General features: G+C 60.0%; 38 protein-coding genes and 3 tRNA genes (1 of these 41 only partly in view). 14 read left to right on the top strand and 27 right to left on the bottom strand.

Annotation, left to right across the window (positions count from 1 at the left end; genetic code table 11):
• Positions 1-292: 292 nt before the first annotated feature.
• The 7 genes from HMPREF2537_RS02940 to HMPREF2537_RS02910 are packed head-to-tail and all read right to left on the bottom strand — an operon-like array spanning position 293 to position 8,318.
• Positions 293-1,039 carry a GntR family transcriptional regulator gene (locus tag HMPREF2537_RS02940; RefSeq protein ID WP_070525407.1) on the bottom strand — a complete coding sequence of 249 codons (747 nt, stop codon included), beginning with the start codon at positions 1,037-1,039 and terminating at the stop codon, positions 293-295.
• A gap of 56 nt (positions 1,040-1,095) precedes the next feature.
• Entirely contained in the window at positions 1,096-1,770 is a 675-nt protein-coding gene (locus HMPREF2537_RS02935; RefSeq protein WP_070525406.1) for an SDR family oxidoreductase, read from the bottom strand.
• Positions 1,771-1,788: 18 nt separating this feature from the next.
• Entirely contained in the window at positions 1,789-2,976 is a 1,188-nt protein-coding gene (locus HMPREF2537_RS02930; RefSeq protein ID WP_070525404.1) for an alkylhydroperoxidase domain protein, read from the bottom strand.
• A 29-nt stretch (positions 2,977-3,005) separates the two neighbouring features.
• Entirely contained in the window at positions 3,006-4,754 is a 1,749-nt protein-coding gene (locus HMPREF2537_RS02925) for a dipeptide ABC transporter ATP-binding protein (protein WP_070525401.1), read from the bottom strand.
• Between the two features lies 1 nt (position 4,755).
• Positions 4,756-5,610, bottom strand: coding sequence for an ABC transporter permease (locus HMPREF2537_RS02920; protein WP_070525399.1), 855 nt, complete (start codon positions 5,608-5,610; stop codon positions 4,756-4,758).
• Positions 5,607-6,617: an ABC transporter permease gene (locus tag HMPREF2537_RS02915; protein WP_070525397.1), complete on the bottom strand. Its 1,011-nt coding sequence runs from the start codon at positions 6,615-6,617 to the stop codon at positions 5,607-5,609. The genes HMPREF2537_RS02920 and HMPREF2537_RS02915 overlap by 4 nt, the downstream gene beginning before the upstream one ends.
• On the bottom strand, positions 6,618-8,318 hold the full coding sequence (locus HMPREF2537_RS02910) for a TIGR04028 family ABC transporter substrate-binding protein (protein ID WP_148138126.1): 1,701 nt from the start codon (positions 8,316-8,318) through the stop codon (positions 6,618-6,620). It lies immediately after the preceding gene.
• A gap of 56 nt (positions 8,319-8,374) precedes the next feature.
• Here HMPREF2537_RS02910 and HMPREF2537_RS02905 point away from each other — a divergent pair, with 56 nt between their 5' ends.
• Positions 8,375-10,255, top strand: a complete 1,881-nt coding sequence (locus tag HMPREF2537_RS02905; RefSeq protein WP_070525393.1) for an FAD/NAD(P)-binding protein — start codon at positions 8,375-8,377, stop codon at positions 10,253-10,255.
• A gap of 42 nt (positions 10,256-10,297) precedes the next feature.
• Here the strand turns inward: HMPREF2537_RS02905 and HMPREF2537_RS02900 are convergent, their stop codons facing one another.
• Positions 10,298-11,512: a hypothetical protein gene (locus HMPREF2537_RS02900; RefSeq protein ID WP_070525392.1), complete on the bottom strand. Its 1,215-nt coding sequence runs from the start codon at positions 11,510-11,512 to the stop codon at positions 10,298-10,300.
• Between the two features lie 21 nt (positions 11,513-11,533).
• Positions 11,534-12,694 carry a cystathionine gamma-synthase gene (locus tag HMPREF2537_RS02895; protein ID WP_070525390.1) on the bottom strand — a complete coding sequence of 387 codons (1,161 nt, stop codon included), beginning with the start codon at positions 12,692-12,694 and terminating at the stop codon, positions 11,534-11,536.
• Between the two features lie 115 nt (positions 12,695-12,809).
• Between HMPREF2537_RS02895 and HMPREF2537_RS02890 the strand changes: the two genes are divergently transcribed.
• The 3 genes from HMPREF2537_RS02890 to HMPREF2537_RS02880 all read left to right on the top strand — a co-directional run bounded on the left by HMPREF2537_RS02890 (position 12,810) and on the right by HMPREF2537_RS02880 (position 15,779).
• Positions 12,810-13,811 carry a mechanosensitive ion channel family protein gene (locus HMPREF2537_RS02890; RefSeq protein WP_070525388.1) on the top strand — a complete coding sequence of 334 codons (1,002 nt, stop codon included), beginning with the start codon at positions 12,810-12,812 and terminating at the stop codon, positions 13,809-13,811.
• Between the two features lie 2 nt (positions 13,812-13,813).
• Positions 13,814-14,203, top strand: coding sequence for a globin (locus tag HMPREF2537_RS02885; protein ID WP_083298955.1), 390 nt, complete (start codon positions 13,814-13,816; stop codon positions 14,201-14,203).
• Between the two features lie 97 nt (positions 14,204-14,300).
• Positions 14,301-15,779 carry an SLC13 family permease gene (locus HMPREF2537_RS02880; protein ID WP_070525386.1) on the top strand — a complete coding sequence of 493 codons (1,479 nt, stop codon included), beginning with the start codon at positions 14,301-14,303 and terminating at the stop codon, positions 15,777-15,779.
• On the opposite strand, the gene ald is transcribed toward HMPREF2537_RS02880, so the two are convergent.
• The 6 genes from ald to HMPREF2537_RS02850 all read right to left on the bottom strand — a co-directional run bounded on the left by ald (position 15,776) and on the right by HMPREF2537_RS02850 (position 22,903).
• Positions 15,776-16,858, bottom strand: coding sequence for an alanine dehydrogenase (ald, locus tag HMPREF2537_RS02875; protein WP_070525384.1), 1,083 nt, complete (start codon positions 16,856-16,858; stop codon positions 15,776-15,778). The two genes, HMPREF2537_RS02880 and ald, sit on opposite strands and share 4 nt — an antisense overlap.
• 208 nt (positions 16,859-17,066) lie before the next feature.
• Positions 17,067-17,723, bottom strand: a complete 657-nt coding sequence (locus tag HMPREF2537_RS02870; protein WP_070525382.1) for a DUF8185 domain-containing protein — start codon at positions 17,721-17,723, stop codon at positions 17,067-17,069.
• Positions 17,723-18,181, bottom strand: coding sequence for an acyl-CoA thioesterase (locus HMPREF2537_RS02865; protein WP_070525380.1), 459 nt, complete (start codon positions 18,179-18,181; stop codon positions 17,723-17,725). The genes HMPREF2537_RS02870 and HMPREF2537_RS02865 overlap by 1 nt, the downstream gene beginning before the upstream one ends.
• 47 nt (positions 18,182-18,228) lie before the next feature.
• Positions 18,229-19,899 (bottom strand): energy-dependent translational throttle protein EttA, encoded by a 1,671-nt coding sequence (ettA, locus tag HMPREF2537_RS02860; RefSeq protein ID WP_070525376.1) that lies wholly within the window; start codon positions 19,897-19,899, stop codon positions 18,229-18,231.
• An 80-nt stretch (positions 19,900-19,979) separates the two neighbouring features.
• Positions 19,980-20,624: a single-stranded DNA-binding protein gene (locus HMPREF2537_RS02855; protein ID WP_070525374.1), complete on the bottom strand. Its 645-nt coding sequence runs from the start codon at positions 20,622-20,624 to the stop codon at positions 19,980-19,982.
• Positions 20,625-20,830: 206 nt separating this feature from the next.
• Positions 20,831-22,903, bottom strand: coding sequence for a bifunctional copper resistance protein CopD/cytochrome c oxidase assembly protein (locus tag HMPREF2537_RS02850; RefSeq protein WP_070525372.1), 2,073 nt, complete (start codon positions 22,901-22,903; stop codon positions 20,831-20,833).
• Positions 22,904-22,979: 76 nt separating this feature from the next.
• Here HMPREF2537_RS02850 and HMPREF2537_RS02845 point away from each other — a divergent pair, with 76 nt between their 5' ends.
• The 3 genes from HMPREF2537_RS02845 to HMPREF2537_RS02835 all read left to right on the top strand — a co-directional run bounded on the left by HMPREF2537_RS02845 (position 22,980) and on the right by HMPREF2537_RS02835 (position 24,103).
• Entirely contained in the window at positions 22,980-23,273 is a 294-nt protein-coding gene (locus HMPREF2537_RS02845) for a LysR family transcriptional regulator (protein WP_070525370.1), read from the top strand.
• A gap of 47 nt (positions 23,274-23,320) precedes the next feature.
• Positions 23,321-23,394 (top strand) — tRNA-Arg (locus tag HMPREF2537_RS02840).
• Between the two features lie 76 nt (positions 23,395-23,470).
• The gene (locus tag HMPREF2537_RS02835; RefSeq protein ID WP_070525368.1) at positions 23,471-24,103 is read left to right on the top strand and encodes a hypothetical protein; all 633 of its coding nucleotides are present in this window, start codon (positions 23,471-23,473) and stop codon (positions 24,101-24,103) included.
• A 17-nt stretch (positions 24,104-24,120) separates the two neighbouring features.
• Here the strand turns inward: HMPREF2537_RS02835 and HMPREF2537_RS02830 are convergent, their stop codons facing one another.
• Entirely contained in the window at positions 24,121-24,306 is a 186-nt protein-coding gene (locus HMPREF2537_RS02830; RefSeq protein ID WP_070525367.1) for a PspC domain-containing protein, read from the bottom strand.
• 127 nt (positions 24,307-24,433) lie between these two features.
• Between HMPREF2537_RS02830 and cmrA the strand changes: the two genes are divergently transcribed.
• Complete coding sequence (gene cmrA, locus HMPREF2537_RS02825; protein ID WP_070525364.1) at positions 24,434-25,246, top strand: mycolate reductase; 813 nt, start codon at positions 24,434-24,436, stop codon at positions 25,244-25,246.
• A 44-nt stretch (positions 25,247-25,290) separates the two neighbouring features.
• Here the strand turns inward: cmrA and HMPREF2537_RS02820 are convergent, their stop codons facing one another.
• On the bottom strand, positions 25,291-26,835 hold the full coding sequence (locus HMPREF2537_RS02820) for an alanine/glycine:cation symporter family protein (protein WP_070525362.1): 1,545 nt from the start codon (positions 26,833-26,835) through the stop codon (positions 25,291-25,293).
• Positions 26,836-27,104: 269 nt separating this feature from the next.
• Between HMPREF2537_RS02820 and orn the strand changes: the two genes are divergently transcribed.
• A complete protein-coding gene (gene orn, locus HMPREF2537_RS02815) occupies positions 27,105-27,737 on the top strand; it encodes an oligoribonuclease (protein ID WP_070525417.1) in 633 nt (210 codons plus the stop codon).
• Positions 27,738-27,786: 49 nt separating this feature from the next.
• Positions 27,787-27,859 (top strand) — tRNA-His (locus HMPREF2537_RS02810).
• Between the two features lie 1,460 nt (positions 27,860-29,319).
• Here HMPREF2537_RS02810 and HMPREF2537_RS12385 read toward each other — a convergent pair.
• From HMPREF2537_RS12385 to HMPREF2537_RS02785, 6 genes are all read right to left on the bottom strand, one after another.
• Positions 29,320-29,760, bottom strand: a complete 441-nt coding sequence (locus HMPREF2537_RS12385) for a hypothetical protein (protein WP_083298954.1) — start codon at positions 29,758-29,760, stop codon at positions 29,320-29,322.
• Positions 29,761-29,788: 28 nt separating this feature from the next.
• A complete protein-coding gene (locus HMPREF2537_RS12380; RefSeq protein ID WP_083298953.1) occupies positions 29,789-31,303 on the bottom strand; it encodes a relaxase/mobilization nuclease domain-containing protein in 1,515 nt (504 codons plus the stop codon).
• Positions 31,281-31,676 (bottom strand): hypothetical protein, encoded by a 396-nt coding sequence (locus HMPREF2537_RS02800; RefSeq protein ID WP_070525359.1) that lies wholly within the window; start codon positions 31,674-31,676, stop codon positions 31,281-31,283. Before HMPREF2537_RS02800 ends, HMPREF2537_RS12380 begins: the two co-directional genes overlap by 23 nt.
• A 249-nt stretch (positions 31,677-31,925) precedes the next feature.
• Positions 31,926-32,345: a hypothetical protein gene (locus HMPREF2537_RS02795; protein ID WP_070525357.1), complete on the bottom strand. Its 420-nt coding sequence runs from the start codon at positions 32,343-32,345 to the stop codon at positions 31,926-31,928.
• Positions 32,346-32,347: 2 nt separating this feature from the next.
• Complete coding sequence (locus HMPREF2537_RS02790) at positions 32,348-32,668, bottom strand: hypothetical protein (RefSeq protein ID WP_148138125.1); 321 nt, start codon at positions 32,666-32,668, stop codon at positions 32,348-32,350.
• A gap of 20 nt (positions 32,669-32,688) precedes the next feature.
• A complete protein-coding gene (locus HMPREF2537_RS02785) occupies positions 32,689-32,889 on the bottom strand; it encodes a helix-turn-helix domain-containing protein (protein WP_210383610.1) in 201 nt (66 codons plus the stop codon).
• Positions 32,890-33,196: 307 nt separating this feature from the next.
• On the opposite strand from HMPREF2537_RS02785, the gene HMPREF2537_RS12990 reads away from it, so the two are divergent.
• The 3 genes from HMPREF2537_RS12990 (at position 33,197) to HMPREF2537_RS02770 (ending at position 36,219) form a co-directional block, all read left to right on the top strand.
• A complete protein-coding gene (locus HMPREF2537_RS12990) occupies positions 33,197-34,414 on the top strand; it encodes a tyrosine-type recombinase/integrase (protein ID WP_246820208.1) in 1,218 nt (405 codons plus the stop codon).
• A gap of 371 nt (positions 34,415-34,785) precedes the next feature.
• Positions 34,786-35,646 carry a siderophore-interacting protein gene (locus tag HMPREF2537_RS02775; protein ID WP_070525353.1) on the top strand — a complete coding sequence of 287 codons (861 nt, stop codon included), beginning with the start codon at positions 34,786-34,788 and terminating at the stop codon, positions 35,644-35,646.
• Between the two features lie 27 nt (positions 35,647-35,673).
• Entirely contained in the window at positions 35,674-36,219 is a 546-nt protein-coding gene (locus HMPREF2537_RS02770) for a DNA-3-methyladenine glycosylase (RefSeq protein WP_070525351.1), read from the top strand.
• Between the two features lie 61 nt (positions 36,220-36,280).
• Here HMPREF2537_RS02770 and sucD read toward each other — a convergent pair whose 3' ends face one another.
• The 3 genes from sucD to HMPREF2537_RS02755 all read right to left on the bottom strand — a co-directional run bounded on the left by sucD (position 36,281) and on the right by HMPREF2537_RS02755 (position 39,806).
• A complete protein-coding gene (gene sucD / locus HMPREF2537_RS02765) occupies positions 36,281-37,159 on the bottom strand; it encodes a succinate--CoA ligase subunit alpha (protein ID WP_070525349.1) in 879 nt (292 codons plus the stop codon).
• 8 nt (positions 37,160-37,167) lie between these two features.
• The gene (gene sucC, locus HMPREF2537_RS02760) at positions 37,168-38,340 is read right to left on the bottom strand and encodes an ADP-forming succinate--CoA ligase subunit beta (protein ID WP_210383612.1); all 1,173 of its coding nucleotides are present in this window, start codon (positions 38,338-38,340) and stop codon (positions 37,168-37,170) included.
• A gap of 236 nt (positions 38,341-38,576) precedes the next feature.
• Positions 38,577-39,806: a L,D-transpeptidase gene (locus HMPREF2537_RS02755; RefSeq protein ID WP_070525347.1), complete on the bottom strand. Its 1,230-nt coding sequence runs from the start codon at positions 39,804-39,806 to the stop codon at positions 38,577-38,579.
• 289 nt (positions 39,807-40,095) lie between these two features.
• Here HMPREF2537_RS02755 and HMPREF2537_RS02750 point away from each other — a divergent pair.
• A tRNA-Lys gene (locus tag HMPREF2537_RS02750) sits at positions 40,096-40,168 on the top strand.
• A gap of 80 nt (positions 40,169-40,248) precedes the next feature.
• Here the strand turns inward: HMPREF2537_RS02750 and HMPREF2537_RS02745 are convergent.
• Positions 40,249-40,726 carry the 3' portion of a 2'-5' RNA ligase gene (locus HMPREF2537_RS02745; RefSeq protein WP_070525346.1) on the bottom strand. 29 nt of this gene lie beyond the right edge of the window, so only the last 478 of its 507 coding nucleotides appear in the window; its start codon lies off the right edge, out of view — the gene reads right to left on this strand; it ends in the stop codon at positions 40,249-40,251.

Genomic DNA, 40,726 nt, shown 5'->3' with positions numbered 1-40,726 from the left:
AGAGGAACCACCCGACAGCAGCTAACACCCCAGCCACCAAACACAACACAAGCAGAAAGGCAACAGCTAACCACCAGTGACAGCACTGCCACCCGCGGACCACATCAAGGCACGCGGGCATATCGGCGATCCTTGAGCACAATTCACGTGCTTGCCGCTGAGGGTTAAGCCCTTAAAGAGCGAAGCCCACCAACCGGAAAATGGTTGACGGGTTTGCTGTCGTGCACTAATGCGGCTCGAGCGGGCCGAGCCTTGCGGCGGCTGAACGCGTTGGGGCGAAGGCCAGAGGTGGTTAGTCGAGGGTCGGCGTGGGATCCTCGCCGATGACGACCTCCACCGTGACCGCATCAGGGCGCAGGGTCTCTTCCAACTGGGCGGCTACGACGCCGCCCTCCGCCTTGACAGTTCGTGTAATGCGCAAAACCGGCTGGTTGCGCCCCACGCCCAATGCCTTCTGTTCCTCCGTGCGAGCCGTGGCAGCCACGAGGGAATCACGCTTAAATACGGGTGCCAGACCAAGGTCCGTCAACAGCGCAATCAGTGGCTTTTGGACGTCCTCTTCCGCGAGGTCCGGGGCCAAGGCTTGCGGGATAAAAAGGGTGGAGGCCATGATGGGCGAGCCCTCGGTCAACTGCACCGCACGGCATTCCCACACGGAATCGCCTTCCTCAATCCCGAAGGCGGAAGCGAGGTGCCCAGGTGCCTCAATCAACGTTAGCGACAGCACCCGCACCTCAACGTCGAGACCATGCTCACGCAACTGGTCAAGGGCACTGCGCCCACTCGTCAGGCTCAGCGTCGGCGGGGTGGCACGCACGAAGGTGCCGCCGGTGCGCCCGCGCTTGCGGTCGATAAGTCCCTCAATCTGGACGATGTCCAGCGCGTGGCGCACTGTCATGCGCGCCACCTTGTATTCCTGTACCAATTCCCGCTCCGTGGGGAAACGGTCCCCCGGCTTTAGTTCCCCGGATTCAATCTTGCTCCGCAGCGAATCCGCGATCACCAAATAGGCGGGGCGGCGGCGTTGATAGGTGGACACGTCTCATAACTGTACCGTGTGCTGGGTTTTTCGCATCTTGAGCGAAAACTCGCCACCTACTTGCGCTGGTTCAGCTCAATGCGTGGGCGCACGCGGATCTCAGTGAGCTGCGTCGTCGGACCAGCATCAACGGTGGCGCGAATAGCCTTCGCCACCTCCACAGGGGCAATGACGTGCTCCGGGTTATAGTCCTGCAGTCCCTGCAACATCGGGGTATCCGTCGGGCCCGGCGCGACGGTGGAAACGCGGATGCCGAGCTCGCCGAGGCGGAGACCGTCGGCAAGCGCGTACAAAGCGTGCTTCGTAGCAGCATAAATGACATTGTCGCCGTAGGAGTGGATGCCGGCGCCGGAGTTGATGAACACCGCAAGCCCTTCCGCTGCGCGCAGCGCAGGCAGCAGCTGGCGGGTCAGCTCTGCCGGAACGTGCACGTTGAGGTCCATCTGCGCGCGCCAATCCTCAGGGCTAGCGCTTTCTACCGAGTGCTTGTCCGCCCTAGCCGCCGCATGCACGAGCACGTCCACGCGCTCCAGCGAAGCCAGCTCGGTGGGAAGCGCGGTGCCGTCGAGCAGCGACAGCAGGTCGATTTCCACCGGCACGATGTTCTCCGCCTCCGGCAGCTCCCCGGCTCGCCGACCCAGTGCATACACGCGGTGGTCTCGGGCAAGGTCCTTGATGATCTCCGCGCCCATTCCACCCGTCGCACCAGTTACAACGGCAGTCTTCAACATGGTTGTTCCTCCTTCTCGTTAGCGGAAGCGCTTCGGCACATCCGGCTCCCCCAGCGTCAGCATCAGGCGGTTGGCCCAGTTGAAGAACGCGGTGGAGTTGATGACATCGATGATGGCTAGGGTATCGAATCCCACGGCCTCGAGGCGCTCAACGTGGGAGGTGTCGAACGCAAAGGGTGACTCGGTCAGGGCCACGGCAGCGTCACGGATAGCGGACCACTGCGCCGAGCCCAGGTCAGCGGAAACGCCTTCCTCGAGCAGGCGGTCAATCGCCGCGGCGTCACCGCCCTCTTCCTTCGCGCGCTGCTGGTGCACCGACGCGCAGTACTCGCAACCGTTCAGGCGCGAGACCACCGTGGCGGCCAGCTCACGCTCGGCGCGGCCGAGGCCGCCGTCGGTGTTGTAGAAGATGTCCAGGTCCGTGAGCGTGCGAGCCTTGAGCGCTGCCGGGTCGCGGGCGAGCAGGCGGAAGTACTCCATATCGATGCGCTCGGGCTTAATCAGCGCATCGCGCTGCGCGTCTGTGAACTCCTCCTTCGGCTGCGGCGGCACCCAGGGCTTCCAGCCCAGCGAGTGCGCCACGAAGCCCTGCGGCTTGACGACGTCCGGCACCAACGTCCCCTCCCCCGGCACCCACTCCGGGGTCTGGGTGGGACGCGGCGCCTCAGTCACGGGCGCGGGCTGCGCGGTACCGGCCAGCACAGACAAGCCGTGCGCCACGCGCAGCTGGAAGGACAGGAAGCTGATGAGCTGTGCCAGCGTCACGATGTCATCGTTGGACCACCCGGCCGCCTGCAGGTGACCAATCGCGGCCGGGGAGGCGTCCTTGGGGTGGAAGACCAGAAGGTGGGCGAAGTCGAGGGCGGCGGCAAGGCGCGGGGAGCCGTCGAAAAGCACGAAGCCGCCATCGATATAGGGGCCGGTGGTGATGCCGCGCTCCACCGCGCGGGCAACTTCTGCAGCGAGCTCCTCCGATTCCTCCGCCAGCAAGTCGGAGTAAAAGTCGACGGCAGGCGCCGCCTGGTACACGCCCGCCACAAAGGTAGCGATGGCGTAGCGCTCCGCAAAGCTGAACGTGCCGGGCGCTGAAGGCTCGAGGAGCGCGACGAAGGAGGCCTGCGCGTTCTCCTTGGCTTCGGGCCGACGCTCGCGCAGCTGAGCGACGTCCCCTTCGACCCCCGCTACTAGGTTAATGATGTCTGCCATGATCTAATCCTTTCTTTTCCGGCCCCAGGCTACAGGCCCAGGTTGAGGTCGCCGGCGCGGTAACGCGAGCCGGGGATGGCCTCGATGAGCTTCCGGGTAAACGGTGACTGTGGGTTGCTAAAGACCTCGGCCGTGGGGCCGCATTCCACCTGCTGGCCCTTCGAGAGCACCGAGACAGTATCGGAGATCTGGTTGACCACCGCCAGGTCGTGCGAGATGAAAATGTAGGTCAGGCCAAGCTCCTCCTGGAGCCGGGAAAGCAGCCGCAGGATCTGGGCCTGCACGGTGACGTCGAGGGCGGAGACGGCCTCGTCGAGGATGACCAACTCGGGTTCCACAATCATGGCGCGCGCGATGGCCACGCGCTGGCGCTGACCGCCGGAGAGCTCGCGCGGGCGCCGGTCATAATAATCCGGGTTGAGAGCTACCAGGTCCAAGAACTCCTTGGCCTTTTCCTTGGCCGCGCTTGCACGCGTGCCCTTCAAATTCCGCAGCGGCTCCGCCACCGTCTGGCCAATCGTCTGCTTGGGGTCCAGCGAGCCATAAGGATTCTGGTAGACCAGCTGGATGTTGTTTCGCTCTTCGCGCAAGGCCTTACCGCGCAGGCCCACGATGTCGCGTCCGCCCACGGTGATGCTGCCGGAAGTCGGGGTGTTGAACATGGCGATGCTGCGCCCCGTCGTGGTCTTGCCGGAGCCGGACTCGCCCACGATGGCGTGGGTCGAGCCCTTGGCCACGGTGAAGGAGATGTTATCGACCGCAGTGAAATCACCGAAGCGCTGGGTCAGGCCTTCAACGCGCACCAAGGGTTCGCCAGTCGCCGCGCCGTGGGAAACAGAAGAAGCGCGTTCAGCGGTTGCACCAGCCTTCGCAGCGGCGCCGGTGGTTGCTGTGCTGGCGCCGGCGTCGGTGAGTGTGCGGGCGTCAGGCTTGGCGGTACTGCGTGGAGCGGATGTGCCGGCGTCGGCGACGGTGAGAGAGGGGGCGTCGGCAAGCAGGCGTTTGGTGTAGTCGTGGCGCGGGTTCGTCAGCACCGTGGCGGCCAGGCCCTCCTCGCGCAGCTGGCCGGACTCCATGACCACGACGCGGTCGGCGCGGTCACCGGCCACGGCGAGGTCGTGGGTAATGAAGAGGATGCCCATGCCGAGCTCCGCGCGCATATCGTCGAGGAGATCGAGGATGATCTTCTGCACGGTGACGTCGAGCGCGGAGGTGGGCTCATCGGCGATGATGAGGTCGGGCTCCAGCGCCACGGCGGCAGCAATGAGCACGCGCTGCTTCATGCCGCCGGACAGCTCGTGCGGGTACTGGTGATAGCGGCGCTCAGGGTCATCAATGCCGACGCGCTCCAGGAGTTCCAGTGCCTTAGCCTTGCGCTCGGCCGCGGTGCCGACCTTGTGGATGCGCAGCCCCTCCTCCACCGAGGCGCCGATGGTCTGCACCGGGTTGAGGGAGTTATTGGGGTCCTGCGGGATAAGCCCGATGCGCCGCCCCCGCAGCTCACGCCACTCGCGGCGGCGCAGCGAGGTGATATCGCGGCCATCGAAGGTGATGGTTCCGGCATCGATAGTGGCATTCGAGGGCAGCAAACCGATGGCTGCCATAGCGGAGGTGGTCTTGCCGGAGCCGGACTCGCCCACGATGGCGGTCATCTGTCCTGGGCGAACCTCGAGGTTAACGCCTTGCACGGCGGGAACGTCACCACCGGCGGTGGAATAGGACACGTTGAGGTCCCGCACGCGCAGCAGGGGCTGTGCTGCATTTTTTGTAACAGACATGTTAGGCCTCCACGGGGAAGTTTTGGGACAGGCGGTTGGCGGACATCACCACGGCGACCAGCGCGATGCCGGGCAGGATGATGAGCCACCATGCGGTGGCCATGAAGTCGCGGCCCTCGGCGATAATAAGCCCCCACTCCGGGGTGGGCGGCGGGGCGCCGTAGCCCAGGAAGCCGAGGATGGACAGCTGCAGGATAGCGGTACCGAATTGCAGCGTGGCCAGGGCAATCACAGGGGTGAGTGAGTTGGGAAGTACGTGGCGCAAGAGCACCGTGGCGTGGGTGGCACCGGCGCCGTATGCGGCCTCGATGTAGTCCGAGCTGGCCACGGTGATCACCTGGGAGCGGGCCAAACGGGCAAAGGTCGCCACGGATGTCGCACCGACGGCCACCGCCGCCTGCACCGAGCCGAAGCCCAGCACGATGATGATGGACAGCGACAACAAGATGCCGGGAATAGACAGCAGCACGTCGACCACGCGCATGAGGACGCCATCCACCGCTCCCCGCAAGGAACCGGCGAGCAGGCCGATGAGCGTGCCGACGACCAGGCCAACGGCCACGGCAATGAGCGCGCCGAGCAGCGACTGGCGGGCACCGTAGACGATGCGCGCGTAGAGGTCGCGCCCCACCGCATCCGTGCCCATGAGGTGGCCGGACTCCCCCGGCGGCAACAGGGCCACATCGGTGCCCGCATAGGGGTCAGCCGAGGTAAACAAGCTCGGGAAGAGTGCGGCCAGGAAAGCGATCACGAGGATCACGATGGCGATGAGGGAACCCGGCGCGAGCCACGGGTTGGAGGGGTGGCGGCGCGGCGCCCGTGTAGAACGCAGCGGTTTGGTGTGCGTCATGCTCATGAGCGCACCGTCCTTTCCGAAGTAGCGGCCGAGGTGGTGGCGGAATCTGTGCTGCGGCGGGCCGCACGCTCCGGGGTGCCGGCGCGCAGGCGCGGGTCCAGCACCGGGTAGAGCAAATCCACCACGAGGTTGATGATGATGTAAGAGGTGGCGGCGATGAGAACCACGGCCAGCAGAACCGGGGTATCGCGGTTCGCCACGGCCTGGGCCACCATGTAGCCCAAGCCGGTGCGACCAAAGACGGTCTCAGTCACCACGGCACCGCCGACGAGCTCACCGAAGAGCAAGCCCGCCATGGTCAAGGTGGGCAGCAGCGAATTGCGCAGGACGGTGCGCCAGAAGATCCAGGACTCCGAGGCGCCGCGTGCGCGCACCGCCTGGACGAAGGGCCGGGATTGTGTCTCATCGATGGAGCGGATCAACACCTGAATCAACGGCGCGGCCATGGGCACCGACAGCGTCAAGGTCGGCAGGATGAGGCCCTCCACGCTGCCGGGTTCGATGACCCGCACCCAGCCCAGCTGGAAGGAGAAGAACTGGATAAGCAGGATGGCAATCCAGAAACCTGGCAGCGAGACCATGAAGGAAGGCAGGCCTCGGAAGAAAGAACCGATGCCGCCGAGCCCCGGCAGTGTGGCCAGGAAGGCCACAAGCACGGCCACGATGAGCGCCAAGCCGATGGCGCAAGCGGCGAGGATGAGGGTGTGGGGAAGGGCGTCGGCAAGCAGCGTAGCTACCGGGGCACCCGACTGCGTGGAATTGCCAAAGTGCCCGGTGAGGAAGCCACCCAGGGAGGTGAAGTACTGCACCACGAGCGGCTTGTCGACGCCCATCTCCTCCCTGATGGCGTCAATCTCCGCCTGGGATAGGCCCAGAGCGGGGTCGCCGAAGCGCGACTGCACGGCATCCGACGGCAGCGCCGACAGGAGCAGGAAGGCCACGGTATAAGTAATGAGCAGCACGAGGAGGGCCTGCCCAATGCGGCTGAAAATCTGGCGAGTTGTCATTTATTTCTCCTCCTCATTCGACGCGGCCTCGATGCTGACCTCGTAGAACCAGGGGCGCGCCACCGATTCCGGGCTAAAGCCCGAAATTCCTGGCCGGACAGCATAAACCACCGGTTCCTCGAAGAGCGGAAGCACGTAGGCCTGCTCGGTGATGTAGTCCTGGACCTCTTCTGCGGTCTTGATGCGGCCTTCTTTGTCGGGGGTGTCGAGGACGGCGTCGAGAAGCTCCTGCAGGTGCGCGTCGATTGGGGTGCCCTCCGCGTCTTGGTTGAGGAAGGCGTCGCGGTTGTTGATGCCATAGAGCGAGGTGATGACGTCATAGTCGGCGCGGCCCACCATCGAGTGGTAGATCTGCACCTTGTCGACGTCCTTGGCATCGGCGTTCTGCGTGGCCTGGTCGCCGGCGTTGACTTGGATGCCGATGCCCAGCTCACCTAGCTGGTCCTGCACCATGGTCATGACTTCCTTAGAACGCGGCTGCGGCAAGGCGGTATTGGTGCGCAGGACGAGGCGCTCGCCGTCCTTGACGCGGATGCCGTCCGGCCCGGGTTCCCAGCCGGCCTCGTCGAGAAGCCGCTTGGACTCTTCGGGATCGAAGCCGTAGGCAGCGGACTGGTCCTTGTAGGCCAGGCCGGTCTTGGCCACCGTGGAGGTGGCCAGCGGGTAGGACTCGGAGAAGAGCACGCGGAGGATCTCCTCGCGGTCCACGCCGTGGATAATGGCCTCGCGCACGCGCTTGTCCTGCAGCAGCGGGTGGTCGAAGCGGAAGGCGAATTGGTTGTTCATGGAGTTGGTGCCGCGCGAGACGATGTCAACGCCTTGTTCTTTCAGCAGCGACTCCTGCGGGGCGGAGATCTGGCGGGCGATATCGGCCTGACCGGAGAGGATGGCGCCGGTGCGCACGGATTCCTCGGCGGCGAGGATGTAGTGGACGCCGTCGATCTCCGCGCGTCCTTGGTGCTTCACGGCCGGCGGGGCCCAGTCGTAGTCCTCGCGAGCCTTGAGCTTGAGGTCGGTACCGATTTCTTCCGATTCAACAACGAAGGGGCCGGAGCCAATGACGTTGACCGCGTTGCCGGGGCCAAAGCCCTCGTTGTCCAAGGCCAGCGTGGAATCGGAGAGCAGGCCGGCGTTGTAGGCGGAGGTGGCCTGGAGGAAGCCCGGGGTGGGCTGGGTGAAGTAGAACTTCACGGTGTCTTCGTCCACGACTTCGCCGCGGTCATAGTTGGCAATCTGCTCGGAGCTGGTCAGCGTGCGGGATTTGTCGCCGCGCCCGAAGAGGTCGAAGTTGGCCACGACGTTCTCGGCGGTTAGGGGTGAACCGTCGGAGTAGGTGACGTCCGTGCGGATATTAAACGTGTATTCCGTGGCATCCGCGTTGACCTTGGGCATCTCCGTGGCGATCCACGGCGAGAGCTCGAGGGTCTCGGGGTCTTGGTACAGGAGGCGATCGGTCAGCTGGTTAACCACGCCGCCATTGGGGTAAAAGCCGGCGGCCGGCGGGTAGAGCGTGCGGAAGAACTGCGGCTCCAGGTAGGTGAGGACATTCTCCTCCCCGTCCGGCCGGTCCGCGGCGGAGCAGCCAGCTAAGGCGAGGGCTGCTGCCAGGGTGGCGGCGAGTGCGCGTAGGGTTTTCACGGTAATGCTTTCAGAGAGTAGATAGTCGGTTTGAATTGTGTCTACGGATTTAACACAACGCATACTGACCGGTATTATTCCACTAGACAGCACAGTCTAAAAGTTCGAGGTTGATTTACATGCCCTCCATCGCCATCGTCGGGGCCGGCCCGCGCGGCATCTCGCTGGTCGAGCGCCTCGCAGCCCACCTGCGCGCGACCCCCCTTAATTCACCCCTGCGCCTCCACATCATCGATGATGCCCCGCTGGGTGCTGGCCGCATTTGGGATACCGAGCAAACCCGCACGTTGTGCATGAACACGTTGGCCGGCGCGGTCACCCTGTTCACCGAGCCCAACTCCACCACCACCGCCCCGGTCCTCGAGGGCCCCATCCTCTACGAGTGGATCCAGCTCTTGCGCGGAGAGCGCCCCGACATCGCGCCTGCCAAGCTGGAGCTTTATGATTCCCACCCGCCGCGCGAGGAGCTCGCCGACTCTTTTGCCGAGGAACTGGCGCAGACCCGCCCGGAATCCAACCCCTCCCGCGCGCTCTACGGCGCCTATCTGGAGTGGGTTTTCGAGGTGGCGCTGGCTCAGCTGCCGGAGAACGTGGACGTCGTCCAGCACCGCGCCCGCGCGCTGTCCATCGAAGCCGCTGAGGACCACGATGTCATAGCACTTTCCGACGACTCCACCGTCACCGCCGACGCCACCGCCCTGGCCTACGGCTGGCAGGTGCCCGCGCTGAGCGAGTCCGAGCGCGCACTGGCCGAGGCTGCCGATTCCGGCCTGCACTGGGTGCGCCCGGATAACCCCGTGGAGCAGCCGGTGTCTGCAGCCCCCGCAGGTGAGAAGGTCCTGGTCCGCGGCCTGGGAATGGGCTTTTTCGACATCATGGCGCTACTCACCATCGACCGCGGTGGTGAGTTTGTGGAGGATCCCTCCACGCGCTCCGGGCTGCGCTACGAGCCCAGCGGTGAGGAGCCGCACTTCATCGTCTCCTCCGGACGCGGCTACCCGTATATCCCGAAGTCGGAATACCACGCGCTGCCGCCGAAGGCCGCGCTGACCCGCTTCCGCGCCGCGGTGGCCGCCCTGGATCCGGAGGCCGAGCTGGACTTCGGCACGCAGCTACTGCCACACATTCTGCGCGATGCCTACGCCGAGTACTACGAGAACCAGGCGCGGGTCGCACCCGATGCCCTGCAGCGCCCCCTCGCGGATATCATCGCCACCATCGACGCCACCGCGGTGGATGCCGACGACCTGACAGGCATGGCGGACCAGCTCACCGCAGCCCTCGAGGGCTCCTCCGCGCAGCCTTTGGATCTAGCGCACTGGGCGCACCCGCTGGCGGATTTCAAGGGCACTGAAGTCACCGAGTACATCGCCGAAGGTTTGGCGCGCGATATCGTCGAGGCCGTCGCCGCCGCCGATTCCCCGCTGAAGTCCGCGCTGTGGGCCATCTCGGCCGCACGTAAGCCCTCCTCCATCGCCGGTTCGGAAGGCCGGATGACGTGGGAGTCCCGCACCAGCACCTACAAGGAGTTCATGGCCTTCGGGCAGATGGTGGGCTCCGGCCCGCCGCTCTTCCGCACCCGCCAGCTGCTCGCGCTTGTCGACGCCGGCCTCGTCACCTTCCTAGGCCAGCACCCCCAGCTGGAGATCGGTGATAAGTTCACGCTGCGCACCGCGCACGGCGAGGCTTCCTCCGCCTGGCTTATCGACGCCTGGATGCACTCCCCCGACGTCCGCCGCGCCGGCGATCCCCTTGCTGTGTCGCTCAACGGGCGTGTTCGCGCGTTCGTCGACCATGGTCAGGCCACCGGCTCGCCGGAAACAACATGGAACCGCCGCGTGGTCAACCCCGGCGGCACCGAGGACCCGCGCCTGCACATCGTCGGTATCCCCACCTATTCGCAGTGGCCGGATACCACCATCTCCCCCATGCCGGGCACGGATCCGCTCATGCTACAGGAGACCGACCGCACGGCCGGATCCCTCCTCAGCACCCTCTAGCCGCCGCGTGGCCCCGCCTCACTTCTCGGGGCCACGAGCTAGTTACGGCCGACTGTCAAAGACCCGTCGGAGGTCCGCAACGCGGTTATCGAGTGGAGGGACCAAATTCTTCACATTGAGGTGCGCGTTCTGCCCTTTGAACTCCCATACGTGACCCGTAAACGCCGCAAGGATTGCGTCCTTTTCAACTTCGAGAGAAGGGTTCGCGTCGATAAAAGCCCCGATAACATCTCGCCATAGCTGCGGGTCACGGGCACAAATAATGTAGCCGTGCTCAGCCTCTTTGAGGAAGGCGATGAGGCATCTAAACACGAGCTCCTGAGACGGTAGAACAAGTCCGTTCTTGTTGTTGCTTTCGATGACCTTGGGGATGTCACCAGACGCTTTGGTCCTGTAGGGGAACATCTCCATGCGCACGATGTCTCCTGCTCGCTCACCCGATTCGGAACGCTCCGGAATGACCTCATTCCACGAAACAGGCTCTTTTTCTTCACAGTCATCGAAGAGGTAAAAGCGTGCGCGATCGAAATACCAGCCTTTGTCATCTGCAATGTCCCAGGGCAAGCGAGCGTTGTCGACGTCATTCGAGAACAGCGCCGCGACATTGCCTTGATCCCTGATGAAGGGAGTAAATGCCTCTCCCCCATCTTTTTTATTTGGTACGCCCTCCATTCCTTCACGTGCCAGCCTGATGACGTCATTTCCGCCATATGCTGGATTCTTTAGCAGCCACAAAATACGGATATGCTGGATGCCGCCATCTAGCTTCACCGACAAAGATTCCGGAACGGTTCGCGTAAGGCGCGCGGCACTCTCCGCAGCCTCCGCGCTAAATGCCTCCTTGATTGCCTCGGCGCTCTCCTCGATGCGCTCATCCTTAAATTCAGCACTAATGCGCTTCTTAAGGGCATCAGAAGGAGCGAAGACCGCGCCACAGAGATACTCCTTGAACGTTGGCTCTTCGCGGTTAAGACTGTCGCCGTTGAGGGCATCTGCGTTCCACCCAGCGAAGGTGGCAAAGTCCTGCTCGTGCATGCAGGACTTCAGGAAAGCTTCCACGTCTTCGCCTTTCGACGCAACGGTGGCCTGCGGGTACTCAGGGTGGGTTCCTTGAAGGAATTGAATGAACTCCTCGGTAGGTTCATCGGAACCGTTCGCAAATGGAACTGGAATCGCGTCGAAGTATGAGGCCCAGAACTCTCGTGCTGCGTCCACCTCATCGCTGAAGGACCTCAGCGGTTGTGCCGTATCTGTCATAGTGAGTCTCCTACAAGGTTGCTAGTGAAGGGCGTCGAGCGCCTGCTCCAGGTCCGTGAGTAGGTCATTGATGGACTCGATACCCACGGAAATGCGCACGAGGTCTGCTGGTGGGACGAGCTCGGAGCCCTCCGCGGAGATATGCGTCATGTTCTGCGGGTGTTCGATGAGAGACTCCACGCCGCCGAGGGACTCCGCAAGCGAGATGAGCTTGGTGTTGAGGCAAATCTGGCGGGCATGCTCCTCGCTGTGGAAGCGCACGGACATCATTCCCCCGAAGCCGCGCATCTGCTTTTTCGCCAGCTCGTGGCCCGGGTGCGAGGGCAGGCCTGGGTAAAGAACCTGCTTGACCTCTGGGCGGGACTCCAAGAACTCAGCCACAGCCTGCGCATTGGAACAGTGGCGATCCATGCGGACCTCCAAGGTCTTGATGCCGCGGGCGGTGAGGTAGGCGTCGAAAGGTGAGGACACCGCACCGACATTGCCTTGAAAGTACAGCAGGCGCTCATCCATCTCCGCGGAGTTGGTCACGACCGCGCCGCCCAGCACATCCGAGTGGCCGCCCAGGTACTTTGTGGTGGAGTGCAGGACGTGATCCGCGCCCAACTCCAAAGGGTTCTGCAGGTAGGGCGTGGCGAAGGTGTTGTCGACGACGATCTGGGCGTCGCCAGCCGCCTTGACTGCCTTAGCGACCGCAGCGATATCCGTGATTGTCGTCGCTGGGTTGGTCGGGGTCTCCAACCAGATCAGCTTGGTGTTGTCCTTCAGCGCCGCCTGCACCGCCTCAGTATCGGCGGTATTGACGATGGACAGCTCGATGCCCCACTCACCGTAATCATGATGCAGGAGACGGTACATGCCGCCGTAGGCATCGTTGCCGAGGATGACGTGGTCACCAGGGCGCACGATGATACGGATGAGGGTATCGACGGCCGCCATACCCGTGGCAAAACAGCGGGCGTACTCGGCGTTCTCTAGTGCGGCGAGAGTTTTCTCCAGAGAATGAACGGTGGGGTTGGCCACGCGCCCGTACTCATAGCCGCCGCGCAACTGCGCGAGGCCGTCCTGTTGGTACGTCGTGGAGGCGTAGATCGGTACGTTGATGGATCCCATGTAGGGATCCGGCTGGTAACCGGCATGGATGGAACGGGAGGAAAAGCCAAGAGTGCGGTTGTCAGTCATGAGGCACAATTCTAGACCAAGCTGTTCAGTTGTGAGAAAGACTGGCTTTTTATATTCAAATCCCTTCCCTACTATCGGTAGGCGTCAGTCGTGAGCGATAGTAGAAAGGACACACATGACCAGACCTACCGCATACCTCAGCGCTTCCGCCGAGCAGACCAACGGGGCCGTCGACGCGGTTACCAGCTGGTGGCAGACAGAAAACATGCAGTCCTGGCTCATCGACAAACCCATCGGCATCGCGCTCATCCTCATCGTCGCTGTCATCGGCAGCTGGCTGCTGCGCCGGCTTATTACCAAGCTGGCAGATAACAGCATCAAGAAGGGCAAGCTCAGCTCGCCGCTCTCTCCGCGCAAAGCTCACCGAACAACCGACAAGGTCCTCGAGCAAACGCAAGAGGCCCGGCGCACCTCCCGCATTCAGACTCTCGCCGGCGTCGGCCGCTCCGCGGTCGCTATTTTTGTTTGGGTCTGGGCAGCGCTGGCCATCTTGGACAAGCTCGGCGTCAACGTCGCCCCGCTTGTAGCATCTGCCGGCGTGGTTGGCGTCGCCTTAGGTTTCGGCGCACAAGCTTTGGTCAAGGACTTCCTTTCCGGCATCTTCATGCTCATGGAAGATCAGTACGGTATCGGCGATACCATCGATCTCGGCAACGGGGTCTTCGGCGATGTAGAGTCCATCTCCCTGCGCATCACCACGGTCCGCGATATTGATGGCGCTCTGTGGTACGTCCGCAATGGCGAAATCTTGCAAGTAGCCAACCACTCCGACCGCTACTCCGTAGCCCGCGTCCAGGTCCCGATTGCGCTGAGCAACGACCCCACCCGCGCAGTCGACGTCATCACCTCCGCAGCTGAAGACGCCGCCCGTGACTCCGAGATCAAGGACTTTATCCTGGCCAAGCCCACGGTCAATGGCATGTCCGGCCTGGAAGTTGACCACATGTCCTACCGCGTTTCCGTCAAGACGCTACCGGGCAAGCAATGGGATGTGCAGCGCGCGATGCAGGCGAAAATCCTCACCGCCATGCATACGGAAGGGATCACCACCCCCTATCCACGAGGGATGGCTATCTTTGATCTGGAAGAACCTGGCCTGACGCGAAAGGAAGATTAGGCGTGCAAGCAACAAGCGTGTACGAAGCCGTCGGTGGAATGGAGACCTTTGAGAAACTCGTCGACGGTTTCTACGCCCAGGTGCGCAACGATGATCTCATCGGCCCGATGTACCCGGACGATGACTGGGAGGGCGCGCAGCAGCGCCTGACCTGGTTCCTCGTGCAGTATTGGGGAGGACCCCAGCTCTTTTCCGAGCAGCGCGGCCACCCGCGCCTGCGCATGCGCCATGCGCCCTATCCCATCGACATGGCCGCCCACGATCGCTGGCTCGAGCTCATGGGCAACTCCTTGGCGCAGATCGACGAGGAGACCATCCCGCCGGCCTATCGCGCCATGATTTGGGACCACATGGAGCGAGTGGCAGCGATGCTCATCAACCGCGCGCCCTAAGTAGGGCTATAGCAAAGTTGAATATAGCTCTGGGGCCTCCGGGAGGGCTCTGATACTGTTCGCCTAATAGAAATTAGCTCCGACTCGAACTTTAAAAATGACCAACCTCTCACTCTCCCCAGGACTATCCGCCCCTTCGCTGCCACGCAGGACACGCAATATTCGCTATACAGGCGTCTTTCTAGGCATTGTGCTGGCATCCTTGTCCTACTTTGCGATGCCGCAATCTGCGGGTTTCGATGCCCGCGTCACCGCTGCGATCGTCGTCCTCATGGGCACCTGGTGGATAACCGAGGCCCTGCCTCTCGCCGTCACCGCGATGGTTCCGCTGGTCGCCTTCCCCGCCTTAGGTACAGCCGACATGAAAGATGTTGCTGCGTCCTATTCTGCGCAAATCATCTTCTTGTTCCTTGGCGGGTTCCTCCTCGCCCTCGGCATCCAACGCTGGAACCTGCACCGACGCATCGCGCTCGTCATTGTTCTCCTCGTGGGAACAAAACCCGATCACCTCATTCTCGGAATGATGCTCGCCACCGCAGCTTTAGGCATGTGGGTGTCCAATACCGCAACGGCTCTCATGATGATTCCGCTGGGCGCGTCCCTCGTGACACTAATTAAAGAACGAAGCGGCACGACGAACGTCTCGAATTTCAGCGCCGGCCTTCTGCTTGGCATCGCCTTTGCCGCAACCATCTCCGCTTTCGGAACGATTATTGCCTCCCCAGGAAATGCCTTTGTGGTCGGCTACCTCAACGACGCCATCGGGACAACCATCACCTTCCCGCAGTGGATGATTTTCGGAACTCCCCTGGCACTTGGGTTTACGTTTCTGGGTTGGTTCATCATCACCAAGGTTGTGTGGAAGCCCGAAATCGAGGACATCCCCGGTGGCCGGGAACTGTTCCAGAAAGAACTTGCTGCGCTGGGCAAGATGAGTTTCGGGGAATGCCTCATCGCCATCATCTTTGGTGTAACCGCGCTCGCGTGGATGTTTGTGTCGCTCATTTTCAAAGACACCTGGGCCACTGATGCCGTCATCGCGATGATTGCCGGAATGTCCCTGTTCATCATCCCTGGACGGCCACGCGACGGGGTCATGCTCATGGATTGGGAAACCGCGCGCGATGTCCCATGGGGCACGCTTCTCCTCTTCGGCGGCGGCCTAGCGCTGTCCGGCCAGATCACCAACAGTGGACTCGATAAATGGATCGGCGAAGCCTTCTCCGGTTTAACCGCCCTGCCCTTCTGGGTAGCTCTTGCGCTTATCGTCCTCATCGTTATTCTGACGACAGAGATCACGAGTTCTATGGCCACGATTGCAACGTTCGTGCCTATCGTCGTCGGGCTTTCCCAGGCCCTAGGCTACGACCCGCTGCTCATGGCCATCGTTGTCACTCAGGCCTGCCAGTGCGCATTTATGCTGCCTGTTGCCTCTGCCCCGAACGCCATTGCGTTCGGAACCGGGGCCGTCAATATCCGTCAGATGGTCATCACCGGAATTTGGTTCAACGCCATCGGCTTCGTGTTGGTCTACGCTGTGGCCTTCACGTTGCTGCCGATAGCGCTCAACCTTTAAAGCCCGAAGGCGTCCTTTACTGGCTGGGACACCAGCTCTCCCCCACGCGTCATGAGTCCATCAGCTAGGCCCGGGAAGCGCTCAACCGCACCATCGAAACCATCAGCAGCCAGCGCGCGCATATAGGGCAGAGTGGCAGAGCCCAGCGCCCGGGCAGACGTATTCGCCACCGCGCCCGGCATGTTAGCCACGCAGTAGAAGATGGTGTCGTGCACCTTAAAGGTGGGCTCGTCGTGCGAGGTCTTGTGGGAGTTCTCGAAGCAGCCGCCTTGGTCAATGGCAACGTCGACAAGCACGGCGCCCTTCTTCATCCGCTTGACCACATCCTCGCGCACCAACTTCGGGGCCGCAGCACCTGGAACAAGCACCGCGCCGATGACCAGGTCCGCCTCCAGCAGCTCTTCCTCCAGTGCCGATGGATCCGACACGATGGTGCGCACGCTGCCTTGATACTGCTCATCAAAGCGCTGCAGCACGTGCGGATCAAGGTCCAGCACCGTCACCTCGCCGCGCAGGCCATGCGCCATCGCGACTGCCGACGCCCCCACCTGGCCACCACCGATGACGACGACGCGAGCCGGCCGCGTACCTGGTACACCGGCGACCAGCAAACCGCGCCCGCCTTCGGTAGAGAGCAGGTGATGTGCGCCCTCGATTACTGCAAGACGACCAGCCACCTGGGACATCGGGGTCAGCAGTGGCAAGGTGCCGTGAGAGTCGGTCACGGTTTCATAGGCTACGGCCGTCGTACCTGAGTTCATCAGGGCATCCGTCAACGGCCGGTCCGCGGCTAGGTGCAGGTAGGTGAACAGCAGCAGATCCTCGCGCAAGTAGCCATACTCAGACTCCAGCGGTTCTTTGACCTTGACCACCATCTCCGCGGCCCATGCCTCCGCGGCAGTGGGAACGATGGTCGCGCCGGCGGCCTGATACTCGGAGTCAGGGAAGGAGGCACCTTCCCCCGCCATGGTCTCAACCAGAACCTCATGGCCGTCTTTAATCAGCGTGTCCGCCGCGCTCGGGGTCAGCGCGACGCGGTTTTCGTTGTTCATTATTTCTTTGGGTACGCCAATACGCATGATTCGAGCCATCTCCTTTTGCTGAAGAAATAGAATTCAACCCCTTTAGGGTAACGCAGATCACCCCTTTTGTGTGCCGTCTCGGCCCGACCAAATCCAAGGTAGGTATAGCGCCCTGCGGCAGGCGTAGCGCTATTTATACATAACCCCGCCGTGGACGGTCGCCGTGGGCGCCGCACTGGCGGGGTACACATTGCTTTAGCAACCTTTAGAACAAGGACAGCCGCGTCGAATGGTAGACGCTGCCATAAGGCGCATCGAGGCGCACCCAACGCCCCTTGCCCGCCACGCGAAGGTGGCGGGGGATCTCCAGTGAGGCGGCAAAGCCCGGGATGAGGCCCAAGCTCGTGCAGGCAAAGATCATCCGCATGGGAATCTCCACCTGAGTCTCCGCATCATTCACGGTGAGCACCGTCTGATTCAACAGGCTCTTCGGAGGCCCCATCGGCCCGGAGAATTGGCGGGCCAGCTGGCGACCCTTGTCCGCGAGTTCACGGACAACGTCAACCGGCAGCGAGTCGATCTCCCGAAAGCCCTTTTCCGGCGGCAAGGCCCCCGGCCAGGACGGATCGCGCGCTGGGCCTAAATCAAGTTCCACGCCTCCTTCGTGGCCGAGGGAGTCGGGGGCGGTGTGGAGGGCGTCGAGAAGCGCCTGCGCCGATACCACGGCACCGTCGCGGCCCACGGTCCCCTCGCAACGCCGCGCCACGACAACGTCGAACGGCGTGGTCACAAAGACCTCAGCCTGGTTGGTGTCGTATTGACGCAGGCGCACCGCTGCGGATGCATCCAGCCCCGTCGCGCGGGAGAGGAGGGCGCGAAGCCCTACCCCACCGCTGCGCAGTGTCAGAGTTTCGCGCTCCATTACTGCTGCTCAAGCTCGACGACGGCGTGCTCCAAGATAATGTTGCGCTCCTGCTCAGAGACCTCCCGTGGCATCTGAGTAGCCGGGTCAATGGTGACCTGCACGCAATCAATGACGCAGGCTACTTGGCCCTGCGCATCCTTGATCGTCTGGCGAGTGGTGAAAGACGTGGTGCCGAGGCGCACCACCGTGGTTTCCACCGTCACCGTTCCATGGCGTCCATCCCATTTGATGGGGCGGACATAGTCCGCTTCGATGTGGCGAACGAAAGCCACCATGTTGACGCCGCGAGCGTAGAAGTGGTGCATGGCAAAAGCCAAGCGCGCCTCCTGCGCCAGCTCAATGAAGTTGGCATTCATCATGTGGCCGTACATGTCGAAGTCCGACCAGCGCACGCCCACGGTAAGCGCGTGGACGTTGTCCTTGGTCTTCTCCGACACAACATTCTGAGCGGACATTCCAGGTTCCTTCCGGAGTTCGTGCTTTAACGCTAGGGACTAATGGCCTAGCGGCTGAGCTTACGGTGGGTAACGCGGGACGGGCGTGCAGCCTCCTCGCCGAGGCGCTCAACCTTGTTCTTCTCGTAGTCACCGAAGTTACCCTCGAACCAGAACCACTGGCCTTCTGCGACGTTGCCCTCCCACGCCAAGATGTGGGTACAGGTGCGGTCGAGGAACCAGCGATCGTGGGAGATGACCACGGCACAGCCAGGGAACTTCTCCAGGGCGTTTTCCAGGGAACCCAGGGTTTCCACGTCCAAGTCGTTGGTCGGCTCATCGAGGAGGATCAGGTTGCCGCCCTCTTTCAGGGTCAGGGCCAGGTTCAGGCGGTTACGCTCACCACCGGAGAGAACCTTGGAAGGCTTTTGCTGGTCAGCACCCTTGAAACCGAAAGCGGAGAGGTAGGCGCGGGACGGCATCTCGTTCTGACCAACGTGGATGTAATCCAGCCCATCGGAGACAACCTCCCACACGGTGGCCTCCGGGTCGATGTTCTCGCGGCCCTGGTCAACATAAGACAGCTTGACGGTCTCGCCGACGTCGACGGAACCGGAATCCGGCTGCTCCAATCCCACGATGGTCTTGAACAGGGTGGACTTACCCACACCGTTCGGGCCGATGACACCGACGATGCCGTTGCGCGGCAAGGTGAAGGAAAGATCCTTGATGAGGACGCGGCCGTCGAAGCCCTTGGTCAGGTTCTTGACCTCCACGACCTTGTTGCCCAGGCGCGGCGGAGTCGGAATCTGAATCTCTTCGAAGTCGAGCTTCTTGTACTGCTCGGCCTCCGCAGCCATTTCCTCGTAGCGCTGGAGACGGGCTTTGTTCTTGGCCTGGCGGGCCTTCGCACCGGAGCGAACCCAGGCGAGCTCGTCCTTGAGGCGCTTCTGCAGCTTCTTGTCCTTAGCGCCAGCAATCTCGAGACGCTCGGCCTTCTTCTCCAGGTAGGTGGAGTAGTTGCCCTCGTAGGGGTAGAGCTTGCCGCGGTCAACCTCACAGATCCAGCCCGCGACGTGGTCGAGGAAGTAGCGGTCGTGGGTCACGGCAAGGACCGCACCCGGGTAGGTCTCGAGGTGCTTCTCCAGCCACTGGACGGACTCGGCGTCCAGGTGGTTAGTAGGCTCGTCCAGCAGCAGCAAGTCCGGCTCACTCAGCAGCAGCTTGGCCAGCGCAACGCGGCGGCGCTCACCACCGGAAAGGTTGGTCACCGGGTCATCGGACGGCGGGCAGCGCAGCGCTTCCATGGCCTGCTCGATCTTGGAATCCACTTCCCAGGCATCGGCGGCATCCAGCTCCTCCTGGAGCTTGCCCATCTCCTCCATGAGCTCATCGGAGTAGTTGGTGGCCATCTCTTCAGCAATCTCTTCGAAGCGCTGCTTCTTCTGGAAGATTTCTCCGAGGCCCTCTTCGACGTTCTGACGGACCGTCTTTTCCTCGTTAAGCGGCGGCTCCTGGAGGAGGATGCCGACGGTCTTGCCCGGATCGATGAAAGCCTCGCCGTTGGAAGGCTGATCCAGTCCGGCCATAATCTTCAGGATCGAGGACTTACCTGCACCGTTGGGGCCCACGACGCCAATCTTGGCGCCCGGGTAGAAAGCCATGGTGACGTTGTCCAAAATAACCTTGTCACCGATGGCCTTACGCACGTTTTTCATCGTGTAGATGAATTCGCCCATGTTTCACCCTTTACTTCTGTCAGGATTGGTAAATAACAGTACAAAGACTACATGACATGGGCGGCGGTAGTCCTTTGTCCTTAGACCATCGCTTCTTCTGGCTCCGGTTCAAGGTATGGCTCAGCGCCGGACTGCGCTTGCTGACGGTCCGCCGCGGTGTCCTGCGGAGTATCTCCCGGCTGCAATGCAGCTGGCATTGCTTCTTCCGTTGGGTTCCCCGAGCCTTCTGTGTTCTCTGTGTTCTGCGCATCCCCTGCGTTCTGTGTATCGCTCGGCGGTGCCGTGTAGTCCACGTCCAGCGCCGGCGGGTTCTCCCCTAGCCAGAGGGCTTCGCTGCCCTCCTCACCGTAGGAGGTACCAATCTTGGTTGAAGTGATGCAGAAGCGGTTGAGGTCTAGGCCCACGTGAGCAATCTTGATATAGGTCCTAGAGCGCGTAGCTCCGTTCTTATCCTCCCATCGGTCCGTCACAATGGAGCCCATAACGAAGACTGGCATGCCCTTATACAGGGATTTCTTCACGTTGATGGCGCACTGACCCCACACTTCACCATCGATAAAGTTGAGGTCCAGCTCCCGCCACACGGTTTTGCCCTCCTCGTCTTTCTCCGGAACGCTGCGGGAAGAAGCGATACGGATGCGGGCCTTATACATGGTGTCGCTGATTTTGGTCAGGTGCGGGTTGTGGGTCAGGCGTCCTGTAATGGAGATTGGGTATTGAGACATTGCGTGATTCCTTTGCTGGTCATGGCTCGTGGCTTTCTTGAGGTTAAGGAAGCGATGCGCCTCCCTTACCTCGCATCTTTGCCACCAAGAACAGCACTCGCAATGACTGCGCCGCCAACCTGTGGATAACTTGTTGCAAGCGTCAACAAAAAATCTATTTACCCAGGCAGACGTCCTCTTTTCGCCACGCCGGGTACGCCACATTCCTAGTGCTGACGGAAGCTCGACTCGTCGCCTTCCCCCATCTGCTTGAGCATGGCGTTGTAGCTTGCCAGGTCGGCATCGCCGTCCACCTCCGCCTTGGTGTCATAGCGCCGGGCAGTCGCACGGTCCTCGCGCAGCCAGTCCCGGAATAGCGAACCGAACACAATCACCAGCGGGAACTGGCCGAAGCCCCAGGAAATACCGCCGCCGGTCCGCTGATCGGTGACGAAATCCGGGTTCCACGGCAGGTTCAATGATTCATAGAAGTCCAGGCCGAGAATGACTTGCATCTGCATGAGGTAGACACCCGCAAAAAGGTGCAGGGGCATCGACACAAACAGGATGAGCAGGCGAACGCCCGTGGGCGCGCGCCACGGCAATGGATCCGGGCCAATGACTTCCCAGTAGTAGATATAGCCGGAAATCAAGAAGACCCAGTTCATGATGACGTGCCCGGCATGCTCCGAAATGGCAACTTCGTAGAAGTTCGGGAACAGGTAGAGCACGTAGAGGATCACCAAGAACTGCAGGACGTTGACCGCTGGGTGCGTGAGCACACGTAAGGTACGGGATTTGGTGAGGGCAACGGCGGCGTCGTGAAGCGTGGGCTTGCCCGGCTCCCCCGGTTCAAACGCTTCCATCACCAAGGTCACTGGGGCACCCAGCACAAGGCACAGAGGGATCGCCATGGACAAAATCATGTGCACCAACATGTGCATGGAGTACAGCGCCGGCATGTACAGGCCAATGCCATTACTCAGGATCAGCGTCATGCCCAGTGAACCCACAAGGAACCAGGTAGTACGCACGGCCGACCACGTCAGCCCACGCTGCTTCAGACGCCAGAGCGCGTACAGGTAGAAGCCGGCTAGCACGAGCCCGAGCGAGCCAAACATGAGATCAAACCGGAACATGGTCCACACGTTGGTGGCGGTGGGGGCGTCGAAAAGCTCGTAGCCCACCAGAATTTGCATGGCATTGAGGTTCGGATCCCGCGGCGGCGGGGGCGGTGTGCGGCCCATCGAGATGGCCACGCCGACGGTGGCCGCCATGATGAGAACCTCCACCACGGAGACCCTGATAAACAGGCGCGGCGCGTGCTTCAGCTGGGGAATGGTGACCCGGCGATGCACAAAGCCTATGGCCGCGATCACCACCGTGAGCACTGCTTTGCTCAGCACCAACAAGCCATAGCGAGTGGTGAATAAATCCCCCAGCTCAACGCGGATGAGCGCGTTGACCACACCGGTCGCCGCCAGTCCCAAGATGGACAGCAGCGCAACGGTGGAATACCGGCGAACCGCCACGCCCATGTCAGGCCCTAGGCGGCGGCCATGAGCAATAAGCCCCATGAGCCCACCGACCCACAGCATGATGAAGAAAAGGTGCAATAGCAGCGAGTTCGTGCCGTAATCATGATCACCGCCGGAGGCCGAGTGACCCTCCATGCCGAGGGGCACCGTCAACAACAGCGACAGGAAGAACGTGGCAACCTGGCCTGCCCATGTGCGCGCCACAAAGCCCATGATGGCAACGAGCGCTGCGATTCCCGCGGTGAGCAGCCACACTTGCGACGTCGCGATCTGCCCCACCGCCATGCCCATCAGCTCTGGGTTGAGGACCTGGCCCAATGGGGTACCGGTGAGGTCCGACATCACGAGGGGGACTTCAATCAACGACACCACCGCGGCACCCACGGCGGCCCACGCGCCGGTGCGCGCCGCAATGTGCCCATCGACGGTCAGGCCAGCCTTGATGAGACGCTCATTGTCCTTGTCCGGCACGGCCGGGTAAATCAAGAAGGCGCTAGACATAAAGGAACCGATGGCAAGTGCCATCAACATCCAGGCAACAGCGCGGAAGAAGGGCAGGCCAAACGTTGTCATGCGGCCTGGGTCGGGGATGCCCAGGGCGGCAAGCGAGTCCGCGAGAAAGAACAAGGAAATAATTCCGCCTACGAGGCCCGCGAAGACGACGAAAGAAAGATTCAACAAGCGGGAAGGCTGCGCTCCCGACCCCGAGTGCGCCAGCCCCCGCAAGTGCTGTGAGCTGGGTTTTTCCTTCTCAGTGTGCATGGTGGGCAGTCTACCGCCACAGACGTTCTCTTACCTAAAAGGTAAATAATTCTCAGCATTCGGGTAGTCTGCTCTCATGGACTCTCGCCAGCTTCACCACTTTCGAGCCGTCGTAGATCACGGTTCTTTCACGCAAGCTGCGGAAGCGCTGCAGCTCACGCAACCTTCTTTGAGCCTGACCGTCCGCAAGCTTGAAAAAGATCTCAACGTGAAGCTGCTGTCCCGCGGACGCGGTGGAGTCCAAACCACGGAGGCCGGGGATTACCTCTACGGCGTGGCCACCTCGATCGATTCCCTCCTCACCACCGCCACCGCACGCCTTGCCGAGTTTGCTTCCTCGACACCAGCACCGAAGCAACACCAGCGATAGCCCGATAATCGGGCAGTTCGCAGCTGTGCGTTATGATGTTTCGGTACGCCTCCATAGCTCAGTGGATTAGAGCAGTGGGTTTCTACCCCATGTGTCGCGGGTTCGAATCCTGCTGGGGGCACGCAGGTCAAGGCCACTTTCTAGGGTTTCACTAAGCCTCAGACAGTGGCCTTTGGGCACAGATTGGACACACTTCCATGGACATCACCCTCGCGACTTTTGACCACGCCCCGGAATCAGCGCTGCGTGGTATGCGCTTCGTTAACGCGTGGGTCCCAGCACCAAGCTATGCTGCGTCACGCCGCGCGGTGCTCACCGGACAATACCCACAGCGCGGAGCCACAACGCGCATCACGGAGATTTTCGAGGACTCCGGCTTCGAGGTTCGGGAAGACACCCAGCCTGCCTCTTCTCGGGTCTTCCGCCTTCTCGAGCAACCAGAAGCCCAACTGCTGAATGACCTCAATGGTGTCGTGGCAGTGTGCTCCCTACAGGGCAACAAGGCGAACATGTCCCTTCTATGGCCCGGGGTTGCAGAGTCCGGGGAGTGCGCAGAGCTCGCCTCCCCTCTCGACTTGGCGCCCACGCTCGCGGCGATCGCGGGGCTCGATGTGCGCCCCAACGCCCCACTGTCTTTCGACGGGCTCAACTTGGTGCCGGTCCTCCGCTACGGGGCGTCCGGGCACGCGGCGCTCTTCTTCGACAACGGCGTGCGCATGCAGGACGCCGTGCTTGTCGACGACTCCGCCACCCCACCCAGCGCCTTGCCGCGCCTGCGGGAAGAGTGGGAAACGTGGAAGCGGTTTATGGCTCTGGGCCCGTTGCAGTAGTTTGCAGAGGTTTCCGATTACTCCACTGGAATGACGACCCAGAGGATGAGGTAGAGCAGAATTCCCGAGAAGCCCAGCAGCGTGGCAACAACGAAGAGAATGCGCACCAGGGTCGGATCAAGGTTATAGGTCTGCGCGATGCCTCCGCAGACGCCGCCGAGCATCGTGTCAGTAGCAGAACGGGTTAAACGTTGGTTGTTCATGATGTCTCCTTTCGCCTTCCATTATCCAGAGTTGGGCCTAAGGATTCATCGGTGTTTACCCTGATTTAAACCCTGATTGCTCTACGCTGGGTGGAGACTTCCCACCCTGAGAGAAAGGACGCCGTTTATGGCTCACTCCCCCGGGCTGCCTGCCCCTACCCGCTCCTCCTATGCGCTGTTGACTGGCGCTAGCCAGGGAATTGGTGCTGCGATGGCCAAGGACCTGGCTGCCCGCGGTTACAACGTCATCCTCGTTGCGCGCCGCGAAGACGTCCTCGAGTCCATCGCTGCGGACCTGCGCTCTCGCCATGAGGTGGACGCCATTGCGCTGGCAGCGGACCTCTCCGAGGCAGCTGACGTGGACCGCGTCATCGAGTTCATGGCGGGCAAGGAAATTTCCATCATCGTCAACTCGGCGGGTATCGCCAGCTTTGGCAAGTTCATGGATCAGGACTGGGACTATGAAACCCGGCAGTTCGACCTCAACGGCAAGGCCGTTCACCGCCTGACGCGCGCCGCGCTGAAGCAGATGTTGCCGCGACGCAGCGGCGCCATTTGCAACGTAGGCTCGGCCGCGGGCAACGTCTCCATTCCAAACAATGCCACCTATGTTTTCACCAAAGCGGGCGTCAACGCCTTTACTGAGGCCCTTCACTACGAGCTCAAGGGCTCCGGTGTAACCTGCACGCTGCTCGCCCCTGGCCCAGTGCGCGATGCCGTCATCCCGGAGGAAGAGCAATCCATCGTGGACAAGGTCGTCCCAGATTTCTTGTGGACCACCTATGAGTCCTGCTCCGAAGAGACCCTCGAGGCCATGGCCCGCAACCAGCGCCGCGTGGTACCCGGGCCGCTATCGAAGGCCATGAACGCGCTGGGCAAGATTGTGCCGACTCCAATTGCTGCACCACTCATCGGCAGCTTCTATTCGAAGATGGCCTAGCGCATGAAAATGCCCGCTCTCCCCCGTGGAGAGCGGGCATTGCTTTACTTGCTTTGGAGCGGTGATTGCTCCGCGATTGCCTTCTGTGCGGCCTCTTCCCGGGCGAGCTTGCGCTCGACCCAGAACTCAGCGTTCTGGATTCCCAGTGCCTCTGGGTCAAACTGCGGGTCCTTGCCGGCAGCCTTTTGCGCACTGTAATCCTTGAGGCACTTGAGCGCCGGAACCTGCAGGAAGAGGATGGCAATGATGTTGAGCCATGCGGTCGCGCCAACACCGATATCACCCAGAGCCCAGGCCGCGCCCGGAGTCGTGGTCGCTCCGACAACCACAGAGGCCACGAGGAGAATACGCAGGAGCCACACGAGTGCGCGGCGGGTGGTCTTGTTGCTAATCCAGCGGTTGAAGTAGGTCAGGTTGACCTCCGCCATGTAGTAGTACGCCAGGACGGTGGTGAAGGCGAAGAACGCAATGGCGATGGCGATGAAGCTCGGGCCGAAACCTGCCAGGAGGGTGTCGAGACCGTGCTGGACAAAGCCCGGTCCAACCTCGACGCCATCCGGAATGGAGCCGGCGTAGCGCACAGGGCCATCCTCTGACTCACCCTCGAAGACCTTGTACATGTCGGTAGAGATGATGATGAAAGCGGTCGCGGAGCAAACGAAGAGGGTATCAATGTAGACCGCGAAGGCCTGCACGAAGCCCTGCTTAGCCGGGTGGGACACCTCCGCCGCCGCGGCAGACTGCGGACCAGTACCCTGGCCGGCCTCGTTGGAGTAAATGCCGCGCTTCACGCCCCACATGATGGCCGAACCCAACAGGCCAGAGAAAGCCTGCTCCGCGCCGAAGGCGGACTTAAAGATCATGCCGAAGACCTCGGGGATCTGGTTGAAGTTCATGATCAGGATGATGATGGCAAAGAGAATGTATGCCGCCGCCATGAACGGAACCACGAGGGACGCGAAGTTAGCAATACGCTTCACACCGCCAATGATGATGATCGCGAGAATTCCGCCCAGAACCAGGGCAGACCAACCAACTTCGATGCCCCAAGCGTTCTGAACTGCAGCGGCCACGCCATTAGCCTGGATGCCAGGCAGGAAGTAGCTGGTGGCAAGGATCATTGCGACGGCGAAGACGATGCCGTAGACCACCATGAATGGTCCGGCCTTGGTGTGCTTGTAGGCCTTTTCGATGTAATAAGCCGGGCCACCGCGGTACTCGCCGGTGTCCTGGTCCTTCTCCTTATAAACCTGCGCCAGGGTACATTCCACGAAGGAGGTTGCGGAGCCCAGAAGCGCCACCGCCCACATCCAGAACACAGCACCCGGTCCGCCGAAGGCAATAGCCGTTGCTACGCCCGCGATATTGCCCACACCGACACGGCCGGCCAGGGAAATCATGAGCGATTGGAAGGAAGACACGCCCGAATCGGAGCTTTCACCATCCTTCAGCTGCTTGAGCATGTCCGGAATGCAGCGAATCTGCAGAAACTTGGTGGCCAGCGTGAAGTAAATGCCCGCGCCGAGGCACAGGAAGACTAATGCTGGTGACCAGATTAGAGAATTGAGGGTATCGAGAAAGGCTGACATCGGTAGGTTACCGTCCTTCGAATTATGTGAGTGCCATCACGTTAAAGGGTGCACTAATCATGTCCTATCCACCACGGTTTTCGTCAGCAAAACCATGAAAAAGTTCAAAAAGCCGCCAAACTCAGCCTTCATAGTCGGTAGAAACCCCAGCACATATCGATTAAGGGACCGATTTCAATAAGCACACCCGCCCTCCACCCCCACTTACCCCCACTGAACCGAAAGGGTGCATCTCCGACCACACCCCAAGAGAAACTATGGTGGTAGGCATGAGTGATATCCCCGCTAAAAACGACCGCCTCGTCTGGATCGACTTGGAAATGACAGGGCTAGATCCGAAGCGCCACGTGATTGTGGAAGTTGCCGCCGTGATTACCGACGCCGAGCTAAACATCCTCGACGAAGGCATTGACCTCGTCGTCCACGCCACGGAGGAAGAACTCGCGCAGATGGATGACTTCGTCACTGAGATGCACTCGAAGTCCGAGTTGGACAAGGAGATTCGGGAATCTGTGATCACGATTGAGGAGGCAGAAGAGGCGGTGCTGAAGCTCGTCGAGAAGCACTGCGATGCCAACCACCCCGCACCCCTTGCAGGCAATTCCATCGCAACGGACCGCACCTTCATTCGTGAGTACATGCCGCGCCTGGACGCCGCGCTGCACTACCGAATGATTGATGTTTCTACGATTAAGGAACTCGCACGCCGCTGGCACCCGCGCGCGTACTACAACCAGCCGGATAAAGGCATGGCGCACCGGGCACTGCAGGACATTATTGAGTCCATTCGCGAGCTGGATTTCTACCGGCGCAGCGTCTTCCGCACGGATAGCGGGCCCTCGACCGCAGAGGCAGAAGAACTTAAGGCAGCTACAACCGACGATTACCAGGCGTTTTTGTAAAACTGGCAAGGTGAGTTAACCTGTATCTCGTTGCTTTCGGGCAACGATGGTGGCTGTAGTTCAGCTGGTAGAGCACCAGGTTGTGATCCTGGGTGTCGCGGGTTCGAGCCCCGTCAGCCACCCCGAATAATCCCCTGACCTGCACAAACAGGTTGGGGGATTTTCACGTTTTTAGCTACCTACGCTTTAACCTACGCTTAAGACTCTTCTTTTTAGCCGTTCCGCCCCTCCCCACGGGCCGCAACAGCGCCGCCGCAGCCACACACGCGCCCCCACGCCGCTAAGCCCATTCTACCCGCCGCAGCGCCGCCACAACAGCCCACAACCAACACCGACCACCCTTCCCCCGTGGCCCCTGCCCACGCCTCGTCCCGAACCACGTGCATGGGAGTGAGAAAGTAGCCGCAAAACAGCCACACGCTTTTTAGCACACGGGTTCTAATAGGCACAGCAGTAACACTGCAGCACTGCAATACCTCTAGAGCGCGCCCTTTTGTGACCTAGCTCACGCTAAGACCATGCTCATTTCGCAGTTTCAGCCCTGTTTCGTAATTTGAGTTCCAAACAACGAAAAAATTACGAAACGCCTGACCTGCGGTTTCGTAGTTTCGTGAAAAACGACGAAACAAATTACGAAACACACAAAAACACTGTGACCTGCATGTTTCTTCCATTTTGCGGTGAAGTTTCGTAATTTCGCTACTTTTTGACCCAACTCTTTTTAGATAGAGACACATAGACACATTCAGTGACGTGTCTCACATTTGTAGCGCAACCACACTCCACCATCCCTAAAGCGCGCTCTTTTGTGACCTGTAACACAGTTCTGTAGGTACCTGTCGCGTTGTTTCGTAAATTACGAAGCAAACAACGAAAAAATTACGAAACGCCTGACCTGCGGTTTCGTAGTTTCGTGAAAAACGACGAAACAAATTACGAAACGCCCCGTAACGCCGTGACCTGCATGTTTCTTCCATTTTGCGGTGAAGTTTCGTAATTTCGCTACTTTTTGACCCAACTCTTTTTAGATAGAGACACATAGACACATTCAGTGACGTGTCTCACAGCTATGACACCGCAGCCCAGAAACACCCCATTTTCGTTACTACGTTCGATATTTTCATGTCACACTAGTTTACTTGTGTCACATTAGTTAACTATCACAACACCGCATCGGTGGGTGATCCTTGCCTTTCAGATTACGAATCGGAACTGATGCGACCGGCGCGGTCTCCCGCAAACAACCGCATCGGTCTCGATTCGACTCTTCCGAAACTAACCGACCGAATCGGTAGCCGCTTCTGCTCCCCCCTCCGAAGTAAACTCCAATTCGATTTTCACCCCGAAATTCGTTTCCTACCTCAAACAATGGGAACAACCCACGATTGCGCGGATTTTATATATATATAGTCATTCGTCACCCCCGGCTCACCGGGGCGCGCCAGCGCAGCCAGCGCACCGGGGACCGCTTGTCCGAATCGGTAGCCGATACTCCAACAGCGCCCACAGGCCGTCTACACGCACGAAAAAGCCCCCGCCGTACATTTAGTACAACAAGGGGCTAGAAGGCCGCTACAACGGCTTATTCACGCCGTTTATCCATGTACAGGGCTACGCCGTCCACGGCCTGCCACAGGCGCACGACCAACTCGAACAGCGCCCACAACAGGCCAGCTAGGACCAACAACGCCACGATGAACCAGCCAAGGCCCGCGTACCACGACCCGGCATCAAATACCTGCGTCCACAGCCAGCCCATACCGGACGGAATGCCCAGGACATTCAACAGCCCATGACCGAAGAATCCCAGTACCGCCGCCGCTGTAACTCCGCTGATACATGCGGTAATCACCCACAGGGCGAATTTCTGCGACTGCGCTGTTTGCTTCTCAATCTTTGCCACCAACTCCGCCTGCTGCTCATGCAGTTCCCGCATCTTCTCCAGCTGCTGCTCATGTCGTTTCCGTTCCGCAGCTAGCCGCTCAGCAGCCCTATCTGATGCGGCAGAAACATCATCTTTCACCTGCTCAAATGCAGCGCTGACAACCGGCCTAATCTCCGATTTCAGGCTCGATTTCAATTGCCGCCCTAAGCCTTCGCTGACGCTCTCGGCGGCGCTTTTCGATAGCTGCACGGGATGCTTTGCTACCTCCAGCGTCGCTTGGTACATCCGACTCAATTCCAACAGTGTCTGCTGAATTTGATTCATGGCCGGCCCCATGCTCGTCAACATTGAGATGATGGCCTCGATTGTCTCCGCTGCTTTCTTCTGCGCCTTGTCGTACTCGCTCGTCCCGACTGTTGTTTGCGCCAAAGTCTGCAGCTGCTGCTTTAGCTCGTTCTGCTGCTGCTGCAAATGCTGCAGTTCCTTCTCTGGTAGGCCCAGATTCTCTATCTGCTGCTCCAAATTCGCTAGCGTCTGCGCCAATTCCTTCTGCTTCTCGGCCGTCGATTTCTGCGACTTCCCCAGCGTCTCCACGGCTCCGGTCAGCGGCTCCGTCGAATCCCAGACCAGCTGCTCGATTTCGACTGCTGATAGTTGTTGTGGCTGCAATTTCTTGAACATCGTCTACTTCTCCAATCTCTTCTGTAATGGTCAGCAACCCCGCTAAACGGGCTTGCCGCTGCACCTCTAGCGCGTACAGCTGCTGTTGTTCTGCTATGCGCTGCTGTATGCCTTCTAGCGAATAGCCCGCGCCGAATTTCGACCCGGCATCTACCGCCCGCCTTGTCCGCTTTCGCTTCACGCCGCTCTCATAGGTCAACGTCTCGCCCGACTCATCGACCAGGCCGACAGTTAGCGCGTTATGCTCGTTTACAACCAGACTCAAGTCATATTCTGACGCGATTTCTCGCGCCGTTTTCAGCCCTTCATCGGCCCCACTAGCACCGCTCACGCGCTCATCTTTTAACAGCGCATCTACGCGTTTCCGCAAACAATCCGCCCACGTATAGCCGTCCAATTCATCCAGACCCAACCCCGTCGAATCTGTACTGATACCGGCCTTAACTGCGGCCCTCTCGGCCTGCCGCAACCTCACCCACGACCCGCTCGGTTGCAGCACCTCCATGCCGACTTCGTCCATCAACTCATCATTTACTCGCTTGACGTTATGGAAATTTCCGGCCTCTTTCGGCGCGGCCTTTCCGGTCAAATAGTCATGGTTCAAAATGATGATGTGGTTATGAACACACCCGCCTTTTGAATCAATGTGCGTTGCAACTATAAAAGGCGAATTGGGGGCCAGCCGCCGCGCTGTCTCCACACCCAAGTCATGCGCCCGCTGCACGTCCTTGGGGTTGTTCTTGTCAAACTCGCATGCAGGCCACGACTGAATATAGGTTAGGCATTTGTTCGACCTATGCTTATGCGGGCGTAGCAACTCGTTGCCTTCGTCGATGAAGTCCATACCGGCCCATTCATCGCTACGCAGACCTCCGGCGCTAACCGCCGTTACCTGCGCCGCTCGTACTTGCCCTTCTTTAGCGGCCTCGACAGACCCGTAAACGACATAGATAACTGGCGCTGCAATGGTTTTCGACCTATCGACATGTATGTAGCTCATGCTCCTTCACCGCCTCCTCTAGCAGCTTTTGCAACGCATCCACTTGCTCCACAGCCTTCGCGTAGTGCTCTTCCAAATCGGCGTTGTCTGTCCACATCTCACGCGCGAACTGATTGACATTCACGCCGATTCTGTTCACCTCTAACCGCAGCGCCGCGACCTCAGCCCGCAGCTCTCGAATCTCCCTCACAATCTCGGGCGGCGCGTTATTCAACCGTCGTATAACCCCTAACGGCACCGCACCATTAAGCGCGTCCACACCGGCGCGGATAACTTCGCCCTGCGTCATTTCTGCGGCGTTAGCAACCTCACCGACAAACTCGCGTTGTTTCTCGTTAAGCCACACCGTTGTTGGCTTCTTAACCTCGCTCATGTCTGATACAATCCTTCGTAGATAATCCGTTACTTCCCCGCCTAGCTCCGTCAACAGCTAAGCGGGGATTTTCCACTTTCACCCCTGCTTCTCCGGCACGGCCCAACTATCCCCGTCTTATCGATTACCTGCGGTAATCCCTAAGCACTGGGGCTAGCTGTCCACGGCTCCGAATCCGGGGCAAAAGTGGAAAGGCCAGGATCACCCACCGATGCGGTCTTACGACGCGGTGGGTGACCTGGTGGGGGGCTACGCCCCCTCAACCCCCGATTGCCAATCCGGGCTACGCCCGTCTTGGATAGGCTCCCGCTCCGTCAATGAATCTGTGGATTCATCGCCGTCGCTGTCGCCCGATTCGCTGCCATCATCCCCGCCGGACTCGGCGGAATTAGCAGCGCTCTTGTCCTCCGCTGCCGCGTCGGAATCAGCCTTATCTGCTGCCTGCTCGGCATCAATAAGACCCAATTCCGCTAACAGTTCTGTTAGCGATTCATCGCGGTACGCGTACCACTTACTGCGCGGCTTCTGCGCTGCTGCTACCAGCACCTCACCCAGCTTCGCATGCAGTTCGTTCTGCGCCTGCTGCTCCGCTGCTGCGGCTGCTTCTGCGGCTTCTCGCTGCTGTTCAATTACCTTCAAAGCCTTCTCGATTTGTGCCTTCGTTGCCATGTCTAAAACTCCAGTTCTGTATCTTGTGACTTCTGCTTTTTGGGCTGCGGAACATACCGCTGCGCGGCACGTCCCGCCCGTGAATTTGTTGGTTCCTGCGGCTGCTGCTCTTGCTTCTGCGCATCAACAAATGCCTTCGAAAGGCGCTGCTGTTCTGCCGCAATTTCGGCCTTGCTAGGGACCACCTGGGGCGCATTTTCGGTTACTTGTTGCATCTGCTCCGCCCCCTCACGGGCGCGTTGCAACAGTTGCGGCCAATTAGCCGCGAGCACACCGGCGGTAGCCGGATTAAGGGGCTGCTGCGGGGCCTGCTGCCCCGTCACAGATTCGTGTATAGACATGCTTAAATCGCCGTCCCTACACGTTGACTGTTCAAAAAGTCATCGAGGTCGGCCTGCTGATACACGACGGCGTGACCTAATTTCGAATAGGCCGGGCCTTGGCCCAAACTGCGCCAATTGGCCAGCGTTTTGGGTGAAATTTGAAGATATGCGGCGGCTTCGGGTGCCCGCATTGCACCGCACCGTTGTTCCATTTTCTGCATGACTGAAAACCCCTCCTGGGGTGGCGGTCATCCAACCAAACGCGGGACTTACTCATTAACGCTAATGCCCTATAGGTGACCGGTCATGCTTCTGCAGGTAACTCAGGCGGTGAGCGATTCATACCGGCGTAATGCCGGGAATCCTTGACTGTCGGCTTATTAATTCTGCCGCCTGGCGCTGCCTCGGTGCGGATTTTTAATTGTACATCACACTTTACTCTTCCCACCGAATCCCGTCAAGGCCTTTTTCGTCCTTATTTTTCCCGACTATTGCGCTCATACCTGTACATAACCTACGCTATAGGGCATGACACAAAAGAAACGGAAAACAGCAGCAAAGACACCACTACAACCGGGCGAGCATTCAATTGACCGCAACAACCCACGACCCCATAACGGCGGTTATGTCCTGGACTGGAATATTCGCCTACACGACGGCAAACGTGTCCCGAAACGTACACAGGGACCAACGAAAAGCGCTGTTAGGGCGCGTGCTAAGGAAACCGCAAAAAACCTACTGCAAGCGGGAGGCCAACACTGGACCCTCAACAAGCCGATAAACGACTATCTCACGACCGAGACCGCCCAACGCATACAGAACTCAACCCGGCTCAAAGACCTCTCCAAGCGTCGCTACACGGCCGCGTTAGAACTGCTGAAGCCCCACCTAAAGGGCTACAACATCAGCGCCGCAATGACATTTGACGTGATGGAAAAAACACTAAAAGCCATCGCCAAGGACGCCCCCGGCAGCGTGTCCACGGCCCGAACGGTGTTGTCGAGTTACACCGCAGACCAGCTAGTCCGGGCGGGTGTTATCACCGCTAATCCAATCCGGGGCGTGAACCTAGATATTGCAGCACCGAAGCCCAAGAAGTCAGGCCGCCGCACACTCACAAAACCCGAATGGGATGCCGTCATTAAGCATCTGTTAACGCGGGATACCGAGTCACTGTTAACCCCCACCAAGCACAAGAACATCCGCCAAAGCACCAAGAACATCCATGCCCGCATTGTGCGGCTCACTCTCCTCCAAGCTGTTTCAGGGCTGAGAATTGCCGAAGCCAATCAGTTGCAGTGGAAGCACATCATCGACGGTGACGATGGCATGCTCATTAATGCCAGCGCCGATATCGTCAAAGGCCGCAAGGGCAAAGAGAAGGGCCGATACATTCCGATTCTGAGGGCCGACGTAGCGGAATACCTGCGTACACACCGCGAGGACGACGAGCATTTCATCGTAGGCTCACCGACGACGACCGCGAGGCCCTGGGACGCGACGAACGCAGATGACAAGGTGCCCGAGCTATACCAGCAAATTGCAGAAGCTACAGGCGTGAAGATTCTCGCTAATCTCCGAAGCCATTCCTGGCGTGCGACGCTGCACGGTGTGTACGCGGATGTGATGGACCCAGCTACACGCGCCGCCATTTTCGGCCACACTCAAGCCGTAGCCGAGGAATACTACACCGACCGCAACAATATTGAATCACTCATGAGACAAGTAAAGCAGGCCTACGCGTAACTACGCTTAAAACTACGCTTAAGGTACGGGATTTTGCGGGAATCACACGGAACACCAAGGAACATAAAACGCCCACACGCTGCATGTTCCCTACCATTCCCGCATGTGCCCTAAATTCATAACGAGACCCTGGGTGTCGCGCGTTCGAGCCCCGTCAGCCACCCCGAATAGACCCCGCATTCTGCTCAAGCAGAATGCGGGGTTAACTTTTTGCATTGAGCCCCCAGCGCGGGTTGCCTTGCCTCCGCTGCACCCGCGCACCACCAAGCCCCACAACCAGCCGGACTTGAGTATGTTAGCCTTACCTAATTGTATAGTGCGAAGCCTTCTGCCCGCACAGCAACTCAAGTGTTCAAAGGACAGTGATAACGATGGCTGGCCAAGCTAAAGAGGCAGCGCCGAAGCGCAAGCCCCGTAAAGCGCATGAAGCAACCGTGACTGGTCGCTACCAGGTTTCTCCGGATTTGGTTCGGTTGAGCATGAACTCCCCTGCTTTTGTGGGCAAGGAGCTAGAGTTTACGGATCACTACATCAAGTTGCTGTTCGTGCCAGAAAGCGCCGATTATTCTTGGCCGTTTGATGTCCAGCAGATTCGCGAAGAGCAACCGCGCGATAAACAACCAATTCTCCGCACCTACACCCTGATCAACCTGAACTCTGACACCGGGGACTTCGACGTTGATTTTGTCGCCCATGGTGATTCCGGCCTGGCCGGCCCCTGGGCACGCAGAGCCGAGGTCGGCGAGAAGATTGGCTTCCTCGGCCCTGGTGGCGCGTGGGGACCAACCGAAGACTATGAGCACTTTGTGTTCGCCGGCGATGAATCTGCAGCGCCGGCCATCGGTGCCGGTGTGCAGCATCTCCCCGAGGGGGCGACCGCTACCGTCTTCATCGAGATCGAAGCCGAAGACCGCAAGTTCGAGCTGCCCACCCGCGAGGGCGTGGACATCGTCTGGGTAATCCGTAATGGCGCTACCCACGGCACTGAGCTATCCCGCGTAGTACGCGAGGCTGGCATCCCCAAAAAGAAGAAAACCAGCTGGTTCATCCATGGTGTCGCCGAGATGATCAAAGAGCTCCGCCGCTTCCTTTTCGTTGAATCTGGAATTCCAAAGGAAGACGTTTCCATCTCTGGCTACTGGCGTATCGGAATGACTGAGGACCAGTGGCAATCCTCCAAGCGTGAATTCAACGCGGCAATTGAGGCCGAGGAAGAAAGAGCTAAGGCCTAACGGTTGTTTTCGCGTTAGACTGCGGCAATGATCGATTTCACCGACACCGCCGACGTCGTTGCTCCCCAGCTTCTGGGCACGGTGCTCACGCACAACGGCGTTTCGGTGCGCATCACGGAAGTCGAGGCTTACCTCGGCGCAAACGATGAGGCCTCACACACCTTCAACGGCCGCACCCCGCGCAACGCCGCCATGTTCGGCCCACCCGGCCGCCTCTACGTCTACATGTCCTACGGCATCCACCGGAACGGCAATATCGTCTGTGCGCCCGAAGGCACCGGTCAGGGTTGCTTGCTCCGCGGCGGGGAAGTCATCGACGGAATAGACCTTGCCTACCAACGCCGGGGTGACACGGAATTTCATAATCTGGCCCGCGGCCCCGGCAACTTAGGCAAGGCCCTTGGTTTCAGCATCGCGGACAACGGCACGCCCATCCGCCTTAAACAACGCGATAAGGAACCTGAGTGGGTCCGCGGGCCACGCATCGGCATCTCAAAGAACCAGGACGCCGCGCTGCGTTTTTGGATCCCCTTCGACAAGACAGTGTCTCGACGTCGCGGGCTCCCCCGCTAACCCCTACCGGTGTATGAGCCTCAGGACTCATACACCGCATGTGGGCTCATGCGCCGCATCGTTAAGCCAAGGCTGCGCGCACCAGCTCCGCTGCCTGCGAGGGGGTCTTGCCCACCTTCACGCCGGCCGCTTCCAGCGCTGCCTTCTTGCCTTCTGCCGTGCCAGAACCACCAGACACGATGGCGCCAGCATGCCCCATCGTCTTGCCCTCCGGCGCGGTAAAACCTGCGATGTAGGCAATGACCGGCTTCGTCACGTGATCCTTGATATAGGCAGCGGCATGCTCCTCTGCATCACCGCCGATTTCACCGATCATGATGATGGCTTCGGTATCCGGATCATTCTGGAAGGCCTCAATCGCCGAAATGTGCGTGGTCCCGATAATCGGATCGCCGCCGATTCCTACGCACGTACTAAAACCAATATCGGACAGCTCGTACATCATCTGATACGTCAAGGTGCCCGACTTCGACACCAAGCCAATCTTTCCTGGGTTCGGCGCAGTCTCTGCCGGAATAATGCCCGCATTGGATTCGCCCGGCGTGTAGAGCCCTGGACAGTTCGGCCCAATGATGCGCGTTTTGGACTCCCGTCCCAGCGCATAGAGCTCCGCAGTGTCCTTCACCGGAATTCCTTCCGTGATGATGACCACGAGTTCAATACCGGCACGGATGGCTTCTTCCGCGGCGCCCTTGGTGAATTTTGCCGGCACAAAAATCACGGTGACGTTGGCCTCTGTCGCCTGCATGGCCTCACGCACGCTGCCGAAGACAGGAATCTCGCGCCCATCAATATCGACGCGCTCACCTGCCTTGCGCGGGTTGACCCCACCCACAATGTTGGAGCCGGATTCCAGCATGCGGCGTGTGTGCTTCATGCCTTCGGATCCCGTCATGCCCTGCACGATGATCCGCGAGTCTTTGTTGAGAAAAATCGACATGTCTACTCCTAGTTCGCCAGCTCCGCAGCCCTGCGGGCGGCAGCATCCATGGTTTCTACCTGCTCCAGTTTGGGCAGGTGTGCGTCATTGAGAATCGTGCGTCCAAGCTCCGCATTGTTGCCGTCGAGGCGAACCACAAGCGGCTTGGGTTCAATCCCCTCCGAGTCCAGAATCTTGTAGGCCTGCACGATGCCTTTAGCCACTTCGTCACAGGCGGTAATGCCACCGAAGACGTTGACAAAGACCGATTTCACCTGCGGATCACTAAGAATCACTTCCAGCCCGTTGGCCATCACTTCGGCGTTAGCGCCACCACCGATGTCTAGGAAGTTCGCGGGCTTCGGTTGCGAAGGAAGATCCTCGCCGGCATAGGCCACAACGTCGAGCGTGGACATCACGAGGCCAGCACCATTGCCGATAATCCCCACGGAACCATCGAGCTTCACATAGTTCAGCCCCATCTTCTGTGCCTTGAGCTCCAGCGGATCGGTCGCGCCGTGGTCTTGAAGGTCGCGGTGTTCTGGGTGACGGAACTGCGCGTTATCATCCAACGTGACCTTGCCATCGAGCGCAATGATGTCACCACTCGACGTCTTGACCAGTGGGTTGACCTCCACCAGCGTGGCGTCTTCTTCCGTGTACACCGTGTAGAGCTTCTTGAATACGGGCACCAGCTTGGCGACGTCCCCCTCATCAAACCCCGCCTCATACGCCATGTCCCGCGCCAGCGTGTCCGTCATGCCGTCGAGTGGGGAGAAACTGCGCTTAATCAGGGCATCTGGGCGCTCTTCGGCGAGCTTTTCAATCTCCACGCCTCCCTCCTTGGAGAGCATGGCTAGGTAGCGCCGCTTGGTGCGGTCGAGGAGGATTGAGAAATAGTATTCCGCGGCGATGTCCGCGCCTTCGGCCACCATGACCTTGCGCACGGTGTGTCCTTTGATCTTCAAGCCTAAGATCTCATTGGCCTTTTCCGCAGCTTCCGCGGGGCTATGCGCGAGCTTGACTCCCCCGGCCTTGCCGCGTCCGCCAGTCTTAATTTGCGCTTTGACCACGACCACCGGTGTCCCCAACTTCGCGGCTGCTTCTTCAGCCTGCACAGCTGAGGTCGCAACGATGCCTTTGAGTGTGGGAACGCCATGAGCTTCAAAGAGGTCTCGAGCTTGGTACTCGTAGAGATCCACTTCTGCCTCCATCTTTGCAGTGAAAAACTAGTTCTCCACAAGATTCACCAAAACAAAGACGTGATGCAAACCACTTTACAGAAGTTAAAGCGTCACACTTCACACACTTTGCACGCCGCGCGTGTGCGATGAAACGCTGCCCGTTATAGATGTTTAAACCCCCGGCAAAGAATTAGCTGATTTAACTTTCGGGGGCACCCTGGGCGGCACCGTCGATAAGCACCGCCCCAGGAGAGCTACTGGTTAGCGTCAGCATTGCCCGCAGACCAGGTGGCCCAATCCATGTTCCAGTCCCCTAGGCCGTCGAGCGGGCTCAGCACACCGCCACCGGTGTTAGAGACCTTGACCAGATCGCCGCGCTTGACCGTGTTTTGGAACCACTGAGCAGCCTCAGTAGTCACATTGATGCAGCCGTGGGACTGGTTGTAACTGCCCATAGCACCGACAGCCCAGGGTGCCGCGTGGACGTAGATTCCGGAGTAGGACATCTGAGTTGCCCACTGGACGTCAGTCCTATAGCCGCCAGCATCAAGAGCTAGGCCGAAGGTGGTGGAATCCATGACCAGGGAGGGGTATTGATCGCCGATGATGTAGGTGCCATTCGGGGTATCCCACTGGCCATCCCTGCCCATCGACACAGGAATGCGGCGCAGCACCTCACCATTCTTGAACACCGACATCATCTTGGTGTTGTTATCAATCAGCGTGATGACGCGGTCGCCGATGGTGAAGTTGGTGGAGGCATCCTCACCGCCGTAGACGCCGCCGCCGAGGTTACGGCCGTACAGGTCAACGTCGACAGTCACCTTCGTGCCCGGCTCCCAATAGTTTTCCGGGCGCCAGCGCACCTCCTGGTTATTCACCCAATAAAAAGCACCTTCGACGGCGGGCTCAGTCTTGACCTTAATCGTCTCTTCGGCCGCCTTGCGGTCAGTGACGTAGTTACCAAAGCGCACGCCGATGACCTGCCCCACGCCCACTTCGGAGTCCGGCAGTGGACTCAAAGCCACCTCGGACACCGCTGCAGCCTGCGGGGTGGTGAACGTGATGGTTTTGTGGGTGCCATCTTTGTCCGTGGCATCAATGGTGTACGTGCGGTTATAGCCCAGCACCTCAGCGCTCTTCCAAGTGGTCGAGTCAGAGGACAACTCATCTTCCACTTCAATACCAGCCTCGTTGGTCATCGTCACCGACTTCAGGCCCGCCGGGGAGCTCACCTCCACCGGCTCGGAGGGGTCAACGTTGCTAGCGCCGTCCTTGACGGAAAACTTCAGCTGCTTCGCCTTAGCGGCTGCCGACGCCGACGCCTCTGCCGAAGCACTCGCTTGGACATCTGCCTGCGATTGCTTTTCAGCCGGGCTGGAATCCTCGGCCCCGCCGATGGTGCAGGCGGCCAGAAGGGAAGCCGTCACAACAAGGCTCGAGAGAAGTACTGCGGGACGTGCAGAAGGGAATAGAGAACGCACAGAAACCCCTAGCTCATAGAAAGATTAAAGACAATGACAAGAGTGCACTAAGCCTAACCGCCCGCACCGCCGTCTAACTAGTTAGCGCCACCGCCCTTAACCGTTTCGTTACCAGCCTTCCCCACTCCCGCACTCCGCGCTTTCAAAGAAGAGAAAAGTAGCTGCTACCTAAGGCACCTAAAAACCTTTATTCACCTGGCGATTTTACCTTTTCACAAAGAGGGTGTTAAAGTTACATCTCGTTGCACGGCAGGCGCTGAGGAAATCAGAAGTCACCGGGTTGACACAAGCGCCATTAGCTCAATTGGCAGAGCAACTGACTCTTAATCAGTGGGTTCGGGGTTCGATTCCCTGATGGCGCACAGTTTAACCCCCTTCATCCTAGATGAAGGGGGTTTCCTCGTCCCACAGCCCCGACGGCCGGGTTAAGGGGGTTAGACCCTTAAGCCCCGAAGACCTCCAAGCGCTGCGTCTTGGGCAGCCACCACGCGGCCTGCGCCGCCGTGAATTCCTTGTGCTCAAACGTCGAGATTTCATCGAGTGCCCGCATATAGTCGGGAACGAGCGCTCGGGGCAGGCGCAGCCCCATCGTCAGGTGCGGGGTCCATCGCGGCCCGCGGCCTTCCGGGTTCGCGGCGCTTAACTGGCGCGCAGCGATCTCCAACTCGTCCGTGGTTTCCAGAAGCCACGCCACGGTCTGCTTGCTTTTCCTCCCGAATACCACCGTCCCGACGCGATGAAACAGCGCCGGCAGTAGCGGCGGCAACAGCGTGCGGGCCTCGTCGACGACTGCGGTCTCGAGCGCCGGCGCAAACGTTACCGTAATGTGCGGGCGCTGGTGCTGCACCGGAAAGCCACGCTGAGCCAGGGCAGCATAGACTTCCCGGATCGTGTCTTCATCCTCTGGGGTGAGGTACAAC

It is taken from the genome of Corynebacterium sp. HMSC074E01 (assembly GCF_001808885.1).
Lineage (GTDB): Bacteria > Actinomycetota > Actinomycetes > Mycobacteriales > Mycobacteriaceae > Corynebacterium.
This window is presented reverse-complemented; position numbering and strand designations above follow the sequence as displayed.

Bases quoted from the DNA above. Each gene is read 5' to 3' on its own strand.
- HMPREF2537_RS02905 (WP_070525393.1), top strand. From the start codon at position 8,375: ATGCCCTCCATCGCCATCGTCGGGGCCGGCCCGCGCGGCATCTCGCTG.
- HMPREF2537_RS02920 (WP_070525399.1), bottom strand. From the start codon at position 5,610: ATGAGCATGACGCACACCAAACCGCTGCGTTCTACACGGGCGCCGCGC.
- HMPREF2537_RS02930 (WP_070525404.1), bottom strand. From the start codon at position 2,976: ATGGCAGACATCATTAACCTAGTAGCGGGGGTCGAAGGGGACGTCGCT.
- HMPREF2537_RS02830 (WP_070525367.1), bottom strand. From the start codon at position 24,306: ATGAACAACCAACGTTTAACCCGTTCTGCTACTGACACGATGCTCGGC.
- HMPREF2537_RS02855 (WP_070525374.1), bottom strand. From the start codon at position 20,624: ATGTCTCAATACCCAATCTCCATTACAGGACGCCTGACCCACAACCCG.
- HMPREF2537_RS02900 (WP_070525392.1), bottom strand. From the start codon at position 11,512: ATGACAGATACGGCACAACCGCTGAGGTCCTTCAGCGATGAGGTGGAC.
- HMPREF2537_RS02835 (WP_070525368.1), top strand. From the start codon at position 23,471: ATGGACATCACCCTCGCGACTTTTGACCACGCCCCGGAATCAGCGCTG.
- HMPREF2537_RS02850 (WP_070525372.1), bottom strand. From the start codon at position 22,903: ATGCACACTGAGAAGGAAAAACCCAGCTCACAGCACTTGCGGGGGCTG.
- HMPREF2537_RS02895 (WP_070525390.1), bottom strand. From the start codon at position 12,694: ATGACTGACAACCGCACTCTTGGCTTTTCCTCCCGTTCCATCCATGCC.
- HMPREF2537_RS02890 (WP_070525388.1), top strand. From the start codon at position 12,810: ATGACCAGACCTACCGCATACCTCAGCGCTTCCGCCGAGCAGACCAAC.
- HMPREF2537_RS02935 (WP_070525406.1), bottom strand. From the start codon at position 1,770: ATGTTGAAGACTGCCGTTGTAACTGGTGCGACGGGTGGAATGGGCGCG.
- ald (WP_070525384.1), bottom strand. From the start codon at position 16,858: ATGCGTATTGGCGTACCCAAAGAAATAATGAACAACGAAAACCGCGTC.
- HMPREF2537_RS02865 (WP_070525380.1), bottom strand. From the start codon at position 18,181: ATGTCCGCTCAGAATGTTGTGTCGGAGAAGACCAAGGACAACGTCCAC.
- HMPREF2537_RS02910 (WP_148138126.1), bottom strand. From the start codon at position 8,318: ATGCGTTGTGTTAAATCCGTAGACACAATTCAAACCGACTATCTACTC.
- HMPREF2537_RS02800 (WP_070525359.1), bottom strand. From the start codon at position 31,676: ATGAGCGAGGTTAAGAAGCCAACAACGGTGTGGCTTAACGAGAAACAA.
- HMPREF2537_RS02775 (WP_070525353.1), top strand. From the start codon at position 34,786: ATGGCTGGCCAAGCTAAAGAGGCAGCGCCGAAGCGCAAGCCCCGTAAA.
- cmrA (WP_070525364.1), top strand. From the start codon at position 24,434: ATGGCTCACTCCCCCGGGCTGCCTGCCCCTACCCGCTCCTCCTATGCG.
- HMPREF2537_RS02820 (WP_070525362.1), bottom strand. From the start codon at position 26,835: ATGTCAGCCTTTCTCGATACCCTCAATTCTCTAATCTGGTCACCAGCA.
- HMPREF2537_RS02785 (WP_210383610.1), bottom strand. From the start codon at position 32,889: ATGCAGAAAATGGAACAACGGTGCGGTGCAATGCGGGCACCCGAAGCC.
- HMPREF2537_RS02870 (WP_070525382.1), bottom strand. From the start codon at position 17,723: ATGGAGCGCGAAACTCTGACACTGCGCAGCGGTGGGGTAGGGCTTCGC.
- HMPREF2537_RS02915 (WP_070525397.1), bottom strand. From the start codon at position 6,617: ATGACAACTCGCCAGATTTTCAGCCGCATTGGGCAGGCCCTCCTCGTG.
- HMPREF2537_RS02925 (WP_070525401.1), bottom strand. From the start codon at position 4,754: ATGTCTGTTACAAAAAATGCAGCACAGCCCCTGCTGCGCGTGCGGGAC.
- HMPREF2537_RS02845 (WP_070525370.1), top strand. From the start codon at position 22,980: ATGGACTCTCGCCAGCTTCACCACTTTCGAGCCGTCGTAGATCACGGT.
- HMPREF2537_RS02770 (WP_070525351.1), top strand. From the start codon at position 35,674: ATGATCGATTTCACCGACACCGCCGACGTCGTTGCTCCCCAGCTTCTG.
- ettA (WP_070525376.1), bottom strand. From the start codon at position 19,899: ATGGGCGAATTCATCTACACGATGAAAAACGTGCGTAAGGCCATCGGT.
- HMPREF2537_RS12380 (WP_083298953.1), bottom strand. From the start codon at position 31,303: ATGAGCTACATACATGTCGATAGGTCGAAAACCATTGCAGCGCCAGTT.
- HMPREF2537_RS02795 (WP_070525357.1), bottom strand. From the start codon at position 32,345: ATGGCAACGAAGGCACAAATCGAGAAGGCTTTGAAGGTAATTGAACAG.
- sucD (WP_070525349.1), bottom strand. From the start codon at position 37,159: ATGTCGATTTTTCTCAACAAAGACTCGCGGATCATCGTGCAGGGCATG.
- HMPREF2537_RS02880 (WP_070525386.1), top strand. From the start codon at position 14,301: ATGACCAACCTCTCACTCTCCCCAGGACTATCCGCCCCTTCGCTGCCA.
- HMPREF2537_RS12990 (WP_246820208.1), top strand. From the start codon at position 33,197: ATGACACAAAAGAAACGGAAAACAGCAGCAAAGACACCACTACAACCG.
- orn (WP_070525417.1), top strand. From the start codon at position 27,105: ATGAGTGATATCCCCGCTAAAAACGACCGCCTCGTCTGGATCGACTTG.